Origin of the sequence: Agrobacterium pusense (assembly GCF_013285525.1) — a bacterium.
GTDB lineage: Bacteria > Pseudomonadota > Alphaproteobacteria > Rhizobiales > Rhizobiaceae > Agrobacterium > Agrobacterium pusense.
Window position 1 is genome coordinate 1,973,813 of the sequence record NZ_CP053857.1, and the last position, 54,380, is coordinate 2,028,192.

The following is a 54,380-nucleotide window of genomic DNA, read 5'->3' on the forward strand; positions in this document are numbered from 1 at the left end:
GAATATGACGCCGACAAGGCGAACGAGCTTCTCGACAAGGCCGGTTACGACAAGAAGAACGGCAACGGCATTCGGCTTCGTCCCGATGGTCAGCCGATCTTCTTCTCCATCGATGTTATCCCGACGCTCTATCCCGATCTGGTCGATGCGTTGGAGCTGGTGAAGGCGCAATGGGCGCAGATCGGCGTCGACATCAAGGTCAATACCATCGAACGCGCGCTCTATTATACACGCGGCGATGACAACGCCCATGATGCCGCCGTCTGGCCCGGTCCCGGCGGTCTCGATCCGATGCTCGACCCGCGCGATTTCTTCGCCTTCCACCCTCAGGGGTCGCGTTACGCCATTCCGTGGGCGCTCTGGTATACATCCAACGGCCAGAAGGGCGAGGAGCCGCCAGAAAGCCAGAAAAAGCGCTTCAAGCTTTTCGATGAGGCGCGCTCCACGGCCGACCTTGCCAAGCGCGGCGAGAAGATGAAGCAGATCTTCGACATTGCGGCGGAAGAGTTCGAAACGATCGGCCTCTGCCTTGCGGTGGGCGGTTTCGGCATCATCCGCAACAATCTGCGCAACGTGCCGGAAACGGAACCCGACAGCTGGACCTGGCCCAATCCCGGCCCGGCGCTGCCGCAACAGTTCACCTTCACAAGCTGATAACGCCACATGGGCGTCGCTGCCGCAACGCGGCGACGCCTCTCAGGTTGTTTCGACCACCCACAGCCCGTCTCTTGAGTGGAAGGCGGTGCGTGCGGCACAATGTGATTGCGAGAACGACATGCTGCTTTTCATCGTAAAACGCCTGCTGTGGATGATACCGTCCCTGTTTGCCGTCAGTTTCCTTGCCTTTGTCCTGATCCAGCTGCCGCCCGGCGACTATGTGACGACCTATATCGCCACACTGGCCGCCTCCAACGAGGTCATCGACCACAATACGGCGGCGCAGCTGCGCGAACGTTTCGGCCTCGATGACCCGATGATCGTGCAATATCTGAAATGGATATGGGGCATCGTCAGCCGCGGCGATTTCGGCATTTCGTTCGAATGGCAGCAGCCGGTTTCAGGCCTCATCTGGGAGCGCATGGCGCTGACGCTGGTTCTGGCCATCGCAAGCCTTCTTGCAACCTGGGCCATCGCGCTTCCCATCGGCGTCTTCTCCGCCGTGCGCAAATATTCGATAGGAGACTATCTCTTCACTGCCTTTTCTTTTTTCGGCCTTTCCATACCCTCGTTCCTGCTGGCGCTGGTGCTGATGTATGTCGCGGCGGTAGAGTTCGGGGCCGATGTCGGCGGGCTGTTTTCCGCGGAATATGAGACCGCCTCGTGGAGCATCGCCAAGATGATGGACCTGATGGCTCATATCTGGCTGCCGGTCGCCATCCTTGCCGTGTCTTCCACCGCAAGCCTCATCCGCGTCATGCGCGCCAATATGCTGGATGAATTGCCCAAGCCCTATGTAACCACGGCGCGGGCGAAGGGATTGTCCGAGTTCAAGCTGCTGACGAAATATCCGCTCAGAATTGCGCTCAATCCGTTCATCTCCACCATCGCATGGCTGCTGCCCAATCTCATTTCGGGCTCGGTGGTCGTCGCCATCGTGCTCAATCTGCCGACGGCCGCGCCGCTGCTTTTGCAGTCGCTGATGGCGCAGGACATGTATCTCGCCGGCGCTTTCGTGCTGCTGATCTGCGCGCTGACGCTGATCGGTTCGCTGATCAGCGACATCCTGCTTGCGCTGGTCGATCCGCGCATCCGGCTCGAATAGGAGGGCGCCATGAGCGATATCACCATGACCACCAATGCCCGGCAGGACCGCGCCGCCGTCGCTTCGCAGTGGCAGCTCATCTGGTGGGCGTTCAAACGCCACAAGCTGGCCATGGCCGCCCTGTTCATCACCATCGCCATGTATATCGTCGCGCTGGTGCCTGGCTTCTTCGCCATCAACGATCCGGTGCTGCAGAATGCCCGCGCCACCTTCCATCCGCCGCAGCGCGTCCACTTCATCGATACGACCGAGGGTTTCTCGCTCGGGCTGCACTATTATCCGCTGAAGCTGACCCGCAATCCGGAGACGCTTGCGGCGGTCTTCGTCGAGGATACGGCGAAGAAAATTCCGGTTCAGCTTTTCGGTCGCGGTTACGAGTATTCCGTGTTCGGCCTGTTCACCACGGACCTCCATCTGCTGGCGTCCACCGATAAAACGCGGCCGCTCTTCCTCTTCGGCGCGGATCGTCTCGGCCGCGATGTCTTCAGTCGCGTTGTGCAGGGCGCGCAGATCTCCCTGTCGATCGGTCTTGTCGGCGTGTTCTTCTCGCTGCTGCTCGGCGTCGTTCTCGGTGGCATATCCGGTTATTACGGCGGCCGCATCGATTTCGTCATGCAGCGCGTAATCGACTTCGTGCTGTCGCTCCCCACCATTCCCATCTGGCTGGCGCTGGCCGCCGCCCTGCCGCAGGGCTGGCCTGCCACGCTGCAATATATGATGATCACCATCATCCTGTCCCTGACCGGTTGGGCGCAGCTCGCCCGTGTCGTGCGCGGCCGGTTCCTGTCGCTCAGGACCGAAGAGTTCGTGGCCGCGGCCCGGTTGGATGGCGTGCCGGAAGGGCGCATCATCTTCCGCCATATGCTGCCGAGCTTTTCGAGCCATATCATCGCTTCGGTCACGCTTGCGGTTCCGGCGATGATCCTTGCGGAAACATCGCTGTCCTTCCTCGGTCTCGGTCTGCAGCCGCCGACGATTTCCTGGGGCGTTTTGCTTCGCGAGGCGCAGAATATCCGCTCGATTGCAACCGCACCCTGGCTGTTCCTGCCCGGTGTGGCTGTCGTTATTGCCGTCATGGCTCTCAATCTGCTCGGCGACGGCCTGCGCGACGCAGCCGACCCCTATAACAAGTGAGGCCCCGGATGAGCGACATTCTTTCCATGAAGCCAGCCAAACCGCTGCTTGAAGTCCGAAATCTGGTCACTGAATTTCCGGTCAGAAACGGCGTTTTCCGGGCCGTCAACGATCTGTCTTTCTCAATCGATCCCGGCAAGACGCTCTGCGTCGTTGGCGAAAGCGGATCCGGCAAATCCGTCACCGCCCGCTCCATCCTGCAGATCATCGACAGTCCCGGTCGCATTGCGTCCGGGTCGATCATCCTCAACCGCGCCGACGGCACCTCTCTGGATCTGGCAAAGCTCGATCCGCGCAGCCGTGCCATCCGCTCGGTGCGCGGCGCTGATATCGCGATGATCTTTCAGGAGCCGATGTCGTCGCTTTCACCCGTGCATACCGTTGGTGACCAGATCACCGAGGTCCTGCGGCTGCACCTCAAGATGAGCAAGGCTGAGGCGCGCGCCGAGGCCATCGAACTGTTGCGGCAGGTGGAAATCCCCAACCCCGAAAAGGCGCTGGATCGCTACGCCTTCCAATATTCGGGCGGCATGCGCCAGCGTGCGATGATCGCCATGGCGCTGGCCTGCAAACCGCAGCTTCTGATCGCCGACGAACCGACGACGGCGCTCGATGTGACGACACAGGCCGAAATCCTCGACCTGATATCGCGGCTGCAAAAGGCGCATGGCATGGCGGTGCTGTTCATCACCCACGATATGGGTGTGGTGGCGCAGATTGCCGACGACGTGCTGGTCATGCACCATGGGGTCGCCAAGGAATATGGAACCGTGGATGAGATATTCCACAATCCGCAGGACCCCTATACCCGCATGTTGATCGGCTCCGTGCTGAAGCTGGAGCAGAAGGCTGAAATCCGGCTCGCGCGACCTCCGCTCGATCTCACGGCCGCGCCGGTGCTCGAAGTGAATGACCTTTCCATGCATTTCGGCGAGATGAAGGCGCTGGATGGCGTGTCGATCAAGCTATTGCCGGGCGAGACGCTCGGCATCGTCGGCGAAAGCGGTTCCGGCAAGACCACGATGGGCCGCTCCATCATGCGCCTTTACGATCCGACCGGCGGCGCGATGCTCTATCGCCGGGCAGATGGCAGCGTGGTCGATCTGGCCAGGATAGAAGGTCCCGAGCTGAAAGCCGCACGGCGTGAGCTGCGCATGGTTTTCCAGGACCCGTTCGGCTCGCTCAATCCGCGCATGACCGTGGCACAGGTCATCGGCGAGCCGTTGCTGGTCAACGGCATTGCCAGGGGCAGGGAGTTGGATGAGCGTGTCTGCGCCCTGATGGAGCAGGTGGGTCTCGATCCGGCCGGACGTGAGCGTTACCCGCACGCCTTTTCCGGCGGCCAGCGCCAGCGCATCGGCATCGCCCGCGCCATAACCCTGAAGCCGCGTATCATCGTGGCGGATGAGGCGACTTCGGCGCTCGATGTTTCGGTGCGGTTCCAGGTGCTGGATCTTTTGATGCGGCTGCAGGACGAGCTGGGGCTCGCCTATATCTTCATCAGTCATGATATCGGCGTCATCCGCTATATGTGCGACCGCGTAGGCGTGATGTATCGCGGCAAGCTGGTGGAAGTGGGAGACGCCGAAAAGGTCTGCAACGCGCCGGATCATCCCTATACGCAGGCGCTTCTTTCCGCCATTCCGCGCCCGGACCCACGCGACCGGGACCGTACCCGCAGATTCCGCTACGTCGAACCATCCGAAGTCAAGAACGGGGCCGTCGCGCGATGATGCCGGGCCTCGCACGCTGCAATTCATGAGGAAGACTGAAGCATGAAAATCGATCGCATGCGGGTATTCGTCACCCGCGACAAGGACCGCCCCCGTGTCATCGTCGCTCTCGATACCGATGACGGTTTGACCGGCTGGGGTGAATGTTACAATCACGGCCCCGATCTCGCCCTGCCGCCGGTACTGGATTACCTCTACGGATTCCTCGCCGGTCAGGATCCGACACGGGTGGAGTATCTCTATAATCTCCTGCTCCAGCAGAACCGCTTTCCGCCTGGAGCGCTCGGTCTGTCGGCGATCTCGGCGCTCGATCATTGCCTCTGGGACCTCGCGGCCAAGGCGGCGGGCGTGCCGGTCTACAAGCTGCTGGGCGGCGAAGTGCGCGACCGTATCAAGGTCTATGCCGGTGTCTACACCGCTCCGGATGCGCCGGCGGCAAAGGAGGAATTCGACCGTCTCAACGAGGATTGGGGCTTCACGGCCTTCAAGCTCAGCCCGTGGCGCCTCGATATCCACGCCCATCGCTGGGGCGAGGTGGTGCGCAGTTCCGCCGAGTATTTCCGTTCGCTTCGCGAAACGGTGCGGCCCGACTACGACATCGCCTTTGACGCCCATGCCAAGATTTTCGAGCCAGCGGCCGCCCGCCAGCTTGGCAATGCGCTTGCCCCTTACGATCCGCTGTTCTTCGAAGAGCCTTTGCGCCCGGAAAACATCGAGATGTGGGGAGACCTGAAACAGGGGCTGAACTGCACGCTGGCAACGGGTGAAAGCCTGTATAATCGCAATGAGTTCCTGCGTCTTCTTCAGGTAAAGGGTGCGGATATCATCCAGCCCGATATCTGCGTCGTCGGCGGCATTTCGGAGATGCGCCGCATCGCCACGCTCGCGGAAGCCCATTTCGTCAGCATCGCGCCGCATAACCCGATGGGACCGCTCGCCACCGCCGTCAACGTGCATTTTTCCGCTGCCCAGCAGAATTTCCGGATTCTCGAATACCGGCTGCCGAAAGGGCAATGCTACGTCTATGGCGGCACCGATCTCGAAAAACGCGAGGACGAAACCCGCTATGTCGTCGACCCCTATCTGCCGAAGGACGGATATCTGGAGCTGAGGCCCGACCGCCCAGGCTGGGGTGTCGAGATGGATGAAAAAGCCATGCAGGAAGATGGCTATGTTCATTGGCAAAGACGGGTGCCGAAACGGCCTGACGGCTCCTATGCCTTCGCCTGAAACGGTTACGATTGCCTGCGGGCGGCTCTCTGCCCGCCTGCGCCCGGCCTGGGGTGGCAGGATGACCCATCTGTGGCACGGGGACTACGGCGATATTCTGGTGCCGACAACGGAGCAGGATTTCGATCCGTTCAACTGGCCGAGGGCCGGCGCATACCCGCTGTTTCCCTATCACAACCGGCTCTATCGCGGGTCCTTCGTCCATACGGGTATCCGGCATGACCTGCTGCCGCATCCGGCGCTTGCGCCTGACGCCATGCATGGCCCGGCTCACCGCCGGCCGTGGGAGATTTCGGACCTGTCTTCGGATCGGGTCGCATTGGCACTGGACTACGAGGCTGACGGAGAGTGGCCGTTTTCCTTCCGCGCCGAGCAGTCTTTCCTGCTGGAAGACGACAGCATGACCGTGGAATTGTCGATAACAAATCGCGCTAATGTGCCTGCGCCGGTGTCGCTGGGCTGGCATCCCTATCTGGCGGCCGGGCTCGGTTGCGATGCGCGGACGGACGCCAAACTGCAATATCCGCTGGACGCGCAGAACGTGCCAACCGGCCAGCCGCCGGCACCTCGCCCGAAACCCGCCATTCCCGCTGCAACGGGATACACATTGCATTTCACCGATTGGTCAAGCGCGCAGGTCGACTTCGACAGGTTTTCACTACGGCTCGAAGCCGATGCGGTTTTCGGCCATCTCGCCGTACACCGCATGGAACGTTATCTCTGTCTTGAACCCGTTTCCATGGCCGCCGGAGCGCTTGGCCTGCCCCAGGCGCAGCGAGAAGGGCAGGGTCTGATGACGGTTGGCCCCGGCGAGCGCCTGTCGGGGCGCATCAGGCTCTCCATCGATCTTCAGGAGGGGTGGGTGCGTCTATAGCGCCCAATCTCCCACCGTTCACCTTTAAAAACGCCACATGCCCATATTTTGAGCGTCAGTTATTGCCGCTTAAAAATAAGCTTGACGACGGCGAAAATTTCTCACCAAATGAACCAATGTAAGATTGGTTCGGTAAATGGTGCGACGTGACGGTGAGCCCCAACGACAACTCCAACTACGCGCTTGCGAAGTTGCGGGAGTACGTTCAGACGCAGGATCTTGCGAAAGACCGTCGCCTGCCCACGGAGCGGGCCTTCGCGGAAACCTTCAATGTCGGCCGTCGTGCGGTTCGTCGCGCCCTTGAGGTTCTGGAAGCCGAAGGCCTCATATGGCGGCGGCAGGGGGCCGGAACCTTTGTGGGTGAAAAACCGGATGATTGGTCCGCCCAGGTCACGGAACTGGTCGCCGGGACGGATTTCATGGAAATCATGGAAGTGCGCCTACGCATCGAGCCGCAGCTGGCGCAGCTCGCGGCCATGCGCGCCAAGCCGGACGAGGTGGAGCGTATGCGCGCCCTTGTCGAAAAGACCGGTCAGAGCACGGATGCCGACGCCAAGGAATTATGGGATGGCTCGCTTCATCGCCAGATTGCCCAGAGCGCTGGCAACAAACTTTTCCTGTCCATCTTCGATGTCATCAACCGCGTGCGTCAGGATGATGCCTGGCAGTCGATACGGGAGCTTGCCCGGCGCAGCGGCGCAAACGGCAGGGCGTCTTTCGAACAGCATATGGCCATTGTCGACGCCATCGCCGACCGTGATCCCGCCAGAGCCGGTGAAGCCATGCGTCAGCATCTTCTCATGCATCAGGAAAGGCTGATCCGCGCCACGTCTCTCGGTTTTCTGGAGGAAGGCGTCGGGAAGGGCGATGCGGCCGAAGCTGTTAGTTCTATGACTGAGGCCTCTTGAGGCCACGGATGAAAACTGCCGCCCCTCACGGGGCGGCCAATGACAAAAAGTCAAAATAACCTGACCAGAGGAACGAACATGAAGAAAATCCAGACATTGACTGCGGCGCTGTTGGCAAGCGTATTTCTGGCCTCGCCAGCGCTATCGTCCGAATTGCGCATCGGCCTCAATGACGATGCCGATGTGCTCGACCCCGCGCAATCGCGCACCTTTGTCGGCCGCATCGTTTACACCGCCATGTGCGACAAGCTGGTTGATATCTCGCAGGACATGAAGATCGTGCCGCAGCTTGCCACCGAATGGGCCTGGTCCGAAGGCGGCAAGGTTCTGACCATGAAAATCCGTGATGGCGTCAAGTTTCACGACGGTGAAACGCTTGATGCGGCGGCTGTCGTCGCCACCATCGAGCGCAACATGACGCTGCCGGAATCCCGCCGCAAGAGCGAGCTGTCCTCCGTCGAGAAGGTCGAGGCGACGGCACCGCTGGAAGTCAAATTCACCTTGAAGACGCCCGACGTTACCCTGCTGGCACAGCTTTCCGACCGCGCCGGCATGATCGTCGCACCGAAAGCGGCGAAGGAACTGGGCGCGAATTTCGGTTCCAAGCCAGTCTGCGCCGGACCGTTCAAATTTGTCGAGCGCATCCAGCAGGATCGCATCGTACTCGAAAAATTTGCTGACTATTGGGACAAAGACAAAATCCTCGTTGACAAGGTCGTCTACCTGCCGATCCCCGACACCACGGTGAAGCTTGCGAATCTTCGTGCCGGCGATCTCGATATCGCCGAGCGCATTTCGGCTTCCGATGCGGAATCCGTCAAGAGTGACCCCAAATTGAACTATGCCGATGTCATCGGACCGGGCTACATGGCCATGTATGTCAACATCAACAATGGGGCACGTGCTGACAATCCGCTCGGCAAGGACAAGCGCCTGCGTCAGGCCTTTTCCCACGCGATCGATCGCGAAGCGATCGGCCAGATTGTTTTTGAAGGCACCTCCAAGGCCGGCAATCAGGCATATCCGCCCACAAGCCCCTGGTTCAACCAGAACCTGCCGGTTCCGCCGCGTGATATCGACAAGGCCAAGCAGTTGATGAAGGAGGCGGGTTATGAGACGCTGGACGTCGAGCTTCAGCACGCCAACAACACAACGCAGACGCAGATGATGCAGGTCATCCAGTCCATGGTGGCGGAGGCCGGCTTCAATGTCACCCTGAAGGCCACGGAATTCGCGACGCTTCTTTCCGAACAGACCGCCGGCAATTATCAGCTCAGCCGCTCCGACTGGTCGGGACGTATCGATCCCGATGGCAACCTGCACCAGTTCGTCACCTGCAAGGGCGGCATCAACGATGTGAAATATTGCAATCCTGAAGTGGACAAGCTGCTGAACGATGCCCGCGCTTCGACCGACGACGCGGTGCGCAAGGAAAAATACGATGCTGCAAGCGTCATCCTCAACGATGACATGCCGATCATCTATCTCGGCCACCAGCCTTATGCCTATGCCATCTCCAAAAAGGTCAAGGACTGGGCGCCTTCGCCTGACGGCATGATCCGCCTTCTCGGCGTTTCCAAGGACTGATCCCTTCGCATAGGCCGCACGGCTTGCCGTGCGGCCGCCAAGACCGGACCAAAACGGGGGCAATGCCATGCCTGTTTATATCGGCAAGCGACTGCTGGTCGCGATCCCGACGCTTCTGATCATTTCCATCTTCGTTTTCTCCCTGCAGAAACTTCTACCAGGCGATCCCATCCTGGCGATGGCTGGCGAGGAGCGCGACCCCGCCACGATCGAATTCCTGCGAGAGAAATACCGTCTTAACGACCCGGTTCCACTCCAATACGTCAACTGGCTGGGCGGCGTGGTAACCGGCGATTTCGGCATTTCGCTACGCACGAACCAGCCGGTTCTGGAACTGATTGGCCAGAAGCTGCCGGTGACCATTCAGCTGGCTGTCATGGCGATGTTCTTTGCGATGATCATCGGCATTCCCATCGGCATTCTGGCCGCCGTCAAGAAGAATACGTGGATTGACTACACGGCCAATATCGTGGCGCTTTCCGGCCTGTCCATCCCGAATTTCTGGCTCGGCATCATGCTCATTCTGCTGGTATCGGTGAAACTCGGCTGGCTACCGGCATCGGGTTATGAATCGATCTTCGTAGACCCTGTCCGCTCTATCGAAACCATGATCATGCCCGCCTTCGTGCTGGGCAATGCACTGGCGGCGACGCTGATGCGCCATACACGTTCGGCGATGGTGGCGGTGTTGAGCTCCGATTACATCCGCACCGCCCGCGCCAAGGGGCTTTCCCCGCGCGAAATCATCCTGTCTCACAGTTTCCGCAACGCGCTTCTGCCCGTTATCACGCTCTTGGCGCTGCTCTTCGGCGAACTGCTGGCCGGTGCGGTTCTGACGGAGCAGATTTTCACCATTCCCGGTTTCGGCAAGATGACGGTCGATGCGGTCTTCACGCGTGACTATGCCGTCGTGCAGGGCATCGTGCTCTGCACCGCCGTCGGCTTCATCCTCATGAACCTCCTGGCCGACATTGCCTATGTCCTGCTCAACCCCCGCCTCAGGGCGACAATCTAAGGCCCTCATATCATGACCGTTCTGGATCAAAGCCTTTCGATACCGGCGACACGGCAGGAAAGCCGCGCCTGGAAAAAGATGAAGCGCAACAAGTCGGCGCTCGCCGGCTTGATCATCGTCGTGTTTTTCGCCGTGCTGGCGATTGCCGCGCCGATATTGCCGATTGCCGACCCCGTCGCGACCAGCTGGTCGGCCATCCGCAAGGCGCCGTCGGCTGCCCACTGGCTCGGCACGGATGATCTCGGCCGCGATATTCTCTCGCGCATGATTTATGGCGCTCGCGCGTCGCTGATGGCCGGCGTCGTCTCCGTCATGATCGCCGTGATGATCGGCGTCCCCTTCGGGTTGATCTCCGGCTATTTCGGTGGCTGGGTGGATATGGTGATCTCCCGGATTACCGAAGCGCTGCTGGCGATGCCGTTCCTGATCATGGCGATTGCGCTTGCCGCCTTCCTCGGCCCGAGCCTTACCAATGCGATGATCGCCATCGGCCTTTCCGCCATGCCGATCTTCGTGCGGCTGACGCGCGGGCAGGTGCTGGCCGTCAAGATGGAGGATTATGTCGAGGGTGCAAGGTCTATCGGCCTCAATCACATCGACATCATGACCCGCTACATCCTGCCGAATGTCTTTGCCCCCATCATCGTGCAGGCGACGCTGACGGTGGCGACCGCCATCATCGCGGAGGCGAGCCTTTCCTTCCTAGGGCTTGGCCAGCAGGCGCCGGCGCCTTCCTGGGGTTCGATGCTCAACATCGCCAAGAACTTCTTGAGCCAGGCGCCATGGATGACGATGTGGCCCGGCATCGCCATCTTCCTCGTCGTCATCGGTTTCAATCTTCTGGGCGATGGTCTGCGCGATGCGCTCGATCCGCGCGAAGCATGATTTTTTACAAGGAATATCGGAATGACTGATTTCACCACACGCCCTGAAATCCTCGGCACCTTCGGCGTTGTCACCTCAACCCACTGGATCGCCTCGGCAGTTGGCATGGCGATCCTTGAGAAGGGCGGCAATGCTTTCGACGCCGCCGTCGCCACCGGCTTCGTGCTGCAGATCGTCGAGCCGCATCTGTGCGGTCCGGGCGGTGATATGCCCGCTGTGTTTTATTCGAAGCAGAAGGACAAGGTGGAGGTCATCTGTGCCCAGGGCCCGGCTCCGAGCGGTGCGACGATTGAACATTATACCTCGGAAGGTCTGAAACTCGTCCCGGGCGACGGGCTGCTTGCCACCGTCATCCCCGGCGCCTTCGATGGCTGGATGCTGATGCTGCGCGACTATGGCACGATGAGCGTGCGCGACGTGCTGGAACCGGCCATCTATTATGCCGAACATGGGCATCCAACGCTGCCGCGTGTCTCTGCCACCATCAAGGGGCTCGCCGATTTCTTCAAAAAGGAATGGCCGACATCCTACGAAACATGGCTGCCGGGCGGGGCCGCACCGGAGCCCCACGCCAATTTTCGTAATCCTGTTCTGGCGGCGACCTATCAGCGGATCATCACTGAAGCTGAAGCGCGTTCTGGCCGCGAAAACCAGATCGAGGCGGCGCGCGATGCCTTCTACCGGGGTTTCGTTGCGGAAGCCATCGACAGTTACGTCAGCACTTCAGAGGTGATGGATGCCAGCGGCACAAGGCACAAGGGTGTGCTGACGGCGGAGGATATGGCCGGGTGGAGCGCTACCGTTGAAGCGCCGCAGACGCTCGATTACCACGACTGGACGATTGCCAAGACGCCAGCCTGGGGGCAGGGTCCGGTCCTGCTGCAATCGCTTGCGCTGCTGAAGGGCTTCGACATTGCGGCCATGGACCCGTCCGGTCCCGATTTCATCCACACCATCGTCGAAGCCATGAAGCTCGCCTTTGCTGACCGCGAGGTCTATTACGGCGATCCGGAATTCGGGCAGATTCCGACGGAATATCTCCTGTCGGAAGGCTATAATGCCGGACGTCGCGCGCTGATTGGCAGCGAGGCCTCGCTGAAGCTGCGCCCAGGCATCGTGCCGGGTTACGAAAAGCAGGTGGACGCGACAATGGCGATGCTGGCGGAAATGAGCGGCAAGGGCACCGTCTACGAGCCGACCATGTCGCATCTGACCGAAAAGCGCGGTGACACCGTGCATATCGATGTCATCGACCGCTGGGGCAACATGGTGTCCACCACCCCGTCGGGCGGCTGGCTGCAGTCGTCTCCCATCGTGCCGGGCCTCGGTTTCGCGCTCAATTCCCGCGCCCAGATGTTCTGGCTGAAGGAAGGCCTGCCGACCTCGCTTGCGCCGGGTAAACGCCCGCGCACCACATTGACGCCCTCGCTTGCGCTGCATCAGGGCCGGCCTTCCATGGTCTTCGGTACGCCGGGCGGCGACCAGCAGGACCAGTGGCAGCTGCCCTTCTTCCTGCGTTATGCCCACCACGGCAAGAACCTGCAGGCGTCGATCGATATGCCCTTGTTCCATACCTCGCATTTTCCGGGTTCGTTTTATCCGCGCACCAGTTCACCGGGTGAAATCATGGTGGAGGGCACGGTGGGTGAGGCGACGCTTGCCGAGCTTCGCCGTCGTGGCCACCGGGTTACCGTTGCCGATGCCTGGTCGGTCGGGCGGCTCACCGCCGCGCGCCGCGATGCGGACGGCCTGCTGCGCGCCGCCGCAACACCGCGGTTGATGCAGGCCTATGCGGTGGGGCGGTGAGACCATGGAAACAAATCCAGTCCTCTCCGTCCGCAACCTCACCACCTCCTTCCTCGTCGATGGCGCTTGGAAGAGTGTCGTGCGTGATGTCTCCTTTCATGTCGCGCCCGGTGAAACCGTCGCCATTGTCGGGGAATCCGGTTCCGGCAAATCCGTGACGTCGCTGTCGCTGATGCGTCTGCTTGCGCCGGCCTCCAGCCGGATAGAAGGCGAGGTGCTGCTTAACGGCCGCGATCTGCTTTCGCTTTCCGAAAAGGAAATGCGCGGTGTACGCGGCAACGATATCTCGATGATCTTTCAGGAGCCGATGACGTCGCTCAATCCGATCTTCACCATCGGCCGCCAGATTTCGGAAGTTCTCATTCGCCATAAGGGGCTTTCGAAACACGAGGCGCGGGCCGAGACGGTGCGGCTTCTGGAAAAGGTCCGAATTCCCAACGCGGCGGGCCGTTTCGACGAGTATCCGCACCAGTTTTCAGGCGGCATGCGCCAGCGCGTGATGATCGCCATGGCGCTCGCCTCCAAACCGAAGCTGCTGATCGCCGACGAGCCGACGACGGCGCTCGACGTGACCATTCAGGGCCAGATCCTCGACCTCATCAAACTGCTGCAGGAAGAGGAGGGCATGTCGGTGCTCTTCATCACGCATGACATGGGCGTCGTGGCCGAAATCGCCGACCGGACAATCGTGATGTATCGCGGCGACGAGGTCGAGACCGGGCCGACCGAGGAGATATTCAAACGCGGCAAGCATCCCTATACACGGGCGCTGCTTTCGGCGGTGCCGAAGCTCGGCTCGATGCGTGACCGGCACTGGCCGACGCGTTTTCCCGTGCTCGACATGAAGACCGGTCTTTCGACTGAGCCGGAGGAGGTGGCCGAGACCGTTGCGAGCGGTCAGACGCCGGTCCTGTCGGTGAAGAATCTTGTGACACGTTTTCCCATCCGGTCCGGCCTGCTGGCGCGCCAGACGGGTGCGGTTCACGCCGTTGAAAACGTCTCCTTCGATCTCTTTCAGGGTGAAACGCTGTCGCTTGTGGGCGAATCCGGCTGCGGCAAATCCACCACCGGCCGCTCGATCATGCGGCTTGTTGAGCCGTCGTCCGGCGATGTGTCACTCGATGGTTATGATGTGATGCGTCTCGATACGGTCGGGCTCCGCAACATGCGCAAATCCGTGCAGATGATCTTTCAGGACCCGTTCTCCTCGCTCAATCCGCGCATGACGGTGGGTACGGCAATTTCCGAACCCTTCATCAAGCATAAATTGGGCACCACGAAACAGGCGAAGGAAAAGACCGCCGATCTTCTCGAAAAGGTCGGGCTTTCAGCCGACATGGCCAATCGCTACCCCCATGAATTTTCGGGCGGCCAGCGCCAGCGTATCGCCATTGCCCGTGCGCTTGCCCTCGATCCGAAGGTTATCGTCGCCGACGAAAGTGTGTCGGCGCTCGATGTCTCGATCAAGGCGCAGGTGTGCAACCTGCTGCTAGACCTGCAACAGAGCCTCAACCTCGCCTTTCTTTTCATCAGCCATGACATGGCGGTGGTGGAGCGTGTCAGCCATCGTGTCGCGGTGATGTATTTGGGCGAGATTGTCGAAATCGGCCCGCGGGCGGCTATTTTCGACAATCCGCAGCATCCCTACACAAAAAAGCTGATGGCGGCAGTGCCAGTGCCCGATCCGTCAAGACGGGGAATAAGGCGCGGCATATCCAATGATGAGCTGAAGAGCCCGATACGGGCAATGGGATATGAAACACCCGCGCGAACCTACAGGACGGTATCGCCCGGCCATCTGGTGCAGTCGGCCTGAGGCGGTTGCTGCGGTATCAGTGCTTCGAAGAAGAAGCCTTTATGCCGGGTTCTTGAACGGGACGCCTCGCAGGTGCTCCATCAGGTAAGCATGGGTCGCGGGATTGGCGACGATCAGCGTGCCCGTCTTTTCGTAGAATTCCGGACCGCGACCCCACCAGTCGGTCACGATTCCGCCCGCCTCCTGCACCAGCAGGATGCCGGCTGCGGTGTCGACGAAACCGGTTTCCTCATAATAACCGGTCAGCCGGCCGCAGGCCACGTAAGCGCATGAATTGGCGGCGCTACCGACCACACGGACCGCGCCGATGGGGGCGCGGATTGCGTCGAGGCGCTGATAGGCGCCTGGATAAAGCTGGAGATTGGGCGTCGGCAGGCCGGTGCCGACGCACATCAAGGCAACATCGGTGCTGGCATTGACCTGCAGGCGCTCGCCGTTGAGATAGGCGCCTTCCCCCTTGATCGTCGTAAACATCTCGCCGGAGACGGGATTGTAGACCAGTCCGCATATGGTCTCGTTGCCGCGCCTAAGCGCGATGGTGATCGTGTAATGTTGGCCGAAGAGGAAATTGGTGGTGCCGTCGATTGGATCGACCAGCCAGCGATGATCCTGATCGGCTCCTTCCACAGGCGCAAATTCCTCGCCGGTCAGTCCCCAGGGATATTGGCCGAGCAGACGCTTTCGGATCAGCGTCTCGGAATCCCTATCGGCGTCGGAAACGAAGTCTCCCGGACCCTTGACGCCGATCTCGATGTCGCGAAAGCGCCGGAAATGGTCGAGCGTCAATGCGCCGGCTTCGCGGGCGGTGGCGACCATGTGCTCGAGGATGGCGCTGTAATTGACTGTCATTTGCTGAAAACCTCTGCGAGCCCTTCCGGGTCATCGGTGGTGATCTGGTCCACCTTCAGCCTCAAGAGCCGCTCGACTGCATCAGTGGATTGCGGCGTGACGCTGTTGATCGTCCAAGCATCCACACGGCGGCCCGCGGCATGAATCGGGGCGATGATATCGACACCAGCATCCGCAGCTGCAAGCACGATCTCGTACGCGAGGTAGATCATGTCCGCATCGGGTGCTGTGGCAAGGGCGTCTTCGATGAAGTCCAGATAGTTTCCGCTTGCCTGCAACTCTGCAAGGGTGCCGCGATGGCAGGGGTCATAGCCAGTGCGAAGGCCGGGGGCCGAGCCAGCCAGCGCGGTAATAGCGTCGAAATCGCCGCCTGACAGGATCACCGACTTTGCGATAGGTGAAACGCTTATCCCGAAGCCGGCGACCATCTGTGGGGCAAGCGCCTGCCGGTTTTCCTTGAAATCGAGCTGTAGCAGGGCGTCGGGATGAACGGTGTCGTCCGCAAGCAGGGCGCAAAGGTCTTCGAGCAACATCACTTTCGAAGCGATTGGCTGGCCGTCATTATCGCGCAGGTGAAGCTGTCGCAGGGTTGCGGCGGATGTATCGCGTACCCGGCCGGTGCCAGTGGTTTCCCGCTCCAGCGTCCGGTCATGCAAAACGGCGCAACCGTGATCGGCATGAATGACGAGATCGACTTCGATGCTTGCACCGAGCCGCATCGCTTCGATGATGCGCTCCCCCGTAAAGACCGGATCGGAAGCACGGCGGCGGCCGCGGTGCCATTTGAGCCAGGTTTTGTGGCCGTTGCGGTCGATGAGTATCGGATGGGTCATGTCAGCTCCGGTAGATCGGGCGGTTGTCGCGATAGGCCGTGATGGAACGGGGCGAAATCCGTACCCCCTGTCCCGCCCGGAACATATCCGGATGGGAGACCATGGATTTGATCCTGGTACCATCGGTCAGATCAAGGTCGACAAGGCCATGGGTGCCATAATCCGTCACCCGGTGCACACTCCCCTCCGGTGTTTCGGAGGTCGCCAGATCGATGGCTTCCGGGCGAACGGCGAGAATGGTCGGGCCATCAGAGACGGGAAGCGGAAAGGTGAAGCCAGCGCGCATGAAGTTCCCACCTGAAACCATGCCCTCAATCAGGTTCATGGTGCCGATGAAGCCGGCGACGAACGGGGTCTTCGGCTCCCGGTAGATCACATTCGGCCGGTCTATCTGTTCGGTCTTGCCATTCGCCATCACGACGATGCGGTCTGCCATGGAAAGCGCCTCGTCCTGACCGTGGGTGACAAACAGCGTGGTGATGCCGAGACGCTGCTGGATATCCCGAACCTCTTCCCGCAGCCTTTCGCGCAGATGCTGGTCGAGACTGGCGAAAGGCTCGTCGAGAAGCAGGATTTTCGGCTCCAGAACCAGCGAGCGGGCAAGCGCCACACGCTGCTGCTGGCCGCCCGAAAGCTGGCTCGTGGCTCGCTCGCCATAACCGGAGAGACCGACGAGTTCGAGCACGGCCTCCACTTTCTCCCTGATCACGGCAGCCGGCATGCGGCGCAGTTTGAGGCCGAAAGCAAGGTTTTTGAACACATTCATGTGGCTCCAGAGCGCGTGGCTCTGGAATACCATGCCGGTCGGCCGCCGCTCCGGAGGCAGGCGGGTGACGTCTTCGCCATCTATGGTGATTTGCCCGCCTGTCGGTTGCTCGAACCCGCCAACCATGCGCAGCAACGTCGATTTTCCCGAACCGGAGGGGCCGAGAAGGCAGACGAGTTCGCCATCAGCGACATCGAGCGAGAAACTGTCGACTGCATTGGTGCCACCCGAAAAGCTTTTCGTGACCTGGCGAATGTGGAGTACGGACATGTAGATTTCCTAACCGCCGAAACCGCGGGCAAATGCGCCGCCTCCGATGACGCGGCGGGCAAACATGAGGGCAATGAAGGACGGCACCCAGAGCAGGACGGACAGAACTGCACCATACTGGATGACCATCTGGTTGTTGATGTAGCTGATCATCAAAACCGGCATCGTACGAATGCCGGGCGCCCCGATCAGCCATGCACCTTCGGTCTCATAAAAAGTACCAACGAAGCTCAGCATAACGGCGGCGGCAATAGTCGGTCCCGCCTGTGGCAGGGTAATTGACCAGAAGACCCTGAGCGGGCTGGCGCCGACATCCCGGGCGGCTTCTTCCATGCGCCGATCGACGGCCTGGAATGCCGCCACGGGAATCCAGATCATGAACATCAGCGTGCCGACCAGCTGGATGAGAACGACGCCCCAGAAGGTACCGATGAGGTTGAGCTGCAGGAAAATGGCGGCAATTGCCACCAGAAGCCCGAATTTCGGGAAGGCGTGGCCGGCGAGGAAGGAGAAGAACAGGAGGTTGCGGCCGGGAAAGCTCATACGCGCGAAGGCGTATGCGGCAGGAAGGCAGATCACCGCCGAAAGCAGCGTCACAACCGTCGTCAGCCGCAGGCTCAGCATCAAAGCGTTCCACACGTCAGCGCGGCCAAGTGTCTGGCCCCAGAACCGGAAACCGAACTGTTGTGGGATGACATTGGGGAAACGCCAGACCTCGGTGAATGCCCATGTGCCCACAACAAGCAGCGGCCCGACGATGGCGATGGTGAGAAGCGTAGCAAAAAAAATGCCGGGCCAGTCCATGCGGGCCCGAGCCCGCGTCATCGTCGTCATGTCATTTCCCCTGGTTGCGCGCGACCGAACGCACATAAAACAGGCCGAAAGCAATGCAGAAACCGAAAGCGATGACGGCCTGTGTCATGGCGCCGATGGGATCCTGCACTTCGCGCAGCGTGCGCTGCATGAAAGGTCCAAGCATTTCGGGAGATGCCGGTCCGAGAAGATATGGAAGGGTGAAGGAGGAAAAAATGCCGAGCACCGAAAAGGAAAGCGCCACGAGAATGGAATTGGTAATGCGTGGCAGGATGATGTGACAGAAAACCTGCAGCGCGTTTGCGCCGACATCCCGCGCCGCCTCTACCGACTGGTTGGCAACGCTTCCAAGCCCCGCGAGCAGGATAAGCACGGTCAGCGGAATATTGTCCCAGACAAGACCGATGACGGGTCCCCAGGGCGTGAGATAGGGCGTGCGGATTTTCGGCAGGTCGACGGCGTTGAGCAATATGTCAACCATGCCGTTCGGACCGAGAACGCGGATGAAGGCGAAGGCGAGGATGATGGAGGGCACGAACATCGGGAATATGGCCAGCGCCTGCACGTAGGCCGAGAGGCGGCCCTGCGAAAAGCGCAGGTAAAGCGCGATCGGCAGGCAGATGACCAGCAGGAGGATCGCGCAGACCATCGTCGTCCACAATGTCACGGCAAGATTGTCGAGACTGTAGCGGTCCGAGAAGAAAAAAGCGTAGCTGGAAAGGTCGAAACGCGTTTCACCATTGGCGTCGATGCGCCAGACAGTGCGGCCGATGGCGTTGATCGCTGGCCATATAACGAGCCAGATCATCAGGAATACGGGTATGGCAACGAGCAGGAGGCCGCTTGGCCTCCTGCCTGACGTATTGTCCATGAGCGGGCGAGCCGCTCCTTCTGCGACTTCGGTCACGACTTGCGGTCAACGTTGGGAGCGACGTTGCGATACCAGCCATCATTGATGGCGGTTTCCCATTTACCGGCCGGGAAGGTTGGAATAGTCTGGGGGATGATGTCGGCGAAACGCTTGCGCAGTTCTGCCGGCACAAAGTCCCAGGAAACGCCGGGAAAGCCGCCAAGTTCGGTGAGGATTGCCCCCTGGATTTCTTCCGACAGCACGAAATTCGCGAGCTTCAGGGCCGCATCGCGATTGGCGCCGTTCGCCAGTACGACGGCACGCGAAAAATTGCCGCACAGCGCGAGATCCTGAAGCTGCACCAGACCGGTTTCCTTCGGCAGAACGCCCTGGTCGATGGCCTGAAGCACCTGGTCGGACCAGACCGGGGTCATGGTGACGACGCCTTGGGAAAGAAGCTGCAACGACTGGGTGTTGCCGGACGAGTAGGCGCCCTTGTCGTAAAGCGACGGTGCGATGTCCTTGAGCAGTTCCCATGCCTTGCCGAGGGCCTTGTCGCCTGCTTCCGGCGTGTAATTGTCGACAGTGAATGCCTTGGGATCAAGGCCGTTCGCCTGATGGATGGCGCGACGAACGAAATTGCCGCCCGAACCGCCCTTGTCGGGGCGGTTGTAAACGAATTGACCCGGATTGGCCTTGATCCAGCTGACGAGCTGATCCCATGTCTTCGGCGCATCCGCCGGCTTCAGCTTGCTCGTGTCATAGGCGAGCAGGACCTGGCTGCCGCGATAGGGCAGGCTGTACTCGCTCTGGATAGCGAGCGGGTTGACACGCGAATAGTTGGAAAGCCCGGCCTTCGCCATGTTCACATAGATACCGGCTTCGATGGCACCGGCAGGCAGCAGTGGATCGGCCGTTTCGAAATAATCGGCCTGCGGATCGGTACCGGTCTGCTTCGCGGCAACGGCGCGCTCGCCGATGGCGATAATGCCGGCGCCGTCGCCGGCGTCGACCAGATTGAGCTTCAGGCCAGGATTGGCGGCTTCAAAGGCGGGCTTGATCGTGTTGGACCAGAAATCGAGGATGTTTGTATCCGAACTGGTGTACCAGTCGATCGTGCCCGCAGCGGCGAAGCTCATGCGCGGTGCAAGGGCGAGACCGGCTGCGGCGCCTGCGGCGGACATCATAAAGGTGCGGCGTTTCATCTATGTCTCCGATATTGTCGGCGCGAGTGGAACTGTCGAGCGCTGCCCGAGGGGCTGGTAGGCGCAGGCCGGTCGTTGCACAGCCGTGCATTTTTGGACCAGCCGGCGGCGGTTCTAATGTCTTTCCATAACGCTTTCGTGACAGTCCGCCCGCGCCGCCTCGGAGCCGCGCGCTCATATCGCGCTTATTCGCGACGGAGCATAAAGAAAAACCCCGCCGAAGCGGGGTTTCCGTTACCAGGTCTGGCGACCATACCAGTCGTCAATGTCTTTTCGGGTGCGGTCCTTCTCGTAACCGTAACGCTCCTGAATCTTGCCTTCCAGCTGTTCGCGCTTGCCGTTGATGACGTCAAGATCGTCGTCGGTGAGTTTGCCCCACTGCTCCTTGACCTTGCCCTTCATCTGCTTCCAGTTGCCTTCAACACGATTCCAATCCATTGGATCCTCCCACTGTTTTTGGTCTGCACCTGTAAATGTGCGAAGGCAGATCGGGTTCCGGCAAAACGTGAACATCGCACCCGGGCTTGAAACATTGGGCGAAGATAAAGCGCGGCACGGAATTCCTTTCTGTGTGTGTTTATACATCACGGAACAATCGCTGCCCTCGATTGTCAACTTCACTGGAAAGCCACGGTCCTTACCGGGCTTTGCTTTCGTGTCGAGCCGCAGGGTTCAGCGTGTCATGAACAAGTTCTTCACTCGCTTTGCGAGCCGTATCGCATCTTTCTCAGGTTCGCCCAGCGCCTTTGTCGTGGCACTCGCCACCGTCCTCATCTGGGGCATCAGCGGACCCCTGTTTGATTTTTCCGAGGTCTGGCAACTCGTCATCAACACCGGCACGACAATCGTCACCTTCCTGATGATTTTTCTCGTACAGAATTCCCAGAACAGGGATTCCGCCGCGATGGAGGCTAAACTGGACGAGTTGCTGCGTGCTGTAGAGCAGGCGCGCGCCGACTTCATCGGCATCGAGCATCTGACAGAGGACGAGATCGAGGAGATCCGGACCCGTCTCGAAAAAGAAAACGGGCGGGAAAGCCACAAGCCTCCGCCCCATCACGCCATGGATCGTCTGCTTTCCCGGCGTTAGTCACCGGCCCCCTGATCGATGGCCGATCATTGTTCACAACACTTTCCAAACCCTGGAAAGACCGTATGGCAGAAGGAGTTACCATGCCACTCACCGTTCTTGCTCTGAACGCGACGCTCAAACCGTCGGCCACGTCCGAACCATCCTCCACCGAGAAGCTGCTGGACCTCATATTAAGGGAATTCGCCAGCCAGGATATCAAGGCCGAGACGATCAGGCTGGCCGATCACGATATCAAGCCGGGCGTCAGTTCAGACGAGGGCGAAGGCGATGCCTGGCCGGCCATTCGGGAAAAGATACTGAAGGCCGATATCCTGCTCATGGGAACACCGATCTGGCTTGGCCAACCTTCGAGCGTTTGCAAGAGAGCGTTGGAGCGCATGGATGCATTCCTGGAGGAAACCGATGATGAGGGTCGGATGGTTTCTTATGGCCGGGTTGCGGCTGTCGCAGTTGTCGGAAATGAAGACGGCGCCCACCATGTCTCGGCGGAGCTCTTTCAGGCACTGAATGACGTCGGCTTCACCATCCCGGCCAATGCGGTTGCCTATTGGGTCGGGGAAGCCATGGGGTCGACGAATTTCGTCGATCTGGACAAGACGCCCGATGCCGTCAAAACCATGGTCAGCATGCTGGTGCGCAATACCGCGCACCTGGCGGCTCTTCTCAGGAATTCCCCGTATCCCGGCAGCGATCAGTAGCGCGGGTCCTGTTCCGGCTGGTGAACAGGCACCGCCTCGGTCGCCGCGCAAAGGCGACGGTTCAAGCGGCACCCCTCATTATTTTTTGGAACTCTCCGCCTCGCGCCTCGTTCGGAAGGTGCCTTTCCCGGGTCGGAAAGGCACCGCCTCCGACGGGAAGTATGGCCGATGGTGAAAAGGGAGGAAGACCCAAATGAAGAAGACTTTTTTCATGGCGTTTTTTGTTGGAGCAGGGGCTGTTTCGGCCTTTGCCCAGCAGGCTCCGACAGCCAATCCCGGTGGTGATACGCCGGCGGTTGTGACGCCGGACACGAAAAGCCCGACGGCTCCGGTGGAAGGCGCCAACAGCTTCACGGAGGCGCAGGCGAAGAAGCGGATGGAGGAGTCCGGTTACACCGGGATCACAGGCCTCACCAAGAATGACAAGGGCGTGTGGATGGCATCGGGAATGAAAGACGGAAAAACCGTGGCCATAGCACTCGATTACCAGGGCAATGTTGTCGCCAGGTGAGGGCAGGACTTAAGCGCACGGATTTTTGGGAGAAACATGATGAGAACCGTAACTGCACTTTTTGATGATTATGATGATGCAAGTAACGCCGCCAGCGAACTCGAGCGCGCGGGCATCCCCTCAAGCGACATCAGCATTGTGGCCAGTAACGCCGACAGACGCCACGGCGAGGACAGCAAAGCCGCTGAAGGTGCCGGCACCGGTGCCGGCATCGGGGCCATTGTCGGCGGCGCCGGCGGCCTGCTGACGGGCCTCGGCATGATGGCTATACCCGGTGTCGGACCCGTCGTCGCCGCTGGCTGGCTGGCCGCCACCGCCGTCGGTGCGGCAGGCGGTGCTGTTGCCGGAGGAGCCACTGGCGGATTGATCGGAGCCATGACCCGCTCAGGCGTTTCGGAAGAGGACGCCAATGTCTATGCGGAGGGCGTGCGCAGAGGCGGAACTCTAGTCACTGCGCGGGTTGAAGACGATTTTGTGCCTGAGGCGGAGGCTATCCTCCGACGCTCGAATTGGGTCGACCCCTTCGAACGGCGTTCGGCCTATGGTCAGGAGGGCTGGACGCGTTTTGACGAAACGTCGAGGCCCTACGCCGCTGAAGATGTTGAGCAGGAGCGGAACCGATATCGCCGCTCGGCGCTTTGACAGGAGCATTCCTCACCGCCCACCGGGCGTGGCGTCCTGCCACGCCCTTGCGAAGAGCTTTCAGGAGTTACCATGGCCAAAAAACCGGAAACCACCGCATCGGCGGGAAAACGCGACGTTGTTACGATCCACGACCAGAAACTTTCCCGCGGCGAGGGCGGCGAGTTGCACCAGACCGCCGAAGGTGACACACCCGTCTTGACGACAGCGCAGGGCGGGCCCGTCGCGGATGACCAGAATACGCTTCGTGTCGGTCCTCGTGGCCCGCTTGTCATGGACGATTTCCATTTCAGGGAAAAGCTCTTTCATTTCGATCATGAGCGAATTCCAGAACGTGTCGTTCACGCCCGCGGTTATGGGGCCCATGGCTATTTCGAGACCTACGATTCCCTGGCCGCCTACACGAAAGCGGATCTTTTCCAGCGTGCGGGCGAAAAAACCCCGGCTTTCGTGCGTTTTTCGACCGTGGCCGGCAATAAGGGCTCTTTCGATCTTGCGCGCGACGTGCGCGGCTTCGCCGTCAAGCTTTATACGCAGGAAGGCAACTGGGATCTCGTCGGCAACAATATCCCGGTATTCTTCATCCAAGACGCCATCAAATTTCCCGACCTCATCCATGCCGCAAAACAGGAGCCAGACCGCGACTTTCCGCAGGCGCAAACGGCTCATGATACGTTCTGGGATTTCATCAGCCTCACGCCCGAAAGCATGAACATGGTCATGTGGATCATGTCCGACCGCACCATTCCGCGGTCGTTCCGGTTCATGGAAGGGTTCGGCGTGCACACCTTCCGTTTCATCAACGCGAAAAACCAGTCGACTTTCGTGAAGTTTCACTGGAAGCCGAAGCTGGGTCTCCAGTCCGTGGCGTGGAACGAGGCGGTGAAGATCAATGGTGCCGATCCCGATTTCCACCGTCGCGATCTCTGGGCGGCCATCCAGTCCGGCAATTTTCCGGAATGGGAGTTGCAGGTACAGCTTTTCGACCAGGATTTCGCCGACAGCTTCGATTTCGATGTCCTCGATCCCACCAAAATCATTCCCGAGGAGATATTGCCGCCGCAGCCGGTCGGCAGGCTGGTTCTAGACCGCATGCCAGACAACTTCTTTGCCGAAACCGAACAGGTGGCGTTCATGACGCAGAACGTGCCGCCGGGGATCGATTTCAGTAACGACCCGCTGCTGCAGGGAAGAAATTTCTCCTATCTCGATACACAATTGAAGCGTCTCGGCGGGCCGAACTTCACGCACCTTCCTATCAATGCGCCCAAGTGTCCCTTCGCGCATTTCCAGCAGGATGGCCACATGGCGATGCGCAATCCGACGGGTCGCGCCAATTATCAGCCAAACTCGTTTGGCGAAGGCCCGCGGGAATCGCCAGTGCGCGGCTTCACACATTTTGCAGGCGAAGAGCAGGGCGCAAAGGCGAGATTGCGGCCGGAGAGCTTCGCAGATCACTATAGTCAGGCCAGGCAATTCTATCTCAGTCAGACTCCTCCCGAACAGCGCCATATCGCCTCCGCCCTCACTTTCGAGCTGAGCAGGGTGGAGACGGTCGCCATACGTGAACGGATGGTGTCACACCTCCTCAACATCGATGAAACGCTTGCGTCGACCGTTGCCCAGAAGCTTGGTTTCCAGACGATGCCTAAACCGGCGGAGGCGGCAGTGCCGACCCGACAGGACCTGGAGCCCTCACCCGCCCTCAGCATCGTCAATCGAGGGCCGCAACGTTTCGAAGGACGAAAGCTCGGCATTCTCATTACGGATGGCGTCGACGCAAAATTGCTGCAGGGGCTGACCGAGGCTGTTACGGCCGAGAAGGCCGTCTTCGAGTTGATCGCGCCTAAAGTCGGGGGCGCCGTGGCTTCGGACGGCACTCTCATCAAAGCGCATTACATGATCGATGGCGGTCCTTCGGTTCTCTTTGATGCGGTGGCCTTGTTGACATCGGCAGAGGCCATCGACGATCTCGTCAAGGAAGCAACGGCCCGTGATTTTGTCGCGGATGCGTTCCAGCACTGCAAGTTCATCGGTTATGACCAGTCGGCCCTGCCATTGCTGGAAAAGGCCGGAATTGCCGATGCCATGGATGAGGGCGTCTTGCCTCTGCCGGGAGAAGACGGGTTGGCAGCCTTTGTTTCCGAACTCGGCAAGTTGCGCGTTTGGGCGCGCGAACCATCGGTCAAGCTTGGGAAGGCATCAGTCCCTGTCGCTAACGGATAACGCAACCGGCGGCGTGCCCTCATCGTTTAAGGGAGCGCCGCGCCCGCGGCCAGTGCGCCGCAGCACCGGCAGACGAAAGTGCCGCCACATTTGGCGGCACTTCTCACCCGGAGGTCTTGTCCAAAGCGAGGTCTGATTATGAAGCTTGTCCGCGACAACGGATTGACCATCGTCCTTGTCCTTGCATCACTGCTGACGATCGGCGGCATGTTCGCCACAGGCTGGGTCGTTCACAATGATGAACTCGTGCAACATCACGATAAACCACTCACGCTTTTATCCTACGCCACGAGCGGGCATTTCCTTTCGGCGCTGTTCGAAAACTGGGAAAGCGAATTTTTGCAGATGTCGGCCTATGTGGTGTTGACGGCATTCCTGTTCCAGCGCGGGTCCGCAGAATCCAAGGATCCCGATGAGCCGACAGCGCAAGACGAGGACCCTTCACGCAAGAAAAACGACCCTGATGCACCATGGCCGGTAAGGGCCGGCGGCATCATTCGCGTCGTCTATTCCTATTCGCTCGGCGTGGCGCTGTTTGTTCTTTTTGTAGCGAGCTTCCTGCTGCATCTGAGATACAGCGCCGATGCCGCGGCAGTGGAGGCACGCCTGCATGGCGAACCTGCGACGACATTGATGGCGCATCTGGGAAGCGTTAAGTTCTGGTTCGAGTCCTTCCAGAATTGGCAGTCGGAATTCCTCTCCACCGCTGTCCTGATCGTCCTGTCCATCTTCCTGCGGTTCAGGCGGTCGCCCGAATCCAAGCCTGTGGCAGCACCCCATAGCGAGACCGGCGGGTGAAAGGCAGAGGGGGTGGATCCCAAAGTCTGGCCGCCCCCGTCAGCGTTTATCCTAGGGACGCCTGTTGGCGGCGTGGTCCTGTTCCTGATCGGTCTTGATGGCGGCACCGTCCTGGCCCCGCTCTTTCGAATGCTGCTTCTTGTCGCGGTTGGAAAGGATCTGGTTTTCCTCAATGCTTCCCTTGTCCAGCTCGGTCATTGCGCCTGCGCCGGTACCTTTCCCCTGCGTGCCTTTTCCGAAGTGTTTCCTGTCTGCATGTGCCATAATCGCCTCCTCTTGGCGTCGGATGGGCTGCTGCGGCAGTCGAGGCCGCCACCCGTCGCTCCCGAACTTCCCCCATGCCTTTTCGTTCCGGAACTTCTGTCGCCCTCCGTGGTTCGTGATCGCAGGGAAAGGGGCTTTGTCTTGAACGACGGCGCGGACGCACGAACAGATGACAGGAGGCGCAACGATGGCCGGTCCAAAAACGCATGAACAACAGCTCCGCATCATCGAAAAACGCGAGAACACCGCTAATGCCGATGATGATTTTAACGCCGAGGCGGAGCTGAAGCGGTCGAAGGAAGAACGGGATGCCCGCCGAGGGGCGGAGAAACTTCGCGGTGGCAATGCGGAATTAACGGATAAGGATGATCGCCAGATGCTGCGCGGTGAAAATCAGGAATGCCCGCACCACAAGCGCGGCGCGGATGATTGAGGTGAAGTCCGGCCGGGCCGGATGTGGCTTCATGGCGCCGAAGGTGCTGCGAGGCTATTTCCCATCCGGCTCTGCCATCTTGCGATGTTGTCTGGCGAGCGTTTCCGCCGGCGTTACATTGGCCATCGCCGACATCAGCTTGTTTTTCCAGCCGGACACGACATCGCCCTCACCATTCATCATCGCCTCATAGCCGGTCTTGGCCACGAAACCGGGATCGTCCTTCTTCTGTCTGCCAACAGGGGTGTCAAGCATGTCCGCACGCTCGAAGAACTCCGTGTCCGTCGCGCCCGGCATTAGGCAGGTTACCGTCACACCCGTGCCATCGAGCTCTTCGCGCAGCGCGAAGGAAAAGGAATTGATAAACGCTTTGGTGGCGTTATAGACCGCCTGAAACGTGCCCGGCATGAAACCGGCGATGGAACCCGTAAACAGGATACGTCCATTGCCACGCTGGCGCATCCCGCCTGCAAGGGCATGAACCAGCGCAATCGTGCCGCTGATATTGGTGGCGATGACCCGCTGGATGTCCTCCATTCTCTGATCGAGAAAGCCATCGCCCAGGCCCTGTCCTGCGTTGGCGAACAGAAGATCGACTGGCCGCGACGAGGCGGTGATGCGGGCGAGAAGCTCCTCCACGCCCGCCTGTGTCGAAAGATCGGCCCGCACCGCTTCCACCTGCGTGCCGGCCGCGCGCAGCCGGGTGGCCGCGGCATCGATGTCATTTTCATCGGCCACGATGATGAGGTCGTAACCATCCTGCGCGGCGCATCGGGCGAGTTCATAACCGATGCCGGACGAAGCGCCGGTGACGACCGCAAGGCCCTTGGTGGATTCTTCCCTGCTCATGATCATCTCCTATGGCTTCAGGACGACTTTGATGCAGCCATCGTCGCGGTGGCTGAAGGTGTTGTAGAGGTCGGGTCCTTCATCGAGGGTGGCGCGATGGGTAATGACGAAGGACGGGTCGATTTCGCCTCTTTCGATGCGGCCCATGAGGCTGGGTAGGTAGGCTTGAACGGGCGTCTGCGCCATCTTGAACGTCAGGCCGCGATTGATGGCGGAGCCCATGGGAATCTTGTCAAGAAGACCGCCATAGACGCCGACCAGCGAGACCGTACCGAAATTGCGGCAGCAATAGATTGCCTGACGAAGGACATGCGGCCGGTCGGTCCCCATGAAGGTGGCGACCTTGATGCGGTCGATCCTCGAATCCCATCCTGCCGCGGGATCGGGCTCCGTTCCTACCGCGTCGATACAGGCATCTGCGCCGCGACCATGGGTCAGCTCCATGATGCGGTCGTAAATGTCCTCGTCGAGATAATTGAGTGTCATCGCGCCGGCTGACGCCGCGAGATCAAGCCTCTCCTGCACGGCGTCGATGGCGATGACCCGTTCCGCACCGAGGAGAAAGGCGGAACGGATCGCCATCTGACCCACCGGACCGCAGCCCCAGATGGCAATCGTATCGCCCGGCTGGATGTTGCAGAAGTCCGCGGCCATATAGCCGGTCGGGAAGATGTCGGACAGGAACAGGACCTGCTCGTCGGTCAGGCCGTCCGGAACCTTTATTGGCCCGACATCCGCGTAAGGCACCCGCATATATTCCGCCTGGCCGCCGCTGAAGCCACCGAGAAGATGGGTGTAACCGAACAGGCCGGCAGGCGAATTGCCCCACATCTTCCGCACCTTGTGCGGATCGGGATTGCTGCGTTCGCAGCCGGAATAATAGCCACGCTTGCAGAAGAAGCACTCGCCGCAGGCGATGGTAAAGGGGACGACGACGCGGTCTCCGACCTTGAGCGCGGTATTGTCCTTACCGACCTCAGCCACCTCGCCCATGGTTTCGTGGCCCATGATGTCGCCGCTGTGCATGTCCGGCATGATGCCATTATAGAGGTGGAGGTCTGAGCCGCAGATCGCGCAGGCCGTGACCTTGATGATCGCATCGCGCCCATGCTCGATTTTCGGATCGGGAACGCTTTCGCAGCGAATGTCGTGTTTGCCGTGCCAGGTCAGTGCCTTCATGTCGCTCACCTTCATTGTCTGCTGGGTTGTCAGAAGCCGCCCTTTGTCGAGCGGGTGCCTAACCGGGTGTCCGCGCGAAAGTTCCCCGCGGCACCGGGACCTTCTCGCTCCCGGCGACAAGGCAGGGCAGAATTTTTTAGAGAACGGAAACCCGCCGCGCTTTCAGAGGTTCGGTTGCTCAGCAATTCGGGAGTTCATCGATCATGACATCACGACGCAAGGCAGCTCCCGATATCGGGTTTAAGCCCGGTCCGGCCGGCGGCTGGGGATCGGCCAAGTCGGTGGGAGAGGTGCTGTTGAGGGAACATGTTCCCCTGTCCGGTCCGACATTGCTGAAACACCAGAACAAGCCGCAGGGATACATGTGCGTCAGCTGCGCCTGGGCGAAACCGGCCAAGACCCATCCCCTGGAATTTTGCGAAAATGGTGCGAAAGCCACCGCGTGGGAAATAACGAACCGACGCGCCGACAGCGCGTTTTTCGCCAGACACACCCTTGCCGAACTGGAAGGCTGGCGCGACCACGATCTGGAAGAACAGGGCAGGCTGACCCAGCCGATGCGTTGGGACGCGGCCACGGATAGATATCTCCCGGTCAGCTGGCAGGCCGCATTCGAGGAGATAGGCCGGGAGCTGCGCGCCATCGCGCCGCAGCAGGCAGAGTTTTACACCTCAGGCCGCGCCTCGCTGGAAGCATCCTACATGTACCAGCTCTTTGCCCGCATCTATGGCAGTAACAATCTGCCGGACTCGTCCAACATGTGCCATGAAAGCTCGTCCGTCGGCCTGCCCGAAAGCATCGGTGCTTCCGTGGGAACGGCGATCCTTTCGGATTTCCAGAATTGCGACTGCATTTTCTATATGGCGCAGAATGTCGGAACATCCTCGCCGCGACTGCTGCACGATCTGCAGGATGCGGTCGACCGCGACGTGAAGATACTGACATTCAACATGCTGCGGGAGCCGGGGCTGGAGCGCTTCGTCAACCCGCAGTCGCCCGGCCAGATGCTGGGGACCCCCGCGACGCCGATCTCGACGAAATATTACCAGGTGAAGAATGGCGGCGATATCGCTGCCCTTTTCGGTATCTGCAAGGCGCTTATCGAGGCAGACGACGTGCTGCATGCGAGTGGCGCAAGCAAGGTTTCCGGCTCGGATGGGCAGCCGCGCGATCCGGCCAATGCGGCGGCGGTCGCATTTGCCGCCGCCATTGCCGCGGCTGACAAGAAGCATGTGCTCGATCATGATTTTCTTGCCGAGCACACGGCAGGTTTTGACGATTTCGCCGCCGCAGCCCGCCGCCATGAATGGGAGGAGCTGGAGCGCGTTTCAGGCCTGACCCGCGAGGAGATGATGGAAGCCGCCGCCATATATGCGGATTCCGACGCGGTGATGATGGTCTATGGCATGGGCCTCACCCAGCATGTGATGGGCGTGGAGAACGTTCACATGGTTGCCAACCTCGCGCTGCTGCGCGGCAATATCGGCAAGCCCGGTGCAAATATCTGTGCCGTCAGGGGCCATTCGAATGTGCAGGGCCAGCGTACCGTCGGCATTACGGAAAAACCCGGCCTCGTGCCGCTGGACAAGCTTGCCGACCTATACCAGTTCCAGCCGCCCACGTGGGAAGGCCACTCAACGGTCGACAGCTGCAAATCCATTCTCGCCGGGGAAACAAAGGCTTTCATCAGCCTCGGCGGCAATTTTTTGCGCGCAGCGCCGGAAACCGAGGCGATGGAAGCCGCGTGGCGCAAGCTGCGGCTGACGGTCCAGATCGCAACAAAACTCAATCGCAGCCACGTCATCCATGGCGAGATCGCCTTTTTGCTTCCCTGTCTCGGACGTATCGAAATCGATGAACAGACGACAGGCCCCCAGGCCGTCTCCATGGAAAGTTCCGTTGCGCATTTCCATGGTTCGCGTGGCAGGGCAAAGCCGGCCAGCCGGGAGTTGCTCTCGGAACCGGCGATCATTGCCGGCATGGCCGTGGCGACCTTGACGCGCGGCAACGTGCCTTGGCAGCAATGGGTTCACGATTATTCGCGCATTCGCGACGCCATAGAGCAAACCTATCCGGAAACCTTCAGGAACTTCAACGAACGGCTTTTCAAACCCGGCGGCATCCCGCGCCCATTGCCCGCAAGGGAGCGAAAATGGGTAACCTCAAGCGGCAAGGCGAATTTCCTGACCCCCGACCGCCTGTTCCCCGAATTTCCGCCTGAGGCGTCGGGTCCGGACGTCCTGCACCTGTCGACGTTGCGATCCAACGACCAGTTCAACACGACCGTCTACGGCTACAGCGACCGTTTTCGCGGCGTGGAAGGAACGCGGCAGGTTCTGTTCATGAATGTCGATGATATCGCCCTGCTCGGGTTTGCCGACGGCGATATCGTCGATATCGTCACGACAATCGAGCCGCAGACGCCAAGGGCGGTCCGCGGGTTCAGGATCGTTGCTTATGATATTCCCCATGGCTGTTGTGCTGGTTATTTTCCGGAAACCAACCCGTTGTTTCCGCTGAGCCATCATAGTCCGAAAGCAAAGACGCCATCATACAAGCTGCTGCCCGTCCGATTGACGCCGTCAACCACAGTTCCTTCCAACTGAGGATACTCGAGGTGCGGGATGCGGAGGACGGAAAAGGCCAATCGTTCAGCGACACTTCTATGGTCCACTCTCAGCGGTTCTTTGATCGGGGCAGCGGCGATCATGGGTTACTGGCGTGAACCGCGAACATTCCGCAGCGACCCTCCGGTAACGGCAGCGCTTGAGCGATTGCGCTTCATGCCCGTTCCCGTGGCCGGCGCGCCGCCGGAAGTTTATTTTGCTCTCGGCAGGCCGTTCGAAAACGGTGCTTATGATCTTTCCCAAGGGAAACGCCTCTATTCATGGTTCGGATGCCCGGCTTGCCACGGTGAAGGTGAAGGCGGAAAAGGTCCATCGTTTCTCGACGGTCAATGGATTTATGGCCCATCCATGGTCTCTGTCGCGGCGTCGATCAGGGATGGCCGGCCGCACGGGATGCCTCCTTTCCGCACCAAGATGACGACTGAAGAGATCTGGCAGCTCGCGGGATATGTGAGAACCATCGGGGCCTATTCGCCATCGGTGGCGGCCCCGGCCCGTAATGACGACCGTCAGACACGTCCGGCTGAGAACCGGGCGCCTGCTGTCATTTTCTTCAACGAAGGGTCGGCGTGGAAAAGACCGGAGGAGCCGGTGCCTTGAAGACGGTCGCTGCTCTCCTTGCTGTCCTTACCCTGCTTTCGGGGTGCGGCGACGTTCAGTCGGCGTTGAACGCTGCAGGGCCGTCAGCGGCGATGTTGAAGCACCTGATCCTCTTCATCGTGGCGGTGAGCCTCGTCGTGTGGCTGGCAGTGATCGCGATCCTGATCCTGTCTCTCGTCAGAAGTCGGCGGATGGCGGCGCAGGACGAGACGGCAAGTGACAAGCGATTGCAGCTTTTCGTCACGGGCGCGGTCATGATGACGGTTTTCATTGTCGCCGGCCTGACGCTTGCGAGCTTTCTTGCAACCCGGGCCATCAGCTTCACCGGCGAGGCAGACTTGACGATACGTGTTCGCGCCCAGCAATGGTGGTGGCAGTTCATATACGAAGATGCCACACCGGATGGCGGTTTTCAGACCGCCAACGAAATGCACATCCCGGTCGGGCGGAATGTCCGGGTCTTGCTCGAAAGCCCGGATGTAATTCATTCCTTCTGGGTGCCCAGCCTTGCCGGCAAGATGGACCTCGTTCCGGGACGGGAGAATAAGCTTGTGTTTCGCGCTGACAGGCCCGGTGTTTACCGGGGCCAATGCGCGGAGTTCTGCGGCCTTCAGCACAGCCACATGGCTTTCATGGTCATGGCCGATGACGAGGCGTCCTATAGCCGGTGGGCCAATAAGCAGAAGGCGGAGGCCGCCATGCCGCAGGACGCCGATGCTCTGGCCGGGAAGGCCGTGTTCCTGCGCAAGCAATGCGCCGCCTGCCATACCGTCAGGGGAACGCCGGCCGCCGGCACCACGGGGCCTGATCTTACCCATGTCGGCAGCCGCCGTACGATCGGCGCAGGCCTGCTGGAGACCACACGCGGCTCGCTTGCGGCATGGATCGCCGATCCACAGACATTGAAACCGGGCAACAACATGCCGCTGGTGCCGCTCACCGGGGAAGAGTTGCGGCAGGTTTCCGCCTATATGGAGGGGCTCGACTGATGGCGGGAAAACAGGCCTCCGTCCTCATGGATACCGATCTGCCGGTTCCCGGCATGGAGAGCGCGCTCGAAAAAACATGGGGGTCGAGCCGCGGTTTCTGGGGCGCGATTGGTACTGTCGACCACAAGGTGGTGGCCCGGCGATATATTGTCACGGCCTTCGTGTTCCTGATACTCGGCGGCCTGCTTGCTCTCGTCATGCGCCTGCAGCTGGCAACGCCCGAAGCGCGTTTTATCGACCCGGACCGGTATAATCAGATATTCACCATGCATGGCGCGAACATGATGTTCCTCTTCGCCGTGCCGGTCATGGAGGCGATGGCGGTTTATTTCGTGCCATTGATGGTCGGGACGCGCAACATCGCCTTTCCCCGGCTGAACGCCTATTCCTACTGGGTATTCCTTGTGGGCGGGCTGCTTCTCTGGGTCTCGTTCGTGCTGGACAGCGCGCCCGATGTCGGCTGGTTCGCCTATGTGCCGCTCGCTGGTCCGGAATATGGCGCCGGCAAACGCGCCGACATATGGGCGCAGATGATAACCTTTACGGAGCTTTCCGCGCTCTCCATTGCGGTGGAAATCGTGGTGACGGTTTTCAAGCAGCGCGCCCCCGGCATGTCGCTCGATCGAATTCCGCTTCTTGTCTGGGCAATGGTGGTCATGGCCTTTCTCGTCATCATCGCCATGCCCGCGATCATGTTCGCCAGTTCCACGATGATCATGGATCGTCTCGTCGGCACCCATTTCTACAATCCGGCCGAAGGAGGGGACGTGCTCCTGTGGCAGCATGTCTTCTGGTTTTTCGGACATCCGGAGGTCTACATCATCTTCCTGCCGGCTGTGGGCATGGTCTCCACCATCCTGCCCGCCTTTGTCGGCCGGCCGATATTCGGTTACATGCCCATGGTTATGGCGCTTGTCGCAACCGGTGTCCTGTCTTTCGGCCTCTGGGTGCATCACATGTTTGTGGCTGGACTGCCGAAACTCGGAGAAAGTTTCTTCACTGCCTCCAGCATGGCGATTTCCGTGCCGGCCGGCGTGCAGATATTCTGCTGGCTGGCAACATTGTGGGCCGGGCGGCCGGTTTTCAAGACACCGCTTCTTTTCATCATCGGCTTCATCGTCACCTTTGTCATCGGCGGTCTGACGGGCGTCATGGTGGCGTCCGTGCCCTTCGACACGCAGGTTCACGACACCTATTTCGTGGTCGCGCATTTTCACTACGTCCTGATCGGGGGCGCCGTTTTTCCCCTGATCGGAGCCGTGTATTACTGGTTTCCAAAAATGACGGGCCGGATGATGAGCGAAACGCTCGGCCGCATCAGCTTCTGGCTGATCTTCGCCGGCTTCCACCTGACGTTTTTTCCAATGCATATTCTCGGTTTGCAGGGAATGCCGCGACGCATCTATACCTATCAGCCGGAGATGCCATGGGCGGGCCTCAACCTCTTCGTGAGCCTCAGCGCCGTCGTGCTGGCGACAGGTTTTCTCGTCTTTTTCATCGATGTCGTCCGAAGCTTCGCCAAAGGCCGTCCCGCCGGGGACAATCCATGGGGCGCCGCCACGCTGGAATGGGCAACCGCCTCTCCGCCGCCGCCCTTCAATTTCCGCTCCATACCCGTGGTGGGTAGCCGCGATCCACTGTGGGAGAACACCGGAGAACTGCCTGTTGTCGCGGGGATGCGGGTGGATCGCCGTGAAATTCTGGTCACCAGCGTCGTCGAGGCGCTGCCCGAAGCCCGCGAGGCTTCCCCGACGGACTCCGTGTGGCCGTTCTGGGCGGCCATCGCAACGTCCATCATGCTCATCTGGTCCATGTTCTCCCCCTGGGCAGTCGTCTGGGGATCGATCCCGATTGCTGTAGCGCTGATCGGCTGGTTCTGGCCGAAAGGAATGGCGGAGGAGGAAGCATGAAAGAACGTGTCGCGCTCGATGTCTCCAAGCTGCCGATGTCCGGCAACGGCACCGCCAGCCCCACATGGTGGGGAACCTGCGCCTTCATGCTGATCGAAGGAACCGGTTTCGCGCTGGCGGTCGCCGTCTATTTCTACCTGATGAGCCTGGCACTACGATGGTCGATCGACGCCCCGCCGCCGGATCTTTCAGCCGGCACGGTGCTGACAGCGCTGCTTGTCGTCAGCGTCGTCCCGAATGTCCTCGTCAGTCGCTGGGCCAGGCAGAGGCGGCTTGTTCACGTCCGTTTCGGTTTAGTCGTTATGTCTGCCATCGGGCTTGTCCTGCTGGCGATGCGCGCCTTTGAATTCCCCGCCCTTCAGGTGAAGTGGGACGACAATGCCTATGGATCGATCGTGTGGACGATCCTCGGACTGCACACGACCCATATTCTGACCGACCTCATCGATACCATCGTCCTGACCTGCCTGATGTTTACCCGGCATGGCGACAGCGCCCGCCGTTACGGCGATGTGGAGGACAACGCGCTTTACTGGAATTTTGTCGTCGTGACCTGGTTTCCGCTTTACGCCTGCCTTTACTGGATACCACGGCTATGACCCTGAAAACCCTCGATATTGCCGGACTGTTCGGCGCTCCCCTGATCTGGGCGTTCAACACGCAGCTCGGCCAGATCTTGCCGGCGGTCGATTGCGGCAGCCGGACGGGCTTTGCAGCCACCGCCGCCTTCCTCTCTGCCGGGATAGCCGTTACCTGCGGCGTTCTTTCGGAAAGGGGCCGGAGTTCCACGGCATCGCGAATGGCGGTGTTCCTGACGTCGTTGGGCGTCCTGGTCGCGCTGGTTTTTGCCTTCGCACTCCTTCTTCAGGGGGCAGCGACATTGCTGCTGAACCCATGCACGCGCTGACACTGATCTTTCTGTTGCTGGTCAGCGCCGGGCCGCTCTCGGCCCATGAGGGGGAGGCGCATCCGACGGCGATGATATGGACTTTCGACGGCTGGATCATCGGACCGCTGCTTGTCGCAGCCGGCCTTTTCAGTACCGGTTTTTTTCGGCTGTGGAGACGGTCGGGCACACGCCGGTGGATGGCGAGGTCCGCCTTCGCCTTTTCCGGCGGCTGGCTTGTTCTGGTTGCTGCACTTGTCTCTCCGATCCATTCCATGGGCGAGCACCTGTTTACATTCCACATGATAGAGCACGAGATGGTAATGGCGGTTGCCGCGCCGCTGATCGTGCTGGCGCGCCCCGTCGGTATCCTTCTCTGGAGCATGCCGCGCATGGTTCGTCGTCGTCTGGCTGCGGTGATGACCGACAGGCGCGTTCGTGCCGGATGGAATGTTCTTGCCGGCGGGGGTGTGGCAACATCTCTGCACGGGCTTGCCATCTGGGGCTGGCATGCGCCTGCGCTCTTCGATGCGACGGTCAGCAACGTGCCGCTGCACCGGATACAACATCTCTTTTTCTTTCTGACAGCGATCCTGTTCTGGTGGGCAGTTTTCTGGCGCGCGGACCGGGGGCTTGCGGCCTGGCACCTGTTTGTCACGATGATGCATACCAGCATTCTCGGCGCCCTGATCGCGCTTGCGCCACAGGTGATTTACGTGGCCCAGACCCGAGACGCGCCGGCATGGGGCCTGACGCCCTTCGAGGACCAGCAGCTTGCCGGTCTCCTGATGTGGGTGCCCGGTGGTGTCATCTATGCCGGGGCGGCGCTCGCGATGCTGGCGATGTGGATTTCCCGGTCGGGCAGGGAGGACCGATATGGCGCGTCCCTTCTCTAGAACCGGCCTTATACTCGTTGCGGTGCTTTCGGCGGCGCTTGCCACGGGCATTGCGGTCGCAATCGTCAAGAACGTGTCACAGCGCGGCGCCGTTGCCACGGCAATGACTGGCGGTGATGCGCGCCTGGCGCCCGGGATTTTCCGGCGCTACGGCTGCACGGGCTGCCACGCGATCCCCGGCGTTGCCGGTGCGGACGGGAAGGTGGGGGGCGAACTACGTTCACTTCGCCAGCGGGTCTATATCGGTGACGGCCTCAACAACACACCGGACAACCTCATTCGCTGGATTGTCTCGCCGACGCATTTTTCGCGGCAGAGCGCTATGCCCGAAACCGGTATCACCGAGGCCGAAGCACGCCATGTCGCGGCCTATCTTTATGCTCACTGACGGGTCACGGATGCGGGGTTTGCCTTGCCGGCAGGGCCTTGATGTAGCGGGCAATCGCGTCGCGATCTTCCTGTGGCAACTGCGAAAGATTGGCGACCACGTCCACCATTGCGGACCCGACATGTCCGTCCTGCGGCGTCTGGCCTGTTGCGAGCATGGTGGAGATGTCGGTCTGCGTCCACCTGCTGAGACGTGCCGGCGTGATGTTTGGCACAAAGCCCGTGCCTTCCGCGTCGGGACCACCAGCGAAACGGGTTTCCGGGCGGATGGCGGCGAAGATATTACGGCTGGAATGGCATTCGGCACAGTGGGCAAGCGTTTCCGTCAGATAGGAGCCGCGATCAAGAACGGGATCGCCGGTGATGGCCTGCGACTTGCCGACCTCGTCAAAGAACAAAAGCTTCCAGACGCCAACGGCACGTCGCAACCTGAAGGGCGGCCACAGATCATGCGGCGGCGCTTTGCCGGAAACAGGCGGCAGGGTCCGCAGATAGGCGTAAAGGTTTTTTATGTCCTCGATCTTCATTCCCGTATAGCTCGTATAGGGAAAGGCCGGATAATAATGGCGGCCGTCAGGCGATATGCCGGCGACCAGCGCATTTGCGAAATCTTCAACGGTCCAGGATCCGATCCCGTCGGCAATGTCGGGGGATATATTCGGCGGACGGAAAACGCCGAAGGAGGAGGAAAGCGCCAATCCGCCTCCGAGCACGAGCGAGTCCGGCTGTCCCGGCGTGGCATGGCAGGACCCGCAGCTTGATGCCAGAAATACAAGTCTTCCCAGCTGCGGATCGCCGGGCGATGATCCGATGTCGTTCGGTCCGAAGACCGGCTTCGGCGTAGTCAGAAGCCAGACTCCCAGACAGGCCATCGCTGCGAGACACCATATCAACAGCCGGCCTGCCTGAACCGACAGATGAAAACCGGGAGTCTCGCGAACCATCATCGGAAAGGTCCATCGTCAGAGCATACTTTTATGATTGCGCCGGGTTCCGGCCGCACGGCTGATCCGCCGCTATCGAACTTCGCATGCCGTTTGTGGTTCCCGCGCGATCATGTCGCGAGTCATGGCCGCCGTTCGGGAACAACCGGAGCCGACCGTGGTTAGGCCGGCATGTTCAATCCCAATGGAGGTCGGCACGTGGACCCGGAAACTGATCACGAGACCTGCAACAGCCTGAACATAGAGGCTGCAACCCCCAAGGTGGTCAAAATCACCATCGACGGTCGAACGCTCCTCGAAGGCGTGCTGAACACCGGAAGTGTTCTGAGCGTGCAGACGAAGGAGGGCGCCGAGCCGCAATCCATCGAACTGGTAGTCGAGGACCTGGCTCGGTAGCCGCTTCGCGAACACTCGGCGCGGCAAGGGCGCCGCGCCTCTAGCCGCGAAAGTCGCCCTCGTTGCTTTCCCGCTCGTCGTAATTGATGTCCCAGTCTTTTTCCGGCTTTTTTGTGCCTGGTGGTAGCTTGTTGGCGGTTGCGTCGTCCGAGCCGGTGATGACCCTCGGCTTCGCGCTCGCAACGCCGTTATTGGTCGAGGTCTTTTTGCCGGGAGCAAACTGGGGCGCGCTGTCCTTGTGAATCTGCTCGAGCTTGTCTTTCTTCGTCATGGCATCCTCCTGTCTGTCCCTAACCTTTTTACGCCGATGCTGTTCCCTCGAACCATCAGTGCGGAACCGCTTTTTGCTCCCGGGGTTAGAAGGAGAGAGCGGACCGCAGGGTCTGCGCTGCAGGATGTTTTAAAAAAAGGGGCTTCCGCGATGACCCGATCACAGGACGATGTCAGGCCCGAACCCGGCACCGATGACGCACGCTCGACTGAAAGCGATGAAAGCCGCAAAGACCGTGAAAAGGCGACAGAAAACGCCGAACGCGAAAGGCGCTCGCGCTATGGACGCGACGAAGACAAGGAGAACAACGATGACGGAATCGGCAACAACCACCGATCATGACACGATACGGAAATGGGCGGAGCAGCGCGATGGCCACCCTGCCAAAGTGGACGTCTCGGGCGATGGAGGGATCCTCAGGATCGATTTCGGTGAGCCGGAGGATGCGCTGAAGGCCATATCATGGGACGAGTTTTTTGAAATCTTCGAGGACAGGAAGCTGGCATTCCTTTATCAGGACAGAACGTCGGGCGGCGAGAGCCGCTTCAACAAGTTCATTTCACGCTGAGGGAGAGGCGAGTGAGCGACGAAACGGTATCGAGCATCCCGAACCGGGCACAGCAGCAAAAGGCATATCGGTTCTGGGCCCCGGTTTATGACCGTGTCTACGGCTTCTTTCTCAAGCGGGCGCAGATGGAGTTGGCCAGATGTGTGGGTGGTGCCGGTCGCGACATTCTCGAAATCGGCGTCGGCACGGGGCTGGTCCTTCCGCTTTATCCTCCGGCCAGCAACGTGACCGGGATCGACATTTCAGCGGACATGCTTCGGAAGGCCAAAACAAAAGTGGCAGGCGGTTCGCTGCCGCATGTGAAAGCACTGCATGTGATGGATGCCTGCGAAACCACGTTTCCGGATGCGTCCTTCGACGTGATTTCGCTGCCCTTCGTCATCACGCTTATTCCCGATACCGGCCGGCTGCTTTCCGAATGCGCCCGAGTGCTGAAGCCGCGTGGCGAGATCGTCATCGTCAGCAAGATCACCGACAGCAGCGGCGCAGTTCGCCGCATAGAACAAATGGTCTCGCCGGTGGCCCATAACATCGGGCTCAGTTCGGCATTTCGTCTGGACGGGATCGAGGACTGGCTGCGCCGCAACCCGTCATTCCATCTGGCGGAAAACAGGACGATCCCCCCAACCGGGTATTTTCGTCTGCTGCGTCTTTCCCGCTCCTCGCCGGAGACGTCTGAGAAGGCCGCGTCCCCTTCGGGTCACTAGGATCTCTGGCACCGCCGAAAAATACGCATTGTACGTTGGCGTACGGCAACCAAGCGGCAGATGGGCCATTTCCCTTCTATGTGAAAGGAAGGACCATGGCCAAACACGCTATAAATGAAGAGTCCGGCCCCGCACTAAGCGAAGCGCAACTTGAGACCTTGCGCATCGAAATTGCCGATCTAGCGCCAGCGCTGACGGCGTTTGCGCGTCGTTTCGTCAGAAATGACGAAGATGTCAACGATCTCGTTCAGGAAACCATGATGCGGGGGCTTCGTTCCCTGCACCGCTTCACCCCCGGAACAGCCCTGAAATCATGGCTGTTCACTATTTTGCGGAACACCTTCTGTACCCGATACAAGGTTGGAAGGCGCGAATGCGTCGGGCTGCCGGCGGGAATAGAGCAAACGATGTCGGTCCCCGCCAGTCAGGAATGGCGGATGGAGCATGATGAAGTCATGCGCGCGATCCGCGATCTGGATGCGGATCAGAAGAAGGCGCTGCTGCTCGTCGCCGGAGGAACGAGCTACGCCGATGCAGCCTCCATCTGCGGCTGCAGGGTGGGCACCATTAAGAGCCGCGTCAACCGCGCCCGCGAGTCCCTGCGGCGCACTCTCGCCTGACATCATCGGGCCACTGCAAACAGCACACTGTAGCTGCAGGATTTCCCCGTCTGCCCGTTGATGTCGCCAAGCCGGTGGAAGATTTCCCCTTCCACCGGTGGCAGATCCGCCGGAGCATCGGATAAATTGGCCCTGAGTTGCAACCGGCCGGCCGCAAACGCCCAGTCTATGGCAAGCGTTCGCGCAGGAGAACCGAGTGCCGTCCCGCCTCCGAATTCCGAAGCGAGCAGGGGCCAGACATGCTGCCGGCGCTTTGCGAGCAATCCTGCAAGGATCTCGCTTGCCCGTCTCCCATCTTCCTCATCGGCTTGACGCCAGTTCAAGGTAGAAAGGAGCCGCGTGCGCACGTCATTGGGGTCCTGGACGAGATCGCGCGCGTTCTCGGGAAGAGCTCCCTGAAACATTTCAGCCTGCCGCAACCGCCCTTTTATCGCGGCTTCCCGATCGTGTTGCGGGTGGTCGGAAAAGAAGTAGAAAGGCTGCGTCGATGCGTGGTCGTCACCCATGAACATCAGCGGCGTTTGTGGGGAGAGCAGGAGAATGCACTCTAGTACATCGAAAAGAGCTGGTTCGAGCAGGGCACGCAGTCTTTCGCCGCAAAGCCGGTTTCCGGCCTGATCGTGATTGTGGAGAAAGTTCACGAAGGTTTGCGGGGAGAGATGATCGCTGCGTTCGCCGCTCCTCGCAAAGTCCCGGGAAGGGCGCGGATCGCCCTGATAAACGAAACCGGTCGCAAGCGACCGACGAAGCAGGCTCTCCGGGTTCGAAACGAAATCCCGATAAAGACCGCCATCTTCGCCGGTCGTCATGACGTGGACGACGTGATGAAAGTCGTCGTTCCACTGGGCGTCTACCAGCGGCGGAACATCTTCTTCGGGCGTCATCGGCTTTGCCGTGTTTCTTGCATCCTCTATGACAAGATACACATGCCTGCCCGTCACCTTGTGCCTGATCGTCTGGGCAAGCTCTGTCAGGAAATCCACCTCGCCGCCGCCGCCGGCCAGATGATCGGCGGCATCGATCCGCAACCCGTCAAAACGGTAGGTCTGAAGCCAGTAAAGGGCGTTTTGCAGGAAATATGATCGCACATCCACGCTGTTGAAATCGGGAGCAGGGCCCCAGGGTGTTTCGTTTTTCTGAAAAAAGTCGGGCGCATAAGTTTGAAGGAAGTTCCCCTCCGGCCCGAGATGATTGTAGACCACATCCAGCAAAACCATGATCCCCAGGCCATGGGCCGCGTCTATGAAGGCTTTGAGGTCGTCCGGCGATCCATAATCCCGCTGCGGCGCAAATTGCAGAACGCCGTCGTAGCCCCAGCCGCGATCTCCCTGAAAACTCGCGAGCGGCATCACCTCAATGACGGTGATGCCGAGTTCAGCCAGTCGTTCCAGCTTCTTTTCGGCCGCCCGGAACGTCCCTTCTTCCGTGAACGTGCCGATGTGAACCTCGTAGATCATAGCCTCGTGCCACGGCCTACCGTTCCAGTTCTCATGCTGCCACGCAAAGTCGTGATCGATGACGGTTGACGGGCCGTCCAGGCCGCCTTCCTGCCAATGTGAGGCCGGATCGGGAATTTCATGCCCGTCCGGCAGAACAAAGTGATAGGTGGCGCCGCTACTCACATTCGCTGCAACGGCTTCGTACCAGCCGTTCTCCTCAGACCGCATTTCGTATTCCGCGCCGTTTATAACGAGCCTCGGCGCATCAGAACCGGGCGCCCAGATGCGAAAGCGCGCATCTCCTGCAGCATCGAATTGCACGCCCCATTTGCGATATTTCATTGCGTTGAACATTCACGGAACCTCCAGTCAGCCTCGTTTGGTCCTAACCGGATCGCCGTCGGTCGGTTCCTGCCTCCGCACCGGGAATATGCTGATGAAAGGAACAAACGGGTTTGGCCGTCGTTCGCCGTTGAACAGCCAAAACGACGGCTCGGCGGGCATAGCTTGCCGCCCGATCGCTGACCTGAAGACAGAAAGAGACGGTGACATGACACAGGAAACCGACCTTGCCGACTTTCTCCGCGTGGCAACGGACGACGAATTATTCCACAAGATGCGCGAACTCGAAGCGAAGAGCGAGAAGGAGGGGCTGGAGGAAGTGGAAGCACTGGTGGATTTGACAGCCACGGAGATCGAAAACCGGTTTCCTGGCCAGTCGCTCGCTCCCTATGTCCGCTGGAAACAGGACCGGCTCCTCTGATACGCGGTAAAGTCGGCGTTTGCCTTATTGTCTGGCCTGCCGCCGCTCGATACGCATTCTCGCAAATGCGTCCGGCAATATGTCGGGAAACGAAAGTGACTCCTGAGGCTCTTTGCTGACGAGCCCTTCAAAAAGCGCCAGATATTGCGCCGCACTCTTTTCCCAGGAAAAGTTGGCACGCATGGCCTGGGCCTGGAGGCGCTTGAAGAGTTCCCTGTTGTTGAACGCAGCGATGGCGCGCTCCAGCGCCGCCCGCAGGTCGTCGATATTTGCCGGTTCGAACTGAAAGCCGGTAGCAACCCCCGCATCTATGGCGGCGTCGTTGGCGTCGATGATCGTCTCGGCCAAACCTCCGGTGCGGCTGACGATGGGCAGGGCACCATATCGCAATGCGTAAAGCTGGGTCAGGCCGCATGGTTCGAAGCGCGAAGGCTGGATGATGAAATCCGACCCCGCATGGATCATGTGGGCCAGACGTTCGTCATAACCGATATGGGCACAGACCATTTCCGGATATCTTTTTGACAGGTCACGCAGGCCATCTTCCAGTTGCCCGTCTCCTTCTCCGTGAACGATGAGCCTGCCTTTCCGCGCGATGATGAGGGGAACAACATCGAGCAAGAGATCAACGCCCTTTTGCCAGGTGAGGCGGCTCACCACACCAAATACCGGACCCTGTGTGTGGGCAAGGCCCAGAGCCTGAAGCAGCGCATATTTGTTCAGGCTCCGCCTTGCCACGGTCGCCGACATGAAATTCGCGAGAATGAAGGGATCGGTCGCGGGATTCCAGACATCCTGATCGACGCCGTTGACGATGCCGCGCACACTTTCGCTTCGCGTGCCGAACACGCCATGCATGCCCATGCCGGCTTCCGGTGTCAGGATTTCGCGCGCATAGGTTGGACTGACCGTGGTAACGGCCGATGCGGTCGTCAGGCCGCCCTTCAGAAAAGAGATGTCGCCGTAATATTCGAGGCATTCCACCGTGCAGAGCTCGTCCGGAAGCCCCAGAACCCTTGCGCGCGAAAAAGGATATTGACCCTGAAATGAGAGGTTGTGAATGGTCAGGACGGTCGGCACCTCGCCCGGCGCCGCGTCGGCGAGATAGACACAGGTCAAGGCGGCGTGCCAGTCGTGAACGTGGACGATATCCGGCCTCCAACCGGGCATTGATCCAAGGGCAATGTCCGCCGCGGTCTTGGACAGGACGGCGAACCGGAGGTCGTTGTCCGGAAACGGATGGTCCTTTTCGCCGTAGGGATGCCCATCCCGGTCAAAGAGATGGGGCGCATCGAGCAGCACCAAATTCTTCTGGTCGGCAACGAGCGAATATACCTTAACGTCCTGTCCCAGCACGCTCCCGGAAAAGCAGGGCTGATGCCCGCGGATGAGGGGACGCAGTTTGCGATAGAGCGGCAGCAGCGTGCGCACCTCCGCACCGAGTTTGGCAAGCGCGTCCGGCAATGCTCCCGTCGTATCGGCCAGCCCGCCGGTTTTGATGAAAGGGAACATCTCGGCCGTGACGGCAAGAATGTGCATGAATGCCTCCGCATTTCGTCGATCTGTCATCGTGAGGAGACGCGGGGCTTTTATTGTTTGCAAAGCCTCTCGCCGCTTTAGTGGTGTGCCGCATCACGGGGGGCAGGCGGCGGCGCTCAGAAGGACGGCCGATCCGCAATTCTGCCTTGGCGCCGAGGAACGCTATCGATCCTGCTGATGTCCCTGATGGGTGGTGTTGATTTTTATGTTGGCCTGTCGTCCCGTGCGGGTGGAGGCGTTCTTCTCCTTCGCAGAAGAGGCTTCCTCCGCATTGAGGCGCTCATTGTCGCCCGGGCCCTTGTCCGTTTGGTTGTCTTTCGGAATGGGGAGCGTTTTTCTGGTCATTTTGAACCTCGTTCGCATCTGGTGCTGATCGTTTCGATCGAACGACTCGAACCCTGCTTCCGAGCGATTGTTCCCGTCCGTTTCGTCGCGGTCGCTAATTTTCCGCGCGGCGTTTTCGGGGTTAATCGCTGCGCAGGAATTCCTCTTTGGCCTGAAGCCAGTCCTGCGTGCTGACGAGGGTCAATTGTGCCGCGAAACGGCCCCTCAATACCGTCAGCGAGGCATCATGCGTTGCATCGCGCGCGCTGCAGACGGCGTCCTCAAGAAGGAAGATGCGATACCCCAGATCCACCGCCCCCAGCACGGTTGCGAGCACGCAGACATCCGTTTCCCCACCGGATATGACAAGCGTGCCGACCCCTTGGCCTACGAGTTTTCGGTGCAGGCGACCATCCGTCCAGGGGGAATAGGTGGTTTTCAGGAATTCTTCCGCAGGTGGAACGTAGCCCGCGAACTCGCGGACGATATCGGTCATTTCGGGGCGAAGATACTCGCCGGTCATCATCCACCATTTCTCATAATAACGCCCCCACCGCCCCGAGGCGGCGTCGGCATCCGGCGGTGGGATGAAGCGGGTGAAAACGGTCGTGTGCGGCGAGTTCTCAACCACCCGCCCGACATTGTCGATGATGCGCGGCATCCAGTCCACGTGCCATGGCGTCTCTTCCGCAAACATGCGCTGCATGTCGATGCAAAGATGACACCACCGGGGAAAGAGGCCCTCTTCAGAATTCATGGGAATGTCCGAATGATTTGTGGGTCAGCTACGGTCAGCTAACAATCCGGTCCGCCGAAAGTTCCGCCCGCACGGCCGCCTTAGCCCGGCCGCATCGACGACCCAAGGGCCTACGCCCGGCGTTGGCCGGTGCGCCTCATTCTGAAATAAAGCGCCGACATTTCGTGGAGTTTGCCGGGATCGACAATGCCGCGATTATACATTTTGAGGACGTAACGGGCGACGTCCTCCAAGCAAAGGCTGGGATCGTGCTCTCCGGCCAGGACGCTATCATAAGCCGACTTGACCGTATTGATATCGTCATTCAGGAAGATACCCGAACTCTGATAGGCGCGATAGGCGGACAATTTCACCTCCTTGGCGGCTGCGTTTTGCGAGGCCGAAAAAAGGGATCACATGTCTATCTTATACGGAAAAGAGTGGAGGTAAATGGTCGTGACCGTACCGAAGGCGCCGATCTGCCTATAATGCGAGATTATGTCTTCCGGCCACTTCGGATATCTGCGCATGAAAGCGCGCGAATACCCGCGCACTTTCCTCCTCTGCCAGCCCGTAATATTCCTGCGCATATGTTTCCAGCGCTTGCCGGTCCCTTATGGTGATTTTCGCTCTCTCGGCGCGGATCAGGCGTTCGCTTTCGAGGACGTGCAGGGCATCCGTCACGCTCGGGCGCCTCACCGCCAGCATTAGCGAGAGAAAATCGTGGGTCAACTGTAGCTGGTCGCCACGCACGCGGTCGTGACACATCAGGAGCCAACGCGCCAGGCGCTGGCTGACCGTGCCTGTGGCGTTGGCGGCGGCCGTGCATTCCACCTGCGTCCTCGCGACGTGCGAGGCGCAGATCACGATGTCCGAGAATATTTGATGTTTCGCCATCAGGCTGCGGAAAACCTCCATGTCCATAGCCACCGCCTTGCCCGGCGCCTGAACGACGATCTCGGTTAAGTTCTCCTCCGCGCCGGCGAGTGCACCGGTGGGTATGAAACCTTCATGTCCGACGATGCCGCTCTCGGTTTTCCGTCCTGATCTGGAAACTACAACGATGGATGCTATGCCCGAGGCGAGAAAAAGCACGCGATCGATGCGCTGACCGGCTGAGAAAAGTTTGTCGCCAAGCGAAAGTGTCAACGATGTCGACGCCTTCAGCACCTCGCTCCGGATTTCCGCATCAAGAAGGGAAAGGAGGAAACCCGTTTCTTCCCGCCCGTTGCTCCGCTCCAGCATAACACTTTGCCTCGCTAGTGTCTTATGCCCCCTCCCTGCGCCATCAAGGCGGAGACAATGTTGTCTATGTCCTCTGAACGTGCGGAGAGCACAAAAGGTCCCGGTTCGCTCTCGAAGACCGGTCGGGGCACGAAAAACAGGTAGGGAACGGCCTTCTCTTCAAGCTGATCGGTCAGACGAAGCATGATCTCCGCCTCGTAGCGGACATCGATGATGGCGGCGGAAAACAGCAGCGTATCGTCATTTTCCATAACGTCGGCCGGGTAGGGACCTATCAGGCCGACCTGCGCTCGGGACCAGGCTTTTGCTATTTCCGGTGTGACTGTGTCGGCCGCGCCGATGACCATTATAGGGAGACGCTTGATAGTCTGCATGCCTTGCTCCTCGCACGCCACCGGCAATGCGTATCTCTATTCAATACTATAATGTCTAACTAACCGTAGTCGGTTCATCCGATTTCATCAAATATATGCGAGACGGCACTACTGTGTAGTTCTGAACATGCACCGGCGATGAACGCGGCACGTCCGGATGCGCTTTTTTCAGGTCTTTTCAGCCAGAGCGGAACAATTCTGGGCACTCGGGGTTCGGGGCGTCGTTCACTCAAGGAGACGTAAATGGCTAGTCAAAAAACGCTCGACGATCTGTTTCTGGATGGCCTGAAGGACATCTATCATGCGGAAAAACAGATACTCAAGGCCTTGCCGAAAATGGCGCGCGCCGCGCAGCTCGAAGAGGCGAAACAGGGTTTCCTGCAGCACCGGGATGAGACGCAAGGCCAGATCGAGCGTCTGGAGCGCGTGTTCGAAATCATCGGCAAGAATGCGCGCGGCAAGACGTGCGAGGCCATTCAGGGCATTATTGCGGAAGCCGAGGAAATCATCGAATCCTTCAAGGATTCGCCGGCGCTCGACGCGGGCCTGATTGCCTCCGCGCAGGCCGTCGAACATTACGAGATTGCCCGTTATGGCACTCTGGTGGCGTGGGCGGGCCAGCTGGGCATCGATGAAGGCGTTCCGCTGCTTCAGGCAAACCTCGACGAAGAAGGCGCAACCGACAAAAAACTGACGAAACTCGCCGCGACGGTAGCCAACCCGAAAAGCCAGAAAGCCGCCTGACGGAATAGCGCTGGATCCGTCTTCCGCATTTCGGATGCGAAAGTCGACCCGTAAGTGACGGCGCGGGCTGTTTCCGCGCCCGAACCCTGCATGGTCCACGACCGCGTGGCAAACGCCACGGCGATGGAGAAAAAGATGACGACAATTCCGCTGCTCGGCGCATATCCGCTTGAAATTTCTCTGGGCGGCCGCTGCTTCAACGTTTCTGGCGTGGATGAGGCGGTTCGTTTGCTGGAGGAGGAATGGCCTGAAAAGGCAGGCGTCCATTACGCTCGGGCTTTGAGGAGTTGCCGCCTGGCCATGTTGAGAAATGGCTCTTCGGCGGTTGCGAGGGAGCATTTGATTGCAGCATGTCTTGAGGCCGGTATTCCGCTTGGCCCATCGTCAGGTATCGAAAATACTCAGCTGCCGCTCTTTCCGGGGGCGAAAGCCGGCGGCAAAGGGAGTTTGGCGGCCGCGCCCCGCCGCTGAGACCCGGAACAGAAAGCACGAGGACAAGATGGCCGAGCCACGCGACCGCATAAAACCGGAAGAGGACCTCAATCGCCCTGTCAGTGAGGAGTTCGATTCCAAATATTCGCCCGTCGGCGTCGATGACGGTGCCTTTCGCGGACGGAAGCGAACATGGAAGAGGATGATGATCTATGCTTTGGTCATCTTCGCACTGGCTATCGTGATTGCATTATCTTTCCTTGTCGGTACGCATCCTGGCCGCGCATCCTGACAAGTATCCCGCGAGGAGAGGCAGATGAGCGAACGGACAGACGAAAAATCGATCTATTGGACGATTGTCGGCGCAGACACCAATACCAATGAGGGGCTGGCGCGATTGCTTGGCGTCATCCTGGTCTTCATCCTTATCGGCGGCTTTCTCGTCTGGCTGCTGGCCGGCTGAACCGGCGCCTAGCGGATAGATGGAGCGATCCCGTCCGGCATCTTTTCCGGACGGCATCCATACCGTATCCCTCAAAATTTTCCAGTGACCAGGTCCCGGCCTTCAATCGAGACCGGCGTGTTTATTTCCCCCCGCCTGCGTTTCAAGGGAATGTCCACCTGGTAAGGCGCGGCGACTGTCAGCCGGAACGCTTCACCGTTTCGGCGCGATACCGCCCGGTCGGTCGCCATGACGTCCGTCGTCGAGTGACGCAGTGGCATGGCTTCGTCCACAAGGATGAAGTCCATGTGCCGCGTCTTCGCCGATGTTACCGCGAGATAACGGCTTGGATAAACAGCCTCCATGACATTGCCGACCAGAACGGCCCAGCCATTTTCATGTGCCATGATCTCACATTCGATCTTCTTCTTCATTGCCATCAATCCTCCCTTTCGGCAGTGCCTAACCACGCTTGAAGAAGCTTGTTCCCGCGGCTGGAAATGATTACTGGCAGCAGACCGCTTATTCTGCCGCCGCCAGAAATTTCCTTATCTTGCGCAGATCGGCGACGAAGGCCTGCCGTTGTAGTCGCGCCTCGTCGCGGTCGCGAAGGCGCAGCAGGTAGGAAGGGTGAATGGTCACGAGAAGGCGTGTTCCGCCAGGGGTGGTGGAGAAATGCCCCCGCTCCGTGGTCACTCCGCTGGTACGGCCGGTGAGCGAATAAAAAGCCGTCGCGCCCATGGCGACGATCAGCTCTGGTTTGAGTAACCGCAGTTCCGCTCCCAGCCACCAGGCGCAGCGCTGCACTTCCCCGCTGTTGGGGCGCGCATGGAGCCGCCGTTTGCCTCTTTGTTCAAACTTGAAATGCTTGACGGCATTGGTGACATAACATTGCGAGCGATCGACGTCTGCTTCCTGCAGGCATGCGTCTAGCAGCCGGCCTGCGGGGCCGACAAATGGATGGCCCTTCAGGTCTTCGTCATTGCCGGGCTGTTCGCCGACAAGCACGACACTCGCATCGTTTCTGCCCTCGCCAAAAACCAGCTGGGTCGCATTCCTGTAAAGATCGCAACGTTCGCAGCCTTCGGCCTGTCTGTGCAATGCAGCGAGTGAAGGCGCTTCGGCATGATCGGGCTGAAAGGCCGGTGGGGGGCGGTTCTTGCGGGCTGCGGTCGGCACGGGTCTATTCTCCCGGCGGCGGCTCTGCCGCATAGTGGCGTGCCCCGCGCCGGCATAGATAAACCTCCCGTTCCGGATGTCGCTCTATGATGAAGCCGGCGCTGCGAAGCATTGCCTCCACCGCGGCCCTGTTGGGTATGAACCAGTTCGTCGGATCAGCCGCATACCGTTCCTCCACGAAAAACAGTTTGGGATAGGCGGGGTCCTCGAACATGGCCCATTCGGAAAACGGGTAATCTTCTTCGAGGTCGGGTATTCTCCCGTCACCCCGCTGAAGCGACTGGAAGAGCATCATATCGGCTGCGACATGTTCGTGGATGAGATCGAGCGCCAGAAGCGGATGCCGCAGATGGTAAAACACGCCCATGAAGATCACGAGGTCAAAACGCTCTTCAAGCCTGGCCACGTCATAAACCGACAATTGCCGGAACTCTATGTCGAGTCCGGATTGCTCGGCGACAAAGCGGGCCTGGGCGAGATAGTGCGGGTCGGCATCGATGCCGACGACACGCCCGGCATTGCGACGTTTCATTTCCACGCTGTAAAACCCGGCATTACATCCGATATCGAGAACGCTGCGACCGCCGAGATCTTCTGGAATGATGTGGCGAAACCCCTCCCACTTAAATGCCGGGTAGTTGCCGAGAAAGTGGTCTGGCGCTGTTTCCACGCCTGCGATCGCCATGTTCTGGAACCAGGGCCCGAGATCCTCGATCTGCTTTTCCAGTTTCTGGCGCATGGTCATGGTCCCAGCACCGCGCCGGCGGCGATTGCTCCGCTGCCTGCCGGGGGCGCTCCTGCCTTGGAGTTTCCGCCAGCCAGGGCGAAGGCGAACCAGTCCGCTGTGTGGCGAAGGCCCTCGGTGAGCGGCACTTGCGGCGCCCAGCGAAGCAGTTCCCGGGCGCGGGAAATATCCGGCCGCCGCCGTCGCGGGTCGTCAGTCGGCAGGGGACGGTGTACCAGTACCGACCGCGTGGGAACTGTCAGAAGAACGAGGTCGGCCAGCTGTCTGATCGTGAATTCGCCGGGATTGCCAAGATTGACGGGAACGCCCGGATTGGGGTCGACATCCATGAGTGCGATCAAACCCGTGACGAGATCGCTCACATAACAGAAAGAACGTGTCTGCTCGCCCGTCCCGTAGATTGTCAGCGGCTCGCCCGCAATCGCCTGCACGAGCAGATTGGACACGATACGCCCGTCATCCGGTCGCATGCGCGGCCCATAGGTGTTGAATATCCGGGCGATGCGTGCGTCGACCTTGCCCGCACGCAAAAGATCGAAGCACAGCGCTTCCGCCGCGCGTTTTCCTTCGTCGTAACAGGCACGGGGGCCCGTGCAGCTCACATTGCCGCGGTAGTCTTCGCGCTGCGGATGTTCGTCCGGGTCGCCATAGACTTCGCTCGTGGAAGCCTGGAGGAAGGAGGCGCCATGGTGTTGCGCGAGAGCAAGAAGATTGCCGGTGCCTGAAACGCAGGTCATCATCGTATGAACGGGATCGGCCTGATATTGCGGCGGGGACGCCGCACAGGCGAGATTATAGATCTGCTGAACCGGTTCATCGATGTCCCGCAATTCGCATATGTCGGATTCGATAAGCCGGAAACGTGGATGATTGACAAGCGGGCGGACATTCGACCTCGAACCGGTCAGGAAGCTGTCGACGCAGATGACCCTGTCGCCGCGTGCAAGCAGCGCGTCACAGAGATGCGAACCCACAAAGCCGCCGCCACCTGCGACAACAACCGTTCTAGTACCTTGATTTCGCTGCGGCATACTCGCTCTCCCTGTTCTGGAGCCTGAAGGGGTGTTTCGCCGTTTCCGGAACCCTCGCCGGTATTCCGGTGAGATATGATGTCAGTTCGGCGGCCCTTGTTTCGCCGGTGTGGTGCTCGAGAATCCGTCGCTGGGCGTGAGCCGCCATGGCTTGTCTGCGTTCTGCCCCTACGGAAGTTAGTGCATGCACCACCTGTTCCGTGTTGCGGGCAATGAGAACGGCTTCATTTTCGGGCAGAAGGTCTGCGAGGCCCGGCCAGAAGTCGCTAATGATCGGCGTGCCGCATGCAGCGGCCTCGAAAAGACGGACGCTCGGCGACCAGCCGGCCGCAACCATATCGGCGCGCGTGATGTTCAGCGTGAAACGCTGGCAGCTATAAAATGCCGAATGTTTTTCAGGCGGCAGATGTTCGATGCGCTCGACATTTTCCGGCCAGTCGATGTTGCTGGGATATTGCGGGCCGGCGACAACGAACCGCATGTGGGGCAACCGGCGCGCTGGTTCGATCAGCAGCTCTTCAAGTTTCGGCTGGCGATCCCGGCTATAGGTGCCGAGGTAACCGAGATCCCACCGGGTTTCGTCGCCAGATTTCCGGTAACGGGCCGCATCGACAGAGCAGTAGAGCGCTTCCGCGCGCTGCGCGCCATATTGCCGTTCAAGGCGATGCAACGTGTCGCCGCCGGTGAAGGAAAAATAGATGTCGAACAGGGGGATCTGCCTTCGGGCGAGATATTCTTCGTCGTTCCTGTTGAGTTTCTCAAGAGTTACCGGCGTATCGATATCATAGAAGCAGAGCCGTTTCGGTCCGAGCGCCTTGACGGCGTCGATGACGCCGACCCCATCCGGCACATAGGATCCGACGATGACAGCATCCGCCTCCCGCAGCCGCTGCGCATACTCCTGCGTCACGGCGATCGGGTCATCGTAATAGACGAGCTCGCAGAAATCGGGAGCGGGCAAATCGCGTTTTGTCGCATACCACGGCGTGTCGCGCTCCAGAAAGAGCACCCGGTGGCCAGCCGCGGCGAGACCGCGAATGAGCGAGCGGAAGGTTGTGGCATGGCCGTTGCCCCATGATGACGAAAGGCTGAGGCCCAGGAAGACGATGTCGAGCGGTTTTATCATTCCGCCGCCTCCACGCTCATGGCACTGCGGGCGCGAAACAATCGGTCCACGTCCTCGGCGCGATGTTCATAGGTATGTTCGTGTCGCACTCTTGTCGAGGCGCGCTCGCCGATGGCGGCCGCCCTTGCAGGGGTGAGCGCCAACAGGATATCGATGACATCCTTGCCGTCGCGTGCGATCAGGATTTCCTCCTCGGGTTTCAGAAAAAGGTCGATACCGTCCCAATGGTCGGTGATGATACAGGCGGCAGCCCCCGCGGCCTCGAAGACACGGGTGGCGGGCGAGAACCCGTTCTGGGCCATCGAAGCGCGCGAGACGTTCAGGACCGCTTTGGGCGTCGCGTTGAAGGCATTGTGGTCGCGGGTGGAAACATGTCCGACATAGCGGATGTTCGGGGACATCGCCTTTCCTTGCCAGCCCGATCCGCCGAGCAGGAAGGTTTCTTTATCGAGACGTGCGGCCGGCTCGAGGAAGAATGTCTCGACCCTTTCCTCACGATCCGGAAGGCGGTTTCCCAGAAATCCCAGAGAGGCCGCGAAGCGCGGGTCGAGTGGAACGGGGTGATGGGTTTCGGGATCGAGTGCATTATAGACGGGGATACAGTCTCTGGCGCCGAGCGACCGATAGGCGTCGATCACCGGCTCGCCGCCGCCATAAGTCAGCACAAGATCCGTCCGGGCCAGTGCATGGCGCAACGGGTGGTCCGGGGAGGTCCGCAGTTCGGCAAGCGTGGCCGGGGCGTCGACATCCCAGAAAATCGTCAGCGCATTCTCGCGGGCGTGATCCAGCACCTCGGCCATCAACAGATCATCCTCAAACCCGACGCCGCTTGCCTTGACGACGATGTCGGCCTCCGCCGCGCGGCTTGCAGCCTGCCGCAGCGCGCTGACGGTTCCTTCATAAACAACGACCCTGCACCAGTCCGGCGGGTCGATATCGCGGTTCTTCTGCCGGTCGAATATGTCGGGCTCATAGAAGGTGATATCGTAACCTCTTGTCGCCAGGGCCTTCAGCAATCCGCGATAGTAGGTGGCGGCGCCGTTCCAGTAGGCGGAGAGGAGGCTCGATCCGTAAAAGGCGATCTTCATTGTGCTGCCTCCCGTGCGGACAATGCGTCATCGACGCGTGCAGGACCGCAGGCCCTGAGGATTTCGAAAAGCTCGTCAACGCGGTGGCGGCATGTATGCCGGGTGCGTATGGTTTCGAGACCGGAGCTGACGAGATGTCCGGCCAGCTCATGATCGGCAAGGACGCTGCGAAGCTGTCGCGCCATCGCCTCCCCGGAACTGACGGAGAGATAATCCTCGCCCGCACGGAATAGCCCTTCGCAATCGTCCCAGGGGGCCGAAATGAGAGGAATGCCGCAGGCGAGGGCTTCGAACATGCGAATGGTCGGAATGCCGGGCAGATGCTCGACGTAGGGCCGGCGTG

At 60.0% G+C, this 54,380-nt stretch carries 63 protein-coding genes (2 of these 63 running past the window's edge); 37 read left to right on the forward strand and 26 right to left on the reverse strand.

What is annotated here, in order from left to right:
- The 12 genes from HQN82_RS22545 to HQN82_RS22600 form a co-directional block, all read left to right on the forward strand.
- Positions 1 to 654, forward strand: the 3' end of a protein-coding gene (locus HQN82_RS22545; protein WP_077987600.1) for an ABC transporter substrate-binding protein. Its footprint begins 1,296 nt before the window's first position; only the last 654 of its 1,950 coding nucleotides appear in the window; the start codon falls outside the window, past its left edge; its stop codon occupies positions 652 to 654.
- A 121-nt stretch (positions 655 to 775) separates the two neighbouring features.
- On the forward strand, positions 776 to 1,762 hold the full coding sequence (locus tag HQN82_RS22550) for an ABC transporter permease (RefSeq protein ID WP_003521681.1): 987 nt from the start codon (positions 776 to 778) through the stop codon (positions 1,760 to 1,762).
- A gap of 9 nt (positions 1,763 to 1,771) precedes the next feature.
- Positions 1,772 to 2,896 carry an ABC transporter permease gene (locus HQN82_RS22555; protein WP_072493744.1) on the forward strand — a complete coding sequence of 375 codons (1,125 nt, stop codon included), beginning with the start codon at positions 1,772 to 1,774 and terminating at the stop codon, positions 2,894 to 2,896.
- Between the two features lie 8 nt (positions 2,897 to 2,904).
- The gene (locus HQN82_RS22560; protein ID WP_162749715.1) at positions 2,905 to 4,629 is read left to right on the forward strand and encodes an ABC transporter ATP-binding protein; all 1,725 of its coding nucleotides are present in this window, start codon (positions 2,905 to 2,907) and stop codon (positions 4,627 to 4,629) included.
- Between the two features lie 42 nt (positions 4,630 to 4,671).
- Complete coding sequence (locus HQN82_RS22565) at positions 4,672 to 5,859, forward strand: galactarate dehydratase (RefSeq protein ID WP_022563876.1); 1,188 nt, start codon at positions 4,672 to 4,674, stop codon at positions 5,857 to 5,859.
- On the forward strand, positions 5,846 to 6,733 hold the full coding sequence (locus HQN82_RS22570) for an aldose 1-epimerase (protein ID WP_077987580.1): 888 nt from the start codon (positions 5,846 to 5,848) through the stop codon (positions 6,731 to 6,733). Before HQN82_RS22565 ends, HQN82_RS22570 begins: the two co-directional genes overlap by 14 nt.
- Before the next feature lie 146 nt (positions 6,734 to 6,879).
- Entirely contained in the window at positions 6,880 to 7,641 is a 762-nt protein-coding gene (locus tag HQN82_RS22575; RefSeq protein ID WP_173615963.1) for a FadR/GntR family transcriptional regulator, read from the forward strand.
- Between the two features lie 78 nt (positions 7,642 to 7,719).
- The gene (locus HQN82_RS22580) at positions 7,720 to 9,228 is read left to right on the forward strand and encodes an ABC transporter substrate-binding protein (RefSeq protein WP_077987581.1); all 1,509 of its coding nucleotides are present in this window, start codon (positions 7,720 to 7,722) and stop codon (positions 9,226 to 9,228) included.
- A 67-nt stretch (positions 9,229 to 9,295) separates the two neighbouring features.
- Positions 9,296 to 10,243: an ABC transporter permease gene (locus HQN82_RS22585; RefSeq protein ID WP_006700442.1), complete on the forward strand. Its 948-nt coding sequence runs from the start codon at positions 9,296 to 9,298 to the stop codon at positions 10,241 to 10,243.
- Positions 10,244 to 10,255: 12 nt separating this feature from the next.
- Complete coding sequence (locus HQN82_RS22590) at positions 10,256 to 11,128, forward strand: ABC transporter permease (protein WP_022563880.1); 873 nt, start codon at positions 10,256 to 10,258, stop codon at positions 11,126 to 11,128.
- A 21-nt stretch (positions 11,129 to 11,149) separates the two neighbouring features.
- Positions 11,150 to 12,934 carry a gamma-glutamyltransferase family protein gene (locus HQN82_RS22595; RefSeq protein ID WP_173615964.1) on the forward strand — a complete coding sequence of 595 codons (1,785 nt, stop codon included), beginning with the start codon at positions 11,150 to 11,152 and terminating at the stop codon, positions 12,932 to 12,934.
- Positions 12,935 to 12,938: 4 nt separating this feature from the next.
- On the forward strand, positions 12,939 to 14,750 hold the full coding sequence (locus tag HQN82_RS22600; RefSeq protein ID WP_173615965.1) for an ABC transporter ATP-binding protein: 1,812 nt from the start codon (positions 12,939 to 12,941) through the stop codon (positions 14,748 to 14,750).
- Positions 14,751 to 14,789: 39 nt separating this feature from the next.
- Here HQN82_RS22600 and HQN82_RS22605 read toward each other — a convergent pair whose 3' ends face one another.
- The 7 genes from HQN82_RS22605 to HQN82_RS22635 all read right to left on the reverse strand — a co-directional run bounded on the left by HQN82_RS22605 (position 14,790) and on the right by HQN82_RS22635 (position 20,774).
- Positions 14,790 to 15,599, reverse strand: a complete 810-nt coding sequence (locus HQN82_RS22605) for an inositol monophosphatase family protein (RefSeq protein WP_072493736.1) — start codon at positions 15,597 to 15,599, stop codon at positions 14,790 to 14,792.
- Positions 15,596 to 16,432 carry a glycerophosphodiester phosphodiesterase gene (locus HQN82_RS22610; protein WP_022563884.1) on the reverse strand — a complete coding sequence of 279 codons (837 nt, stop codon included), beginning with the start codon at positions 16,430 to 16,432 and terminating at the stop codon, positions 15,596 to 15,598. Before HQN82_RS22610 ends, HQN82_RS22605 begins: the two co-directional genes overlap by 4 nt.
- Before the next feature lies 1 nt (position 16,433).
- Positions 16,434 to 17,468, reverse strand: coding sequence for an ABC transporter ATP-binding protein (locus HQN82_RS22615; RefSeq protein ID WP_022563885.1), 1,035 nt, complete (start codon positions 17,466 to 17,468; stop codon positions 16,434 to 16,436).
- 9 nt (positions 17,469 to 17,477) lie between these two features.
- The gene (locus HQN82_RS22620) at positions 17,478 to 18,302 is read right to left on the reverse strand and encodes an ABC transporter permease (protein WP_004444541.1); all 825 of its coding nucleotides are present in this window, start codon (positions 18,300 to 18,302) and stop codon (positions 17,478 to 17,480) included.
- Position 18,303: 1 nt separating this feature from the next.
- Positions 18,304 to 19,152 carry an ABC transporter permease gene (locus tag HQN82_RS22625; protein ID WP_004444540.1) on the reverse strand — a complete coding sequence of 283 codons (849 nt, stop codon included), beginning with the start codon at positions 19,150 to 19,152 and terminating at the stop codon, positions 18,304 to 18,306.
- A gap of 32 nt (positions 19,153 to 19,184) precedes the next feature.
- The gene (locus HQN82_RS22630) at positions 19,185 to 20,336 is read right to left on the reverse strand and encodes an extracellular solute-binding protein (protein WP_034497849.1); all 1,152 of its coding nucleotides are present in this window, start codon (positions 20,334 to 20,336) and stop codon (positions 19,185 to 19,187) included.
- 234 nt (positions 20,337 to 20,570) lie between these two features.
- Positions 20,571 to 20,774, reverse strand: a complete 204-nt coding sequence (locus HQN82_RS22635) for a CsbD family protein (RefSeq protein ID WP_004444538.1) — start codon at positions 20,772 to 20,774, stop codon at positions 20,571 to 20,573.
- Between the two features lie 244 nt (positions 20,775 to 21,018).
- Here HQN82_RS22635 and HQN82_RS22640 point away from each other — a divergent pair, with 244 nt between their 5' ends.
- From HQN82_RS22640 to HQN82_RS22665, 6 genes are all read left to right on the forward strand, one after another.
- Positions 21,019 to 21,426, forward strand: a complete 408-nt coding sequence (locus HQN82_RS22640; RefSeq protein ID WP_022563888.1) for a low affinity iron permease family protein — start codon at positions 21,019 to 21,021, stop codon at positions 21,424 to 21,426.
- A gap of 83 nt (positions 21,427 to 21,509) precedes the next feature.
- Positions 21,510 to 22,127 carry a flavodoxin family protein gene (locus HQN82_RS22645; RefSeq protein WP_022563889.1) on the forward strand — a complete coding sequence of 206 codons (618 nt, stop codon included), beginning with the start codon at positions 21,510 to 21,512 and terminating at the stop codon, positions 22,125 to 22,127.
- A gap of 193 nt (positions 22,128 to 22,320) precedes the next feature.
- Positions 22,321 to 22,638 carry a hypothetical protein gene (locus tag HQN82_RS22650; protein ID WP_022563890.1) on the forward strand — a complete coding sequence of 106 codons (318 nt, stop codon included), beginning with the start codon at positions 22,321 to 22,323 and terminating at the stop codon, positions 22,636 to 22,638.
- Between the two features lie 39 nt (positions 22,639 to 22,677).
- Complete coding sequence (locus HQN82_RS22655; RefSeq protein ID WP_173615966.1) at positions 22,678 to 23,280, forward strand: hypothetical protein; 603 nt, start codon at positions 22,678 to 22,680, stop codon at positions 23,278 to 23,280.
- Positions 23,281 to 23,352: 72 nt separating this feature from the next.
- Positions 23,353 to 25,506 (forward strand): catalase, encoded by a 2,154-nt coding sequence (katE, locus tag HQN82_RS22660; RefSeq protein ID WP_173615967.1) that lies wholly within the window; start codon positions 23,353 to 23,355, stop codon positions 25,504 to 25,506.
- 138 nt (positions 25,507 to 25,644) lie between these two features.
- Positions 25,645 to 26,304, forward strand: a complete 660-nt coding sequence (locus tag HQN82_RS22665) for a DUF6766 family protein (RefSeq protein WP_173615968.1) — start codon at positions 25,645 to 25,647, stop codon at positions 26,302 to 26,304.
- Between the two features lie 51 nt (positions 26,305 to 26,355).
- On the opposite strand, the gene HQN82_RS22670 is transcribed toward HQN82_RS22665, so the two are convergent.
- Positions 26,356 to 26,568, reverse strand: a complete 213-nt coding sequence (locus HQN82_RS22670; protein ID WP_035209601.1) for a hypothetical protein — start codon at positions 26,566 to 26,568, stop codon at positions 26,356 to 26,358.
- A gap of 187 nt (positions 26,569 to 26,755) precedes the next feature.
- On the opposite strand from HQN82_RS22670, the gene HQN82_RS22675 reads away from it, so the two are divergent.
- Complete coding sequence (locus HQN82_RS22675) at positions 26,756 to 27,001, forward strand: hypothetical protein (protein ID WP_173615969.1); 246 nt, start codon at positions 26,756 to 26,758, stop codon at positions 26,999 to 27,001.
- A 54-nt stretch (positions 27,002 to 27,055) separates the two neighbouring features.
- Here HQN82_RS22675 and HQN82_RS22680 read toward each other — a convergent pair whose 3' ends face one another.
- Together HQN82_RS22680 and HQN82_RS22685 are read right to left on the reverse strand one after the other, a co-directional pair.
- Entirely contained in the window at positions 27,056 to 27,850 is a 795-nt protein-coding gene (locus HQN82_RS22680; protein WP_077987605.1) for an SDR family NAD(P)-dependent oxidoreductase, read from the reverse strand.
- 9 nt (positions 27,851 to 27,859) lie between these two features.
- Positions 27,860 to 29,029, reverse strand: a complete 1,170-nt coding sequence (locus HQN82_RS22685; RefSeq protein WP_173615970.1) for a zinc-dependent alcohol dehydrogenase — start codon at positions 29,027 to 29,029, stop codon at positions 27,860 to 27,862.
- 203 nt (positions 29,030 to 29,232) lie between these two features.
- Here HQN82_RS22685 and HQN82_RS22690 point away from each other — a divergent pair, with 203 nt between their 5' ends.
- From HQN82_RS22690 to HQN82_RS22725, 8 genes are read left to right on the forward strand one after another with little or no spacing between them, the layout of a single operon-like run.
- The gene (locus tag HQN82_RS22690; protein ID WP_173615971.1) at positions 29,233 to 31,635 is read left to right on the forward strand and encodes an FdhF/YdeP family oxidoreductase; all 2,403 of its coding nucleotides are present in this window, start codon (positions 29,233 to 29,235) and stop codon (positions 31,633 to 31,635) included.
- An 18-nt stretch (positions 31,636 to 31,653) separates the two neighbouring features.
- Positions 31,654 to 32,256, forward strand: a complete 603-nt coding sequence (locus HQN82_RS22695) for a c-type cytochrome (RefSeq protein ID WP_427832747.1) — start codon at positions 31,654 to 31,656, stop codon at positions 32,254 to 32,256.
- The gene (gene coxB, locus HQN82_RS22700) at positions 32,253 to 33,245 is read left to right on the forward strand and encodes a cytochrome c oxidase subunit II (protein ID WP_022563901.1); all 993 of its coding nucleotides are present in this window, start codon (positions 32,253 to 32,255) and stop codon (positions 33,243 to 33,245) included. The genes HQN82_RS22695 and coxB overlap by 4 nt, the downstream gene beginning before the upstream one ends.
- On the forward strand, positions 33,245 to 35,155 hold the full coding sequence (ctaD, locus tag HQN82_RS22705) for a cytochrome c oxidase subunit I (RefSeq protein ID WP_022563902.1): 1,911 nt from the start codon (positions 33,245 to 33,247) through the stop codon (positions 35,153 to 35,155). The genes coxB and ctaD overlap by 1 nt, the downstream gene beginning before the upstream one ends.
- Positions 35,152 to 35,754 carry a cytochrome c oxidase subunit 3 gene (locus HQN82_RS22710; protein WP_173615972.1) on the forward strand — a complete coding sequence of 201 codons (603 nt, stop codon included), beginning with the start codon at positions 35,152 to 35,154 and terminating at the stop codon, positions 35,752 to 35,754. The genes ctaD and HQN82_RS22710 overlap by 4 nt, the downstream gene beginning before the upstream one ends.
- Positions 35,751 to 36,062 carry a hypothetical protein gene (locus HQN82_RS22715; protein WP_022563904.1) on the forward strand — a complete coding sequence of 104 codons (312 nt, stop codon included), beginning with the start codon at positions 35,751 to 35,753 and terminating at the stop codon, positions 36,060 to 36,062. Before HQN82_RS22710 ends, HQN82_RS22715 begins: the two co-directional genes overlap by 4 nt.
- Positions 36,050 to 36,937, forward strand: a complete 888-nt coding sequence (locus HQN82_RS22720) for a cytochrome c oxidase assembly protein (RefSeq protein ID WP_022563905.1) — start codon at positions 36,050 to 36,052, stop codon at positions 36,935 to 36,937. Before HQN82_RS22715 ends, HQN82_RS22720 begins: the two co-directional genes overlap by 13 nt.
- Entirely contained in the window at positions 36,918 to 37,325 is a 408-nt protein-coding gene (locus HQN82_RS22725; protein WP_064264239.1) for a c-type cytochrome, read from the forward strand. The genes HQN82_RS22720 and HQN82_RS22725 overlap by 20 nt, the downstream gene beginning before the upstream one ends.
- A 4-nt stretch (positions 37,326 to 37,329) precedes the next feature.
- On the opposite strand, the gene HQN82_RS22730 is transcribed toward HQN82_RS22725, so the two are convergent.
- On the reverse strand, positions 37,330 to 38,196 hold the full coding sequence (locus HQN82_RS22730) for a c-type cytochrome (RefSeq protein ID WP_112635993.1): 867 nt from the start codon (positions 38,194 to 38,196) through the stop codon (positions 37,330 to 37,332).
- 270 nt (positions 38,197 to 38,466) lie between these two features.
- On the opposite strand from HQN82_RS22730, the gene HQN82_RS22735 reads away from it, so the two are divergent.
- Entirely contained in the window at positions 38,467 to 38,664 is a 198-nt protein-coding gene (locus HQN82_RS22735; RefSeq protein WP_022563908.1) for a hypothetical protein, read from the forward strand.
- A 40-nt stretch (positions 38,665 to 38,704) separates the two neighbouring features.
- Here HQN82_RS22735 and HQN82_RS22740 read toward each other — a convergent pair whose 3' ends face one another.
- Complete coding sequence (locus HQN82_RS22740; RefSeq protein ID WP_004444504.1) at positions 38,705 to 38,935, reverse strand: hypothetical protein; 231 nt, start codon at positions 38,933 to 38,935, stop codon at positions 38,705 to 38,707.
- 150 nt (positions 38,936 to 39,085) lie between these two features.
- Between HQN82_RS22740 and HQN82_RS22745 the strand changes: the two genes are divergently transcribed.
- The 4 genes from HQN82_RS22745 (at position 39,086) to HQN82_RS22760 (ending at position 40,830) form a co-directional block, all read left to right on the forward strand.
- A complete protein-coding gene (locus HQN82_RS22745; protein WP_022563909.1) occupies positions 39,086 to 39,277 on the forward strand; it encodes a hypothetical protein in 192 nt (63 codons plus the stop codon).
- Positions 39,246 to 39,503 carry a hypothetical protein gene (locus tag HQN82_RS22750; protein ID WP_048902941.1) on the forward strand — a complete coding sequence of 86 codons (258 nt, stop codon included), beginning with the start codon at positions 39,246 to 39,248 and terminating at the stop codon, positions 39,501 to 39,503. Before HQN82_RS22745 ends, HQN82_RS22750 begins: the two co-directional genes overlap by 32 nt.
- A gap of 11 nt (positions 39,504 to 39,514) precedes the next feature.
- On the forward strand, positions 39,515 to 40,210 hold the full coding sequence (locus HQN82_RS22755; RefSeq protein WP_022563911.1) for a class I SAM-dependent methyltransferase: 696 nt from the start codon (positions 39,515 to 39,517) through the stop codon (positions 40,208 to 40,210).
- A gap of 95 nt (positions 40,211 to 40,305) precedes the next feature.
- Positions 40,306 to 40,830 (forward strand): sigma-70 family RNA polymerase sigma factor, encoded by a 525-nt coding sequence (locus HQN82_RS22760; protein WP_022563912.1) that lies wholly within the window; start codon positions 40,306 to 40,308, stop codon positions 40,828 to 40,830.
- A 2-nt stretch (positions 40,831 to 40,832) separates the two neighbouring features.
- On the opposite strand, the gene treZ is transcribed toward HQN82_RS22760, so the two are convergent.
- Positions 40,833 to 42,623: a malto-oligosyltrehalose trehalohydrolase gene (treZ, locus tag HQN82_RS22765; RefSeq protein WP_173615973.1), complete on the reverse strand. Its 1,791-nt coding sequence runs from the start codon at positions 42,621 to 42,623 to the stop codon at positions 40,833 to 40,835.
- 196 nt (positions 42,624 to 42,819) lie between these two features.
- Between treZ and HQN82_RS22770 the strand changes: the two genes are divergently transcribed.
- Positions 42,820 to 43,032, forward strand: coding sequence for a hypothetical protein (locus tag HQN82_RS22770; protein ID WP_044458872.1), 213 nt, complete (start codon positions 42,820 to 42,822; stop codon positions 43,030 to 43,032).
- A 24-nt stretch (positions 43,033 to 43,056) separates the two neighbouring features.
- Here the strand turns inward: HQN82_RS22770 and glgA are convergent, their stop codons facing one another.
- The 6 genes from glgA to HQN82_RS22800 form a co-directional block, all read right to left on the reverse strand.
- Complete coding sequence (gene glgA, locus HQN82_RS22775) at positions 43,057 to 44,571, reverse strand: glycogen synthase GlgA (RefSeq protein ID WP_022563916.1); 1,515 nt, start codon at positions 44,569 to 44,571, stop codon at positions 43,057 to 43,059.
- Positions 44,572 to 44,733: 162 nt separating this feature from the next.
- A complete protein-coding gene (locus HQN82_RS22780) occupies positions 44,734 to 44,916 on the reverse strand; it encodes a hypothetical protein (protein ID WP_004444486.1) in 183 nt (60 codons plus the stop codon).
- Positions 44,917 to 45,037: 121 nt separating this feature from the next.
- Positions 45,038 to 45,652 (reverse strand): cysteine hydrolase family protein, encoded by a 615-nt coding sequence (locus HQN82_RS22785; RefSeq protein ID WP_022563917.1) that lies wholly within the window; start codon positions 45,650 to 45,652, stop codon positions 45,038 to 45,040.
- A 110-nt stretch (positions 45,653 to 45,762) separates the two neighbouring features.
- On the reverse strand, positions 45,763 to 45,999 hold the full coding sequence (locus HQN82_RS22790; protein WP_022563918.1) for a hypothetical protein: 237 nt from the start codon (positions 45,997 to 45,999) through the stop codon (positions 45,763 to 45,765).
- 115 nt (positions 46,000 to 46,114) lie between these two features.
- A complete protein-coding gene (locus HQN82_RS22795; RefSeq protein WP_022563919.1) occupies positions 46,115 to 46,876 on the reverse strand; it encodes a Crp/Fnr family transcriptional regulator in 762 nt (253 codons plus the stop codon).
- A 14-nt stretch (positions 46,877 to 46,890) separates the two neighbouring features.
- Complete coding sequence (locus HQN82_RS22800; protein ID WP_022563920.1) at positions 46,891 to 47,250, reverse strand: hypothetical protein; 360 nt, start codon at positions 47,248 to 47,250, stop codon at positions 46,891 to 46,893.
- Between the two features lie 243 nt (positions 47,251 to 47,493).
- Between HQN82_RS22800 and HQN82_RS22805 the strand changes: the two genes are divergently transcribed.
- From HQN82_RS22805 to HQN82_RS22820, 4 genes are all read left to right on the forward strand, one after another.
- The gene (locus HQN82_RS22805; RefSeq protein WP_173615974.1) at positions 47,494 to 47,994 is read left to right on the forward strand and encodes a YciE/YciF ferroxidase family protein; all 501 of its coding nucleotides are present in this window, start codon (positions 47,494 to 47,496) and stop codon (positions 47,992 to 47,994) included.
- Positions 47,995 to 48,084: 90 nt separating this feature from the next.
- Positions 48,085 to 48,465: a DUF982 domain-containing protein gene (locus HQN82_RS22810; protein ID WP_139190403.1), complete on the forward strand. Its 381-nt coding sequence runs from the start codon at positions 48,085 to 48,087 to the stop codon at positions 48,463 to 48,465.
- 28 nt (positions 48,466 to 48,493) lie between these two features.
- Entirely contained in the window at positions 48,494 to 48,718 is a 225-nt protein-coding gene (locus HQN82_RS22815; protein WP_006700497.1) for a hypothetical protein, read from the forward strand.
- 24 nt (positions 48,719 to 48,742) lie between these two features.
- Positions 48,743 to 48,889: a hypothetical protein gene (locus HQN82_RS22820; protein ID WP_004444478.1), complete on the forward strand. Its 147-nt coding sequence runs from the start codon at positions 48,743 to 48,745 to the stop codon at positions 48,887 to 48,889.
- 71 nt (positions 48,890 to 48,960) lie between these two features.
- On the opposite strand, the gene HQN82_RS22825 is transcribed toward HQN82_RS22820, so the two are convergent.
- The 7 genes from HQN82_RS22825 to HQN82_RS22855 all read right to left on the reverse strand — a co-directional run.
- Positions 48,961 to 49,308, reverse strand: coding sequence for a hypothetical protein (locus HQN82_RS22825; protein WP_022563922.1), 348 nt, complete (start codon positions 49,306 to 49,308; stop codon positions 48,961 to 48,963).
- Positions 49,309 to 49,390: 82 nt separating this feature from the next.
- Positions 49,391 to 50,047: a UdgX family uracil-DNA binding protein gene (locus tag HQN82_RS22830; protein WP_048902942.1), complete on the reverse strand. Its 657-nt coding sequence runs from the start codon at positions 50,045 to 50,047 to the stop codon at positions 49,391 to 49,393.
- Positions 50,048 to 50,051: 4 nt separating this feature from the next.
- Positions 50,052 to 50,786, reverse strand: a complete 735-nt coding sequence (locus HQN82_RS22835; protein WP_112635994.1) for a TIGR04290 family methyltransferase — start codon at positions 50,784 to 50,786, stop codon at positions 50,052 to 50,054.
- Positions 50,787 to 50,788: 2 nt separating this feature from the next.
- A complete protein-coding gene (locus HQN82_RS22840) occupies positions 50,789 to 51,823 on the reverse strand; it encodes a UDP-glucuronic acid decarboxylase family protein (RefSeq protein ID WP_022563925.1) in 1,035 nt (344 codons plus the stop codon).
- On the reverse strand, positions 51,798 to 52,949 hold the full coding sequence (locus HQN82_RS22845) for a CgeB family protein (RefSeq protein ID WP_112635970.1): 1,152 nt from the start codon (positions 52,947 to 52,949) through the stop codon (positions 51,798 to 51,800). Before HQN82_RS22845 ends, HQN82_RS22840 begins: the two co-directional genes overlap by 26 nt.
- Entirely contained in the window at positions 52,946 to 54,037 is a 1,092-nt protein-coding gene (locus tag HQN82_RS22850) for a CgeB family protein (protein WP_022563927.1), read from the reverse strand. Before HQN82_RS22850 ends, HQN82_RS22845 begins: the two co-directional genes overlap by 4 nt.
- Positions 54,034 to 54,380: the 3' portion of a CgeB family protein gene (locus HQN82_RS22855; protein WP_022563928.1), read on the reverse strand. 784 nt of this gene lie beyond the right edge of the window; 347 of the gene's 1,131 nt are visible here — the last part of the coding sequence; the start codon falls outside the window, past its right edge — the gene reads right to left on this strand; it ends in the stop codon at positions 54,034 to 54,036. The genes HQN82_RS22850 and HQN82_RS22855 overlap by 4 nt, the downstream gene beginning before the upstream one ends.

Bases quoted from the DNA above. Each gene is read 5' to 3' on its own strand.
- HQN82_RS22550 (WP_003521681.1), top strand. From the start codon at position 776: ATGCTGCTTTTCATCGTAAAACGCCTGCTGTGGATGATACCGTCCCTG.
- HQN82_RS22555 (WP_072493744.1), top strand. From the start codon at position 1,772: ATGAGCGATATCACCATGACCACCAATGCCCGGCAGGACCGCGCCGCC.
- HQN82_RS22560 (WP_162749715.1), top strand. From the start codon at position 2,905: ATGAGCGACATTCTTTCCATGAAGCCAGCCAAACCGCTGCTTGAAGTC.
- HQN82_RS22565 (WP_022563876.1), top strand. From the start codon at position 4,672: ATGAAAATCGATCGCATGCGGGTATTCGTCACCCGCGACAAGGACCGC.
- HQN82_RS22570 (WP_077987580.1), top strand. From the start codon at position 5,846: ATGCCTTCGCCTGAAACGGTTACGATTGCCTGCGGGCGGCTCTCTGCC.
- HQN82_RS22580 (WP_077987581.1), top strand. From the start codon at position 7,720: ATGAAGAAAATCCAGACATTGACTGCGGCGCTGTTGGCAAGCGTATTT.
- HQN82_RS22585 (WP_006700442.1), top strand. From the start codon at position 9,296: ATGCCTGTTTATATCGGCAAGCGACTGCTGGTCGCGATCCCGACGCTT.
- HQN82_RS22590 (WP_022563880.1), top strand. From the start codon at position 10,256: ATGACCGTTCTGGATCAAAGCCTTTCGATACCGGCGACACGGCAGGAA.
- HQN82_RS22595 (WP_173615964.1), top strand. From the start codon at position 11,150: ATGACTGATTTCACCACACGCCCTGAAATCCTCGGCACCTTCGGCGTT.
- HQN82_RS22600 (WP_173615965.1), top strand. From the start codon at position 12,939: ATGGAAACAAATCCAGTCCTCTCCGTCCGCAACCTCACCACCTCCTTC.
- HQN82_RS22605 (WP_072493736.1), bottom strand. From the start codon at position 15,599: ATGACAGTCAATTACAGCGCCATCCTCGAGCACATGGTCGCCACCGCC.
- HQN82_RS22610 (WP_022563884.1), bottom strand. From the start codon at position 16,432: ATGACCCATCCGATACTCATCGACCGCAACGGCCACAAAACCTGGCTC.
- HQN82_RS22615 (WP_022563885.1), bottom strand. From the start codon at position 17,468: ATGTCCGTACTCCACATTCGCCAGGTCACGAAAAGCTTTTCGGGTGGC.
- HQN82_RS22620 (WP_004444541.1), bottom strand. From the start codon at position 18,302: ATGACGACGATGACGCGGGCTCGGGCCCGCATGGACTGGCCCGGCATT.
- HQN82_RS22625 (WP_004444540.1), bottom strand. From the start codon at position 19,152: ATGGACAATACGTCAGGCAGGAGGCCAAGCGGCCTCCTGCTCGTTGCC.
- HQN82_RS22630 (WP_034497849.1), bottom strand. From the start codon at position 20,336: ATGAAACGCCGCACCTTTATGATGTCCGCCGCAGGCGCCGCAGCCGGT.
- HQN82_RS22635 (WP_004444538.1), bottom strand. From the start codon at position 20,774: ATGGATTGGAATCGTGTTGAAGGCAACTGGAAGCAGATGAAGGGCAAG.
- HQN82_RS22640 (WP_022563888.1), top strand. From the start codon at position 21,019: ATGAACAAGTTCTTCACTCGCTTTGCGAGCCGTATCGCATCTTTCTCA.
- HQN82_RS22645 (WP_022563889.1), top strand. From the start codon at position 21,510: ATGCCACTCACCGTTCTTGCTCTGAACGCGACGCTCAAACCGTCGGCC.
- HQN82_RS22650 (WP_022563890.1), top strand. From the start codon at position 22,321: ATGAAGAAGACTTTTTTCATGGCGTTTTTTGTTGGAGCAGGGGCTGTT.
- HQN82_RS22655 (WP_173615966.1), top strand. From the start codon at position 22,678: ATGAGAACCGTAACTGCACTTTTTGATGATTATGATGATGCAAGTAAC.
- katE (WP_173615967.1), top strand. From the start codon at position 23,353: ATGGCCAAAAAACCGGAAACCACCGCATCGGCGGGAAAACGCGACGTT.
- HQN82_RS22665 (WP_173615968.1), top strand. From the start codon at position 25,645: ATGAAGCTTGTCCGCGACAACGGATTGACCATCGTCCTTGTCCTTGCA.
- HQN82_RS22670 (WP_035209601.1), bottom strand. From the start codon at position 26,568: ATGGCACATGCAGACAGGAAACACTTCGGAAAAGGCACGCAGGGGAAA.
- HQN82_RS22675 (WP_173615969.1), top strand. From the start codon at position 26,756: ATGGCCGGTCCAAAAACGCATGAACAACAGCTCCGCATCATCGAAAAA.
- HQN82_RS22680 (WP_077987605.1), bottom strand. From the start codon at position 27,850: ATGAGCAGGGAAGAATCCACCAAGGGCCTTGCGGTCGTCACCGGCGCT.
- HQN82_RS22685 (WP_173615970.1), bottom strand. From the start codon at position 29,029: ATGAAGGCACTGACCTGGCACGGCAAACACGACATTCGCTGCGAAAGC.
- HQN82_RS22690 (WP_173615971.1), top strand. From the start codon at position 29,233: ATGACATCACGACGCAAGGCAGCTCCCGATATCGGGTTTAAGCCCGGT.
- HQN82_RS22695 (WP_427832747.1), top strand. From the start codon at position 31,654: ATGCGGAGGACGGAAAAGGCCAATCGTTCAGCGACACTTCTATGGTCC.
- ctaD (WP_022563902.1), top strand. From the start codon at position 33,245: ATGGCGGGAAAACAGGCCTCCGTCCTCATGGATACCGATCTGCCGGTT.
- HQN82_RS22710 (WP_173615972.1), top strand. From the start codon at position 35,152: ATGAAAGAACGTGTCGCGCTCGATGTCTCCAAGCTGCCGATGTCCGGC.
- HQN82_RS22715 (WP_022563904.1), top strand. From the start codon at position 35,751: ATGACCCTGAAAACCCTCGATATTGCCGGACTGTTCGGCGCTCCCCTG.
- HQN82_RS22720 (WP_022563905.1), top strand. From the start codon at position 36,050: ATGCACGCGCTGACACTGATCTTTCTGTTGCTGGTCAGCGCCGGGCCG.
- HQN82_RS22725 (WP_064264239.1), top strand. From the start codon at position 36,918: ATGGCGCGTCCCTTCTCTAGAACCGGCCTTATACTCGTTGCGGTGCTT.
- HQN82_RS22730 (WP_112635993.1), bottom strand. From the start codon at position 38,196: ATGGCCTGTCTGGGAGTCTGGCTTCTGACTACGCCGAAGCCGGTCTTC.
- HQN82_RS22740 (WP_004444504.1), bottom strand. From the start codon at position 38,935: ATGACGAAGAAAGACAAGCTCGAGCAGATTCACAAGGACAGCGCGCCC.
- HQN82_RS22745 (WP_022563909.1), top strand. From the start codon at position 39,086: ATGACCCGATCACAGGACGATGTCAGGCCCGAACCCGGCACCGATGAC.
- HQN82_RS22750 (WP_048902941.1), top strand. From the start codon at position 39,246: ATGACGGAATCGGCAACAACCACCGATCATGACACGATACGGAAATGG.
- HQN82_RS22760 (WP_022563912.1), top strand. From the start codon at position 40,306: ATGGCCAAACACGCTATAAATGAAGAGTCCGGCCCCGCACTAAGCGAA.
- treZ (WP_173615973.1), bottom strand. From the start codon at position 42,623: ATGTTCAACGCAATGAAATATCGCAAATGGGGCGTGCAATTCGATGCT.
- HQN82_RS22770 (WP_044458872.1), top strand. From the start codon at position 42,820: ATGACACAGGAAACCGACCTTGCCGACTTTCTCCGCGTGGCAACGGAC.
- glgA (WP_022563916.1), bottom strand. From the start codon at position 44,571: ATGCACATTCTTGCCGTCACGGCCGAGATGTTCCCTTTCATCAAAACC.
- HQN82_RS22780 (WP_004444486.1), bottom strand. From the start codon at position 44,916: ATGACCAGAAAAACGCTCCCCATTCCGAAAGACAACCAAACGGACAAG.
- HQN82_RS22785 (WP_022563917.1), bottom strand. From the start codon at position 45,652: ATGAATTCTGAAGAGGGCCTCTTTCCCCGGTGGTGTCATCTTTGCATC.
- HQN82_RS22795 (WP_022563919.1), bottom strand. From the start codon at position 46,876: ATGCTGGAGCGGAGCAACGGGCGGGAAGAAACGGGTTTCCTCCTTTCC.
- HQN82_RS22800 (WP_022563920.1), bottom strand. From the start codon at position 47,250: ATGCAGACTATCAAGCGTCTCCCTATAATGGTCATCGGCGCGGCCGAC.
- HQN82_RS22805 (WP_173615974.1), top strand. From the start codon at position 47,494: ATGGCTAGTCAAAAAACGCTCGACGATCTGTTTCTGGATGGCCTGAAG.
- HQN82_RS22810 (WP_139190403.1), top strand. From the start codon at position 48,085: ATGGTCCACGACCGCGTGGCAAACGCCACGGCGATGGAGAAAAAGATG.
- HQN82_RS22815 (WP_006700497.1), top strand. From the start codon at position 48,494: ATGGCCGAGCCACGCGACCGCATAAAACCGGAAGAGGACCTCAATCGC.
- HQN82_RS22820 (WP_004444478.1), top strand. From the start codon at position 48,743: ATGAGCGAACGGACAGACGAAAAATCGATCTATTGGACGATTGTCGGC.
- HQN82_RS22825 (WP_022563922.1), bottom strand. From the start codon at position 49,308: ATGGCAATGAAGAAGAAGATCGAATGTGAGATCATGGCACATGAAAAT.
- HQN82_RS22835 (WP_112635994.1), bottom strand. From the start codon at position 50,786: ATGCGCCAGAAACTGGAAAAGCAGATCGAGGATCTCGGGCCCTGGTTC.
- HQN82_RS22840 (WP_022563925.1), bottom strand. From the start codon at position 51,823: ATGCCGCAGCGAAATCAAGGTACTAGAACGGTTGTTGTCGCAGGTGGC.
- HQN82_RS22845 (WP_112635970.1), bottom strand. From the start codon at position 52,949: ATGATAAAACCGCTCGACATCGTCTTCCTGGGCCTCAGCCTTTCGTCA.
- HQN82_RS22850 (WP_022563927.1), bottom strand. From the start codon at position 54,037: ATGAAGATCGCCTTTTACGGATCGAGCCTCCTCTCCGCCTACTGGAAC.